Below are 57671 nucleotides of genomic sequence, written 5' to 3'. Positions count from 1 at the left end.
CTGCGTATCCGCCAACTTGCGTGCCACCTCAACGGTTTCGATAATCTCAAGCTGGTCGCCGACCTTTATATCGTTGAAGTTCTCAAGCGCAATACCGCATTCGTAACCTGCAGCCACTTCTTTGACGTCATCCTTAAACCGGCGCAAGGACGCAAGCTTACCTGAGAACACCACAATACCGTCCCTGATAAGATGAACCGTACTGCTCCGTTTTACCGTACCTTCAAGCACGTAAGAACCGGCGATATTACCGACCTTAGGTACCTTAATGACGCTGCGGATTTCAGCCATACCGATAACGTTTTCTTTAATATCGGGACTGAGCATTCCTTCCATAGCCTGTTGAATTTCTTCAACGGCTTTATAGATAACGTTATACTTGCGGATATCGACTTTTTCCTGCTCTGCAAGCGCCTTTGCCTGTGATGTGGGGCGGACATTGAAGCCGATAATAATCGCATTGGAATCCGCTGCGGCAAGCATAACATCGGAGTCATTGATAGCGCCGGCAGAAGCATGGATAACATTCAAGCGTATTTCTTTGGTAGACAGCTTTTCAAGCGACTGCTTTAAGGCCTCTACCGAACCCTGCACATCACCTTTGATAATTACTTTGAGTTCAAGGACTTCGCCGTCGGTAATCGTTTCATACAGATTATCGAGCGTTACCTTCTTCACATTGCGAGAGTCTTCAAACCGCTTGAGCTCCTGCCGTTTTAACGAAATCTGACGAGCCATACGCTCAGATTCGGTTACTTGGAAAGGATCCCCTGCATTGGGCATTCCTTCAAGTCCTAAAATCTCTACCGGCATACTCGGTGTCGCTTCGTCAATCTTTTCGCCTTTGTCGTTAAAGATAGCGCGGACACGCCCCGAATACACACCTGCCACATAGGGATCGCCGGTATGGAGCGTTCCACGTTGTACGATAATCGTTGCGACAACACCGCGCCCGTGATCGATCTTTGATTCAATAACCTTTCCTTCCGCGCGGCAATCGTAATTTGCCTTTAACTCCAGCACTTCCGCCTGCAACAGAATTGCATCGAGCAGGTCGTCGATACCTTTTTTCTGCAAGGCTGAAATAGGAACGTATATCGTGTCTCCACCCCATTCTTCGGCAACAAGGCCGAGTTCACCAAGGCGGGTCTTTATCTTATCGGGGTTCGCTTCCGGTTTATCGACCTTATTGATTGCAACGATAATCGGAACCTTTGCATCCTTTGCGTGGTTCAGCGCTTCAATCGTCTGAGGCATAACGCCGTCATCGGCTGCGACTACCAACACGACGATATCGGTAACCTCAGCGCCACGCGCGCGCATCATCGTAAATGCCTCATGGCCGGGCGTATCGAGGAAGGTGATATTTCCCTTGGGGGTAGACACCATATAAGCGCCGATATGCTGAGTAATGCCGCCGAACTCCTGTGCAGTAACATTGGTACTGCGGATAGCGTCGAGTGTTTTGGTCTTACCGTGGTCTACATGTCCCATAATAGTAACAACCGGCGGCCGCGTCAGCAGCTCGGCATCTTCATCACTCACAGTCTCGATAATGGTTTCATCATAGAGGCTGACGATTTTAACATCGCATTCGTATTCCGAAGCAAGGATGGTTGCAGTGTCCGCATCAATGGACTGATTCATCGTTACCATCATGCCCATTTCCATTAGTTTGCCGATAAGTTCAGAGGCTTTAAGGTTCATCTTCCGAGCTAACTCCGCAACGGAAATGGATTCCATCATCTCGATGCTCTTAGGAACGGCGCTTACCTTTTCTTTAGCCTTCTTCTTTTGCTGCAGTAGCTTCTCTTCAAAGAATTCGCTCTCCTGATCCTTGCGTGAATAAGTCTTTTTGCCCTTAAACGCTTTTTTAGTATTCTGTTTGTTGGTTTCAAGCGGCATCGGGCTTGACATCGGCCGACCGCCGCCGCCTCTATTCTGTCCGCCTTGGAAACCGGGCTTATTGAAACCGCCTGTACGCGGTCTATCTGACGAATAGCCGCCCATGCGGCCTCCGCGATTGTTCTCACCGCGTCCATCTTGCTGCGTTCGCCCCTGTCCGCCTGCAAAACCGGACTTATGCCGATTCCCTTGGTTACCGAAACGGCTAACCGGTTTTGAGCCGCCCGCGAGATTCCCCGCGCGCCTATCAGGGCGTTTGCTGCTTAAATCCAGCGAACGGATTTGATTTTTATTATCCGATTGCGTCTGTTGAGTCTGAGATTGGGTTTCGGCACTCTCTCTCCGTATCGGTTTTTCATGCCGGTTCTTATCATAGCGCTCTGTGCGTTCGCCGCTGTGCTTTTGTACACGTCGGTTTTCTTCATTCTGTGCATACCCTGAATTTTTTCGTTCCGAAGCCTGCGCAGGATGCTCCGCCGTTTTTTTCAGCTGAGCGGAATGATCCGTAGGAGTCGAAGATACAACAGGGCGCCGCTTCTGCTCACCGGCAGGTCGATTCCCTGCAGTGTTTGATGGGGCGGAATTCGACGCGGGATGCGCCACCGGCTTGAGCTTACGCTTTATGGTTCGTACCGGTCTCTGCTCTGCAGTTTGCTGTACCTGAGGCTGAGCTACCGGCGTCGAAGCCGGTTCAGGCCTTGCCTTTTTGAGAATAACTTTTTGTTCCTGAGTATTTTCGATACCTTCTGCCATACAACTCCTATTCTTCGTCCTCATATTCAAAACTTAAACCGACACCACAGCTAGGACAGACTGTCATATCGATCGTAATCGGCGCCCCACATTCGGGACATTCGTATACTTCTTCTTCCGCATCTTCAATAGGCGCAGACATTGTTTGATTTTCAGGCTGTGTTTCCTGCTCCGGCGCTTGATTTTCATCAACAATCTCAAATGCTTCGTTGATTAACGCCTCAAGAGTATTAACTTTTTCTTCCGACATACCGGGAAGCGCACAAAGTTCTTGATGCGGAGCATCCAAGAACTGCTCAACTGTTTCAATATGATTCTCATGCAAGAGCGCCAAAACATCGGGGTCAATCCCCTCAACTTCCGTCAGCAAAATAGCCTCATCATTGAACAGCTCTTCTGCCGCCTTACGAGTCTCGGCGTGAATATCCATCTCTTGGAACTGTTTTTCTGTTTTGACGTCGATACTCCAATCCGCCAGCCGGTTTGCCAACCGGACATTCAAGCCTTGCTTTCCAATGGCAATTGAAAGCTGACTCTCCGCAACAACGGCAAGCGCCGTACGCTTTTCCGTATCAAGAATAACAACATCTAATACCTCGGCGGGAGAGAGAGCATTGGCAATAAATACTGCCGGATCGCTTGAATACTCAAGCACATCGATTTTTTCTCCCTCCAACTCGGTAATAATCGTCTGAATACGAGCGCCTTTTGGACCGACACAGGCGCCGACGGGATCTACATCCTCCCTATGAGAGATAACAGCGACCTTTGTCCGGTAACCGGGTTCACGGACAATTTTGTACAATTCAACAATATTATCGTAAATTTCAGGAACCTCAAGCTCCATTAAACGGCGCACAAAATCGGGGTCGGTACGAGACAGGATAAGCTGTACGACATTCGATTGCCGGTGTTTTTTTACTTCCTTTATAAGCGCTTTTATTCTATCGTTCGGATGATATATTTCCTGAGGCAGCTGAAATTTCCGCGGCAAAAGACCTTCGACTTTTCCGAGATCGACATAAATATTATCGTTTTTCTTCCGTTGATAATAGCCGATGATAATCTCGCCCTCTTTCGCCTTATACTCGGAATAAATGCTGTCCTTTTGGATTTCTCTCGTGGATTGATGCACGCGCTGTACACCCGCTTGAATCGAACCGCGCTTAAAATCCTTAGGATCCAGCTCAAAAAGGAGTTCATCACCGAGTTCGCAGTCAGGAGCAAGTTTTGTTGCCTCTTCTATGTCTACCTCAAGCACGGGGTTCACAACATCATCAACGATCTTTTTACGTGCATAGATATTTACTGCATCATCACCGATAATAACAACTGCATTCGCATCGGTTTTAAAGGCTGTTTTGTATGCAGCTTTTAATGTTTGTTCAACAATTTTAAATGCAAGATCTTCATCCAGTTCTTTTTCTAACGCGAATTTACGGACGTCTTCAATTTTTACCCCAGCCATCACGACTCCTTAGATCTTATTCAATTTCGCTTTTTTTATATCCGCATACCGGATATTTCTTTGCCCGCCGGAACTATTTAAACAGAGACCCGTCGAATCCGCAGCCAGCAATTCTCCCTCAAGCCAATCGGGACAGGAAACTTCCAATACCTTTATATTTTCTCCAATAAAGGCTTGAAATTCCGCTGCATTTTTTATTACTCTGTTAAGCCCCGGAGAGCTTACTTCCATTTGAATATCCTGAGAATTGAGCAAAACCTCTGCACGCGATAATAACGCTCGATGTACCTTTGAGCAATCGTCAATTCCAACTCCATTTTTACTGTAGATAACGGCCTTTACCAGCCACATTGTTTTTTGATGAACAATCTGCAAATCAACCAATTTATATCCGAGACCGGTAACCAGTTGTTCATAATCGGTAAAATACGGAACGGTTTCTTTTTGCACATATTCCATTGCATCAACTCCCGTAAACAAAAAAAGAGCCGTTTGAACGACTCCTGCCTAGACTTATAAGGATAATAAAGTTCTTTATGGATAGTACCATAAAGAAAAAGTTTATGCAAGCCATAGGTTTCCGCCTGTATCGATGCCGGTAGCCAGTCAATCGGCTAAAACCAACGCTGCCAAGACATACCCTACGCCAAGGCAGCAAGCATAACGCCAAGCCCGTTATTCCAGCAATCGCCGGGCGCGGCGCTGTAGTGCACCCTGTTTTTCGTCTTGTGCGATAGCTTCTACTAAGGCGCGGGCGTCCGCGGAAGCATTTGTCTTAAACATATCAAGCCCGATGCTTTTGGTTAACACATCATCGCTCTGTAAAAAAGCTTTGCAAATTTCCGTCGTTGCAGTATTTTCGATTTTTGCAATTTCCTTACCGAATTCATACCGCAGTTTCTTTTGCTTGTTGTCCGTTACGGTTCCCAGCACCACCGTATCCAAATCAGCGGCAAGCGCCGTAGAATTGTGCTTTAACGCCGCGCTGAGGATTGTAATCCGTAATTTTTCGCTCTTTTTAGCATCGCGGAATGTTTCGGCAAGCCATGCATTACCTTCTGCCGTATTCAGCACAGCCAGCGTTTCTACCGCTGCAAACCGAACCGCATCCGTCGGGTCATACTTTGCGCGGTATAACACATACGGCGCTGCTTCCTGCATCTTTGTCTTTTGTACGGTTTTTAAAGCTTCGAGCCGAACCTTATAATAGCTGTCTTTAAATCCCTGTAAGATGAGCTTTCGTGTTTCGTCCGTATCAAAAGAAGCAGCGCCCCGTATTGCAGCTTCCCGCAGCTGCGGTTCCGGCTGTTCGAAAAATTCTGCCAGCAGAGGCACAATATCGGGGTTCCCCATTTGGGCAAGACCGGCAACAGCGCTGGAGCGGACGTAAATATTCTCGTTTTCATCCTGCGCCCGCTCAAGTAAAAACGCACGGGTATCTTCGCTATGCAGCTTTTCGAGCGCAGCCATAATCGTCTGTTTTAAAATAAGCTCCTGCTTTGCATCATCGATTGTCAAGCTATCAAAATAGTCTGCTAAAAAAGCGGCATCTTCATCGCCGCCGATTTCGCCTAATACGGAAACCGTTTCCGCGCCATACTCCGCCGTATCTTGAGTCAGCATTTTTTGCAGCGCTTCGTTTAAGGCGGGGGTAAGTTCCGGCTTTACCGCTGCAAGGTAAGACAGCACCGCCTTTACCAGTGTCCGCTGCTGGGCTTCATAATCTTCCAATACTGCAACCGCAGCTTCCGTCAATTGAGGATCTTCATATTTTTGGTACAGACCGAAAAGGCCTTCACGCACGGCAGGACTCTTTGTCTCCGTAAAAAGGCGGTTAAAATCGCTTTGCAGCGTTTCAAAATCCCGCTTATCTACCTTATTGACTACTTCAAGTATTTCCGATTCCAACCCGTACTGCAATGCTTGTTGGGCTTTTTCAATCTCATCAAGCTCTTGTTTTTTATCTTCCGTTGTCTTTGATGGAGCTGTATCCGCAGCTGCATATATCGGCGCTATGAGTACCGACAGCGCAACCGATATCGTAAAAATGAGTCTTTTCATCACAATACTCCTGCAATCATTATCGGAATTCCAAGATTTTACTTTTAAGAATCATCGATACTTTGGAAGTGCTGATTAAAGCAAGGAGCGCATTTAATCAGTGTTTCTCTATCATTACAAATTGCCCTTATTTTACATTACCCCTTACGCTAATAGATTGGGGCTGTCATACCACAAACGTTCAAGGTCGTAGAATTTTCGGGCGGTGGGGCTCATTAAATGCACAACGATGGAGCCGAAATCGAGCAGCTTCCATTCGTCGCCGTCGGGACTTTTTCTGATAGTCCGGTATTCCTCAATCTGCATCTCTTTTGCCGCTTCCATAATTTTGCCTTCAAGGCCGCCGGCTTGTTTACCGCTCGCTATAGTCGCGATCACAAAAAAGTCCGTCCAAATATGAGCCGACCGTAAATCGAGCACTACCACCGATTCCGCTTTAAGATCGCGCAAAATCGTTCCGAATGTTAATGCAGCCTGTTCAAAATTAACTTCCATAATATTTTCTTATCCTCTTCTCTATTTTTTTTGCCGTACCGAATAGCCGTTAAAATCTTTACCGAGTATCAACGTAAAGTCGACATTCGTTTCGCTGCCGGAATGATCGTCGCCGATTTGGGCGGATTCGATATTTTCGCAACGGACAACCTGCCCGACAATCTTTGCCACCGCCTCGTTCCCGATTCTATCGATTAGAACAGTATGCTCAACTCCCGTTTGCGCCGCATTCCCGACACGGATAACATCATACCCAAAACTCTGATACAGCTCGGAGGCAGTCCGCGCAAGCCCGTTTACATCGGTTCCGTTTAAAACTTCCAGCGCATAAACCCGCTCTAACGTGGTACCCTCTTTTGAAGCAAGTGCCGCAAGCGTCTGTCCGATAATTTCCTTTATCTGCTGACCGTCACGGAACGGAAAGAGCAATTCTTTTGAATCGACGATACGCACGGCGCCGGTTAAACGCTGAGGAACCAATCGCTCCGAATCGATTTTGCAGAGATATTCCAAAAGTTGCTTTAAATTTCCGCCGGTAACATTGCCGTGCAGCAACGGGCTGAACACTTTAAACTGTTCTTTTTCGAGCATTTCGGGATGTTCATATAAACTGCGGAGAAAGGCCAATACCGCTTTTTGCTTACGGGTTACCGCTTCGTCCTCGGCATCCGCCTCATCTTCATACAATAGATAGTCGCGAACCTTATCGCCGTCCAACAGCACCGAACCGGAGGGGAGCAAAATCTTTCCGTATTGCTCTGAATCGATATCTACCGAAGAAGGGATAAAAACCGAAATGCCGCCGAGCAAGTCGGTTAAATGCATAAAGTCGGTCAGCGAACATACGATATAGAACGGGATTTCAACACCGGTCAGTTTTTCAATTTCGTCTTTATAAACAGCAGCGCCTTTTTCCGTATAAAGCGAGCCGATGCCGCCGGTACGTCCAAGCTGAGGTAAAATCAACCCGATATTCGCAGGAATATCGAACATTGCTGCGCGCCGCGTTTGCGAATAGTGAGCGATAACATTCGTAGAAATAGGGACATTATCATTTTCAATGACAAACAGCACCTTGAGCACATTATCCTCGGAAAGGGACGTGCTGATAGGGTCGACATTGAGATTCCGTGCCACAATCACCCCCGAAGGAATGAGCATCGCTAAGATGAGCAATAAAAAGATGATGTTTTTTCCCTCTTTCAATTTCCTTCCTCCCGATGGGGTATTTTCGTCTCTCTTTCTTTTAAAAACCGATATGTTTTATAGGTACACGCCTGCACTGTTTGTCCTTTTGACTCCACAAAACCGATAACCTCTTTCAGCACTTCAAGAAAAAGCTCATCAAGGGTCAGCCGTGCAACCTTTTCCCGTAAGTAATCGCAATTTTTCCGGCCGGGTTCAATTTTATCCGCAATATAGATAATCCGCCCCAGCACATCAAACTTTGTAGAAGCGGAGGTGTGATAGCGTACCGCATTTAAAAGCGATTTTTTATGAATACCGTAATGCTCCTGCAATAAAACCGCCGCTGCCCGCCCATGCAATAACTCGGAATTTGCCGTTTCGTCAGGGGTAACCGGTTGCCCGTCCGTCCGTACCGTGCGGAGTAAAAAACCGATAGGTTTTTCTTTGCACATATCGTGGGAAATACCGGCAAGATAGCAGAGCCGCTGCAACCTGTGTCCGTACCCGTACCGGCGGGCAAGTTCTTCCGCATAAGAGGCAACCCTGCATGAATGTTCATAGCGGTAATCGGAAAGATTGGCTCGTGCATATCTATCCAGCGCTGTGATGAATTTTTCAATACGGATATCATTCATAGAGTTTATGTTCTTTAATATACGAGTATACGGCTGAAGGTACAAGATAGCGCCAGCTCTTTTTTTCTTGTATGGCCGCCCGTATTCCGCTTGAAGACACCGGCAGCAGGGCATTATCTACCCTTAAATGAGGAACCGTACCCGCGGTGTCGGCTTGTTCCGTAGAATACCGGTCTATAATGCGGTTTCCTACCATTATATTGGCATAATCGGGTATGCGCTCCGCTTCATGCCAGCCGCTAAAGCCTTCCAGTAAATCATCACCGATAATCAACCCGATTTTTCCTTTGCACTGCGGAAATTTTTTCTTTAGAAACTTCAACGTATCGATGGTATACGAAACACCTTGCCGCTCAATCTCGCAGGGTTCGCAGTAAAAGGCAGGATTATCGGCGATTGCGAGTTTGACCATCGCGAGTCTGTCTTCGGCGGTACAGCCGGAATGCCCGTCTTTAAAGGGAGATAAGAAGGCGGGGACAAAGGCTACGGTGTCGTACCCGTAACGGAGGGCAACCGCATCGGCAAGCATTAAATGGCCGATATGAATAGGATTGTAAGATCCGCCCAATACGGCGAGCCTCATTTTTTACCCTTCCGCTTGCGGCTTAAACTCACCGTTGCGCCGAAACCTTCTTGCTGCACGTAAACGGGCGCTTCCAGCTCCGCATACATAAAGTTGTTGTCCGCCGCAGCCGTACCTGCCCATAAACCTTGGGCGGTAACATCATCGCCTAAATCGACACCGGATGCCGTGCCGACTGGAGTGTTGCCGAATGCGCCGCCGTATACAGCTCCGCCGGATGGAACAGTACCGGATATTCTCTCCGCCGCTGCTTCGGAACTCTTGCCTGCATCTGCAACGGCAAGCTCTTCTACCAGCGCCGCAAACGCATCGCGGACTTCGTCCAATCCCCAGCGGTTAAACACCGAAATACCGAGTACGGGCACATCGGAAAGTTTTTCCCGCAGGGTTTTGAGCCGTTCTTTTGTTCCCTCAAGGTCGAGCTTGGTTGCGATAACAATCCGTTTTTTTGCAGCCAATTCTTCCGAATAGGCTGCAAGCTCTCCGCAGAGGGTATCATACGCGGTTAAGTAGTTTTCATCGGAAAGGTCGATCAAAAAGGCCAACCCCGCCGTCCGCGAAATATGCTTTAAAAAGCGAATACCGAGTCCGATCCCCTCCGAAGCGCCCTCCAATATCCCCGGTATATCCGCGATGATAATATCTTGTTCCTCATCGATACGGAGTACGCCGAGGTTCGGTATTTTGGTAGTAAACGGATAGGGCGCAATCTTAGGGCGGGCATTGGTAAAGTAATCCAACAGAGAGGACTTACCGGCATTAGGAAAGCCGACAAGTCCGATATCGGCGATGATATTCAACTCAATTTTAAGCCGTCGGGTCTTGCCCTCCTGCCCCGGCAAAGCGGTGCGCGGCGCTTGATTGGTGGAGGTTTTAAAATGACAATTCCCCCAGCCGCCGTTACCGCCGGTCAAGAAAGGGATAAGCCCCTCAGTCCGGTCGCCGAAATCGTAGACAAGCTCATCGGTATCGGCATCTTTAATAATACAGCCCGGCGGGAGCGGAATAATACAGTCGGCGCCCTTTGCACCGAATCGTTTTGAACCTTGCCCATCCAAGCCGTTTTTTGCCCGGAATACACGCTTATGGCGTAAATGCACAAGCGTGCGCATATTCCGCTTAATCTCAAACAGCACATCGCCGCCGCGCCCGCCGTCGCCGCCTGCCGGGCCGCCTTTAGGTACGTATTTTTCCCGCCGGAACGCAATACAGCCGTTTCCGCCCTTTCCCGATGAAACTTCGATTAAAGCTTCATCCGCAAATTGAATCATCGCCTTGTTTCCTTCTCGAAAAAAAAGCCGGCATGAGAGCCGGCTTACAACAGAGCAGCTCTAAAAACTCGGTTAGATTTTTAGAGTTGCCAATATCATTGCGGAATTAACCGCTCGTCCATCCCTACGCTTGCGTTACAGATGCTAAATGTCTGCCATTGCGGTGATGATACACAACCGTACCGTCTACAGTTGCAAATAAGGTATCATCCTTGCCGCGGCCGACATTATCGCCCGGATGGATAGGAGTTCCGCGCTGACGTACTAAAATAGAACCGGCTTTTACCGTCTGCCCGCCGTATACCTTAACGCCCAAATATTTCGGGTTTGAATCTCGTCCGTTTTTTGCACCGCTTCCGCCTCGTTTCCGTGCCATAGTAGCCTCCTCATATTAGGGTATGACTTAAAAGTCAGTTACCTTTTCGCCATCCCCGCTGTATCTTTTTGCATTGAACCGCTTGCGGATATTCTTCCTGTAAAGAAGTTATCCCAAGCCATAAAAATTCCGCTGCATACCGTAATTTTTCGCTTTGCGTTTCGTCATAGCTGAGTACCCGAAAGGAAAGCGAACCGCGCTGTTCCGCACTGACATCAGCTTGCACGGAACCGAGCGCTTGTACAGTCGTCCTTAAAAGGATCGTTACGGCTGCACACACAATATCATGTCCTTTAATGCCGCTATTCGCATGGCCGGAAGCTTCAACGGAAAGGAGATGTCCCTTTTCATCAAGCTCCAAAAGGACTTGTATCATTCCGCGCTTACACCCCGGTAATCGAATTAACCGTTAAATAGGTGTAGTGCTGGCGATGCCCGATTGTGCGGTGATAGTCTTTCTTGCTCTTGTACTTGTATACAATCACTTTCTTATCACGCATACTCTCTTCAACCGTTGCCGAAATTTTCGCGCCCGCAACGTAGGGAGCTCCAACAGACACTTTACCGTCATTGTTAACCAGCAAAACGGTATCGATATCGATAGCCGTTCCCTTTGGTTCATTGATCTTATCTACCAGAATCTTGGAACCTTGTTCAGCCTTATACTGTTTGCCTTTATATTCAAAAAGTGCGTACATAAAAACCTCTGTTTACATTTCCACGGAAGCATCTATCATTAAAAGGATAAATAGTTCCGCTTATTTTATATGGGCAGCTCTAAAAACTTGGTTAGATTTTTAGAGCTGCCCGACGAGTTTTTAGATAAGTCTTTTTATTTATTGATATGACTTATCTAAAAACATCGCAAAAGGATTTAAGGAAAATCTTTAAAAACTGAAGTTTTTAAAGATTCCCAATATTTTTGTATGATGATATATGAACGGGTGCATATCATCAAAACTAAACGGTTGATTTCGAAATATAGCATAAACGGTCTACAGAGGTCAAGGGTGCGAAAAGAAGTACAAAATTTCGCACAAAAAGAAGCCCCCCGCATTTGAACTTTTGCCTTGCCCGAAAGTAGGAAAATCGGTATCATAGTCAGCATGAAAATTGCAGATGATTGTTTGGTTACACTTGAGTATACCTTAAAGGATGATGATCAAAAGGTTTTAGATTCATCGGAACAGATGGGACCGCTAGACTATGTTCACGGTTATCGGCAGCTTATTCCCGGCTTGGAAAAAGCGCTTGAAGGGCGAGAAGCCGGAGAAAGCTTTTCGCTTACGGTAGCGCCTCAGCAAGCTTACGGCGAAATCGATCCGCGCGCCGTCTTTGAGGTAAGCCGTGCACAGTTTCCGCCCGACACACAGCTGGAAGTCGGCATGGAGTTTGAAACAAGCGGTCACCATGTGGTAATAACCGGTATTGACGGCGATATTATCACGCTGGATGCCAACCATCCGCTTGCCGGAAAGACCTTACACTTTGATATAAAGGTTGCCGGTGTACGAGATGCTACCCCCGAAGAGCTTGAAGAAGTTCAACAATCCTTCGCAGGCGGATGCGGAAGCAGCTGCGGTACAGGTGAAGGCGGCTGCGGCGGGTGTTCAGGCTGCCATTAAGCCGGTTGTACTATGAATAAAAAACAGGATGCGTTGGTACCGGTTTTCGGCGCCTTGTGCTTTTTCCTTTCGGCTATTGAGTTTGTTATTCCCAAGCCGCTGCCGTTTTTGCGGATAGGACTTGCAAATGTTCCGCTGATGCTGGCGCTTGATGTACTGTCGTTTCCGGCGTTTTTATTGCTGACGGCAATAAAAATTCTCGGACAAGCTTTTATCAGCGGAACGCTCTTTTCTTATCTTATCCTGTTTTCGGCAGCAGGAACAATCGGTTCCGCACTTGTGATGTACGCCTTACATAAGATTCCACGTAAGGTGCTATCGCTCGCCGGAATCAGTATGGCAGGGGCTTTTGTATCGAACTGCATACAACTTTTTATCGGTCGTTTCTGTATCTTCGGAGAAGGGATTCTCTATATGATACCGCCGTTTCTCTTTATCGGTGCGGTAACGTCCTTGATCCTCGGTATTTTTTGCGAAACCTTTGAAGCGGAATCCGAATGGTATGCTCATGTACGGGACGCCGATTCTCCGCTATACGTGCAGTTGCCTGACAATACGAACCCTGCCGCTTATCCGTGGATCCGGCTGATAACCGGCTTTACCTTGCTAATTGCACTCTTATTTATACCGGGCTTACCGGCAAAGGCAGTCATTTTTTTCGCCGGCTTTTTACTTTGCCTTGCGGAAAAACAAAAAATATATTGGATACCGCTCTGTATTTCAACGGTGGGTATTATCATCTGCCATCTTTTTATTCCGGTGGGGAGAGAGCTTTTCTCGATTGGAAGGTTCTCTCTTACAAGCGGAGCATTGCTGAACGGTTCGGAAAAAGCCGTTATTCTGCAAGCGATGATCTTTCTTTCACGATGGACACTGCAGGTGCGTATCCGATTTCCGGGGACGCTTGGCGTCGTACTTGACGAATCCCTTTACATATTTAAACAGTTGCTTGAGTTTAAAGACAGGATACGCCCCCGCCATCTTATCACAAGCATCGACGAGCTGCTGCTCAGCCTTCCCTTTATTATCAACAACCCCGAGGCAAAACATAGAGGGATTAAAGCCTTACACAAATCAGACAGCCGAAAGGATGATACCTCGGAACACATCTCTGGAAACGCTGATTAAAGCGATGAACGCATTTAATCCGGCGCGCCCAGAGGATGTCTCCGCATATTTTTTGGTTATAAGCCTAATTCACCCAGCTCGGCGGTAAAGATGCCTGTGCGTCCGACTTCGTAGAATACCGATTCTTCCCAAGCGACGGTAATCTCCGTAGCCGAGATAGAAAACGCGGTATAGATAAAGTTTTCCGGCAAAGACGGTAAATGCAGTTTCTGTATGCTGTTATCGCCGGTATTAAGCAGCAACGTCCCATTAGGTAATAGGATTGCGGCATTCTGCTTACCGTCTCTTTGGGGATACTGAACTGCATAAACGGTTACCGGTACCCGCTCTTCCATAGTATCGTTTGTTTGATCCCGTGCAGGTTTAAAGAAAATCGTACTATCCGACGCACCTTCGGTGAATACTTTCAAGTACAAATCCCTATCACTTTCGATTATGTCCGCCAATTCTTTGAGCATATCAGGCATCCGGTTGTAAAGCGGCGGTTCGCAGGCTGCTCTAAATTCTTCTGCAGATAGTTGTTTGATATGGTTATAGGCATCATTCTGCATAAAGACGGCAAAATTGCTGCATTTTACATACGAGAAGGAAATATCCGCTCCGCTATCAGCCTTAAAACTTGCATACCATTGCCCGCCTACCTGCTCAAGCGATTTACACTGCGCTTCCTTAGGTAAATGCAGATTTGTTACATCGGCTACGGGCGTATAGACTTTGCATTCAGGGTCAGTACGTAACAAGAAGTGCGTATTTTCTGATGTGCCGCGCGATGAAAAGATCGAATTTTGATAGATACGGATAAAATACTGTCCGTCCACTGTATACAGATCCCCCGCGGTGGCGTGTGAAAAAAGCTCATGCCCAAGAGAAAGCGATGCGCCTGCTTGTAAGGAGTGAATCGGATACAGCCCGCACTTATTGATTAAAAAGACGGTATCCCCCTGATTTAAACCGAAATCGGCAACGCGAACCGCCTCCGTCCACGGTTTAAACGCCGCAGCAGGTATTTCGGAAACAGCATCGGCATTTTTTAATTGCACAGAACCGTTGCCGTCAACGGAAAAATATTTCCAATGATTGACAGACGGCTCTTCAACCGGCACCGCCGATGCGCTTTCTTGCGCTGGGGGGACTTCGGTTTCCGTCTTTTGTTTTGTACAAGCGGAAAAAACAAGCGCTGCTGCAAGCGGCAGCGCCAACATCGACTTACGCAAGAGCGATTGCCTCAATTTCGACCAGTCCGTCTTTCGGCAGGCGGGCAACTTCTACAGCGGAGCGCCCCGGATAGTTTCCGGTACCGAATACCTCGCTGTACACTTTGTTCATTTCCGCAAAATTGTTCATATCGCTTAAAAACACGGTTGTTTTAAGCACCTTATCCAAACTGCTGCCGCCGGCTTCGAGCACCGCTTTCAGGTTCATCAGCGATTGACGGGTTTGTTCGGCAATACCGCCCGGAACAAAAGCGCCCGTAGCGGGATCAATCGGCAGCTGACCGGAGGTGAAAATCAAGCCGTTTGCGGCTGTTCCCTGTGAGTACGGTCCGATTGCGGCCGGCGCCTTATCTGTTGCAATAATCTGTTTCATAAATAAATCCTCCTATAAATCAATTAGTAATTGGTAATTTGTAATGGGTAATTACTATCATTTTTAATTATGAATATATAATTAAAAATATTAAATCAGCATGCGGACATCGGACTCGTTTTTCATTTAGAAAAAGAACTTCCGAATATCCGCTTGGAACTGCTTAGAAATATCCGCCTATAACTGCTTAAAACCCGTAGCGTGCGAAGGTTGCGGCGCCTGCATAGCGGGCTTGGCAGCCGAGTTCTTCTTCGATGCGAATCAGCTGATTGTACTTTGCAATACGGTCGCTGCGGCTCATCGAACCGGTTTTGATTTGTCCCGCTTCTACGGCAACGGCGAGGTCGGCGATAAACGCATCCTCGGTTTCACCTGAGCGGTGGGAGATAACGGCAGTGTACCCCGCATTCTGCGCCATGCGTACCGCATCGATGGTTTCGGTAACCGTACCGATCTGATTGAGCTTAATCAGAATGGAGTTACAGGCCTTTTCTTTAATACCGCGCTGCAGCCGTTCGGTGTTGGTAACAAAGAAGTCGTCGCCGACAATCTGAATTTTGCTGCCGAGTTCTTTGGTCAGGCGGGCATAGCCTTCCCAATCATTTTGATCGAGCGGGTCTTCGATAGAAACAATCGGATAGGTGTTAATCCACTTTTTGTAGATTTCGATCATCTCATCCGCAGTGAACAGCTTGTCGGGATTGGACTTCCAGAATTTATAGCCCTTGCGTCCGCCTTCATCGAACAATTCGGAAGAAGCGCAGTCAAGCGCGATGGCAATATCGGTGCGCGGCTTGTAACCTGCCTTATTGATTGCCTTCATAATATATTCCAACGCTGCTTCGTTATCGATATCCGGAGCAAAACCTCCTTCATCGCCGACGGAGGTTGCCTTGCCGTCCGCCTTTAAAAGGCTCTTTAACGCATGGAACACTTCCGCAGTCATGCGCACAGCTTCGTGGATAGACTCGGCGCCGATCGGCATCACCATGTATTCCTGAAAGTCGATTTTGTTGTCGGAATGCTTGCCGCCGTTGATAATGTTTGCCATCGGTACCGGCATTTGCAGCGTATGTGCGCCGCCCAAGTAGCGGTACAGCGGTAAACCGACATAGTCGGCGGCAGCGCGTGCAACCGCCATAGAAACACCGAGCATCGCATTAGCGCCGAGTTTCGATTTGTTCGGTGTGCCATCCAGATTGAGCATAGTCTGATCGATTTCAGCCTGCTCCAAGGCATCCATTCCTTCAAGCTCTTCTGCAATAACGGTATTCACATTATCGACAGCCTTTAACACACCCTTGCCGCCGTAGCGTTTCGCATCACCGTCGCGCATCTCAAGCGCTTCAAACTCTCCGGTAGATGCTCCCGACGGAACACAGGCGCGGCCGAAACTGCCGTCGCTCAACGCAACATCAACTTCAACGGTAGGATTTCCGCGGGAATCGAGAATCTCACGTCCTTCAATATACACAATATCGCTCATATACGACCTCCCATATTGTTATGGATAATTTATAATAGACATACATTTTACACTTATTTTATGATATAATCAAATGGTATGACATTTATTTTATCACCTGAAATAATCGATGATATTATGTTTTCGATGGAAAATCAGGATCAAATTCTTTCGTTCGATGCGCTTGAAGGTATCTGTGTCGACATGGATGAGATTGACGATGATTATGAGACGACTATCGATGATCAACGTTATTATGATCTCCCTGAATGGACTTCTGCCCAAGGCTTCCGTGTAATGGAACAGTTTACGACGCGGGTACACAACCCTCTGCTGAGAGAAGCGCTGCTGAATGCCCTCGGTCAGCGGAAAGGAGTGTTCCGCCGGTATAAAGAAGTGCTAAAAACCGCACCTACCGTCGAGCGCGAATGGTACCGCTTCAAGGATCAGCAAATGAAAGCTGCCGTTTACGAATGGTACAATGAACTCAGGATGATCTGGGGGTTGGAAAAAATCGGTTTTGAAGATGAAACAGACCCTCAACTTTTACAGGAAGATTTTATATTTCAAATTGAAAAACACGATGCATTGAATCGCGAACTTTTGCAAAATTTTATCCGTAAAACGGAAGAAACTTCCGACGACGGCGATAAGATACTATCCTTTGATGATTTCGATGAAAGGGCGGCCTTTGAGGCGGCTAGGATGCTCGGGTACACATCATTTTTTGACGCAAATGTATGCGCCGCCGCTGAACAAAAGCACGGCACAACTCAGCATAATGCCGCATATATCACTGCGTCGAACGAGAATGGACTGTGTGGGGTGTGCTCCATCGTTGCATTTCCATTTAATGAAAGTTTTTGTATTCCGTTCTTACGGGTATTGCCTGAGTATCGGGGGCTTGGACTCGGCAAGGCGCTTTTACAGCGTGCCTGCGTCTACAGCGCACCCTTAGCTGCTACGCTGTTATTTGCCGACTTTTGCACGCCGTCCCATTTTATTACGGAACTTGAACGGAACGGATTTAAGCGGATGGGACTGTTGTATGTAAAAGATTTGTCTATTGAAGAGTAACAGGAATTGTTTAAAAAAAGTGAATAGGTAAAAAAATGCGCCCGACACGGCTCGAACGTGCGACCTACGGATTCGAAGTCCGTTGCTCTATCCAGCTGAGCTACAGGCGCATTTTCCGTTATGCCCAAAACAGACTAATGTATAAACATCTGCCCATTGAGCACAAACGTAAAAGGGTGGGTGATGGGGTTCGAACCCACGACAACCAGATCCACAATCTGGCGCTCTACCACTGAACTACACCCACCGTGAATGCCAAGGATGATGCCAGATAAGCCCAAAAAAGTCAAGTAGCCGTTGATAGATGCGTGTGCCTTGCAAACACATTGACCGCACCGCATAAATTTTGTACTATGATGCGCAATGAAGGTACTGTATTTAGGTGAAGAAACGCTCCGGCAGCCCTCAAAGCCGGTAGAACATATCGATGAAACCTTGCATGAATTGATACGGGAAATGTTTATAACGATGGATACTGATAAGGGTATCGGTTTGGCGGCGCCTCAGATAGGAAAAAACATAAGACTTTTTATCGTAAAAATCGATGACGGCGTTGAACGGGTGTTTATCAATCCGCTCATTGTCGGTACTTCGGAAAAGCAATGCAGCTACGAAGAAGGCTGTTTAAGCATCCCTAAAATGTATGCGGATGTTATCCGCCCCGAAGCCGTAACCGTGCAATATCAGGATATGAATGGACGGCGTAGGACGATAGAAGCAACCGGTTTACTCGCGCGGGTTATCCAACATGAGTATGATCACCTTGAAGGCGTCCTTTTCATCGATCGGTTATCCGAAAAAGAACGGGATAGCCTCGTTGCAAAGTTCACTCAACAGCAAGAGCGCAAAAAACAGCGCGAAGCAAAAAAGCGGGCGCGTGCATAATGAATGTTTTTTTCGCCGGGACTCCCGATTGTGCAATTCCGGCATTGCAGGCAATCGCAAAGGCATATCCTCTTGCCGGTGTGCTGACCGCTCCGCCCGCCCGTGTCGGACGCGGTAAAAAATATGCGGACTCTGCTATAGCGCAGGCGGTTGCCGAACTAAAAGAACACGGCGTTATCGCTCAGGAGGTACCGGTACTGACGCCCGAAAAACTAAATGCGGACTTCCGCGAAGCCGTAGCAGCGCTCAGACCCGATATAATGGTATGTTTTGCCTATGGAAAGATTTTCGGCCCCAAGGCGCTGGCGCTCTTTCCCAAACACGCGCTCAATATTCATCCATCCCTGCTGCCCCACTGGCGAGGCCCGAGTCCGGTACCCGCAGCAATCCTTGCAGGAGACAGCATAACCGGTGTAACCGTTCAGTATATGGCGCAGGAAATGGATGCGGGAGACATCATCATTCAAAAAGAACTGCCGGTTGAATCGTCCGATACGACCGAAACACTGTTAACCCGCTGTGCAGAACTCGGCGCTTTGCTCATCGTGCAAGCGCTTAAAATGGTAGAAACAGGTTCCGTCACTGCAACGCCGCAACATCATGAAACGGCATCGTACTGTACTCTGATACAAAAAGACAGCGGATTACTGAACTGGCAGGACAATGCTGCCGCAATAGACCGGAAAATACGCGCCTACACCCCGTGGCCGGGAGCCTTTACCTATTGGGTTGGCTCAAAACTTTCTATTACACAGGCTCATCCGTATGCGGGGAACGCAGCGGCGGAATCTCCCGAAACGCCGGGACTGGTACTCGGCATTGATAAACGGGAAGGCGTCTTGATACAAACGGGAAAGGGTATTTTAGCGGTTCAGATACTCCAAAAAGAAACCAAAAAAGCAATGCAATGGAAGGATTTTTTAAACGGAGCAACCGGTTTTATCGGAACAACGCTCCGGTCTCTTCCTGAAACATAAATCTAAGGATTAACTATGGGTATAGGTGATATTGCTGATGATATCAGCGGAAACGGAAAAACAATTGTTATTACATCGTTGGTGATGCTCATCGTTTTTGTTGCGGTTTCGACGCTGGTCTTTTTTATTTCGTTAAAAAGTGCCGAACAGGTGATGGTGCCGAATGTTGTCGGTAAAGATTTACCCGAAGCGCTGCTCGATTTGCAGGCGCGTGAGCTCTATCCGCGCATTCAGCTCCGCTATTCTCAAAAAGCGGACGAAAAAGGGCTTATCCTTGAACAGGATCCCAGCCCGGGAGCTATCGTCAAAGGAGGCAAGCGGATCGAGCTGGTGGTAAGCCAAGGGACTGTTATCGATACGGTACAGAATTATATCGGAGAAAATATCGAAGATGTACAAAACCGGATACGGGAGTTGTTTACTTCCGGCAGCCGTCAATACATCCGGATTAAACAGCCGTATTTGACGAAATACAGCGCCGAACCTGCAGGCACCATCCTTGAGCAGGAACCCGCAGCGGGAACACCGATTTCAAATAATATGGAGCTGACCTTTGTGGTAAGCAAGGGAACGCAAACGGAAACAACCCAAGTTCCCGATATGACCGGCGCCGATCTTAAAAAAATATATCAGGTAATGCAAAGAGCTGCGGTAACCTTTGCTTTTACCGCAGGCAGCGCCACGGGAACGGATATTACCGTACAACAGCAAAGTGCCGCAGCACAGAGTGAAGTTCCGGTATTTTCTCCGGTAACACTGACCGTTTCCCTACCGGAATCGGCAAACGGTATGGTGTCCGGCATCCTTAAAACAACACTGGCAGAGTTTCCCTATCCCTTTACCGTTTCGCTCTATGCAGCGTATCCCAACGGGGATAAAGATCTCCTTACCTCATTCCGGCATCCGGGCGGCGCATGTTCAGTACCATACACCGTTCCGGAAGGAACAAAGCTGTCGCTGGAAGTACTCAACAAAGAGGTTTACACCGAAACGGTAGGCGCAAATACAGCGGAATAGGCGGTTGCTGCAGGGCACGCGCTTGTACCACCCCTCACCCGTTCTCCGCTAGGACTATATTATATTTTCCTTCTACACAAACCGTGCGTAATAAGGTACACTTCTTCCATTATGAAGCAGTTTAAACTCATGGCGGATTATCAGCCTGCCGGAGACCAAGGGGATGCAATACGGCAGCTTGCGGACGGTATACTGGCAGGCGATCGGTTTCAAACGCTCAAAGGCGTCACCGGTTCGGGTAAAACCTTTACGATGGCGAATATCATTCAGGCGGTACAAAAGCCGACGCTGATTATCAGCCACAACAAAACGCTTGCGGCGCAGCTTTACCGCGAGTTCAAAGGCTTTTTCCCGGAAAATGCCGTTGAATACTTTGTTTCATACTACGATTACTACCAGCCGGAAGCCTACGTCCCGGCGCGGGACCTTTATATCGAAAAAGATGCTTCTATCAACGACGAAATAGACCGGCTCCGGCTTTCGGCAACATTCAGTTTGATGGAGCGGCGGGATGTTATCGTTGTGTCGACGGTATCCTGCATCTACGGTTTGGGCTTGCCCGAATCGTGGCGCGATTTACGCATCACCATAGAAAAAGGACAGACCATTGATCCCGGAAAACTCAAAAAGCAGCTGATCAGTCTGCAATATGAGCGGAACGATGCGGTGTTGGAGCGCGGTCGGTTCCGTGTCAAGGGCGATGTGATGGAAGTATTCCCTGCGTATATGGAAGAAGCCTACCGCATTGAGTTTGACTGGGAAGAGATTGTGCGTATCCGCCGCTTTAATCCGCTGACCGGAGATGTGAGCCAAGAATACGAAGAGCTTTCGATTTATCCTGCAAAGCACTTTGTTATGCCGGAGAATGCGATACCTAATGCTATCGAGCGGATTAAACAAGAGCTTGATACCCGTTTGGAAACACTCAAGACGCAGGGAAAGCTCTTGGAGGCGGAACGGCTGAAAACCCGTACCGAATACGACATCGAAATGCTCTCCGAGATGGGCTATTGTCCGGGGATAGAAAACTACTCTGCGCCGATTGCAAACCGCAAGCCCGGGGAGCCGCCTGCAACGCTTTTGCATTACTTTCCCAAAGACTTTCTCCTTTTTATGGACGAAAGCCATGTAACCTTTCCGCAAATCGGCGCGATGTACGAAGGCGACCGCAGCCGTAAGCAGAACCTTGTGGACTTCGGCTTCCGGCTCCCCTGCGCACTGGATAACCGCCCGCTCAAAATGAAAGAGTTTGAGCAGATGCTCAATCAGGCAATATTTGTTTCCGCAACGCCCGGCCCCAAAGAGCTGCAGTATTCCACCCGCGTTGTTGAGCAGCTCATCCGCCCGACCGGTTTGTTAGACCCGCTCATCGAAATTCATCCGAGTGAGGGGCAGATGGAGCATATCTACGGTGAGGTGAAAAAACGTATCGTAAAGGATGAGAGGAGTCTCATTCTCACGCTTACCAAGAAGATGGCGGAAGACCTTACCGACTACCTCACCGGTCTGGGCTTAAAGGTAAAGTACATTCACAGCGAAGTGGAAACCATCGAGCGGGTAGAAATCCTCAAGGGCTTGAGGGCGGGTGAGTTCGATGTGCTGATCGGAATTAACCTTCTGCGGGAAGGTATCGACCTGCCGGAAGTATCGTTTATCGGTATCCTCGATGCGGATAAAATCGGCTTTTTGCGTTCAACCACCAGCCTCGTACAGATTGTCGGGCGGGCGGCGCGTAATGCCAACGGCAGCGTGGTGATGTATGCCGACCGCATCAGCGATGCGATGAAGGAAACCATAGAAGAAACAACCCGCCGCCGTTCAATCCAGCAAGCATATAACGAGGCGCATGGCATTACGCCCAAGACTATTAAAAAATCCATCGAGGATATTCTGGTACGCGAAGCGGAAATCAAAAAAGAAGCCGCCCGTACCGAAACGGAACCGCTCGTCAACAGCTTTAATATTTTGAACCCCGCCGACCGTAAAAAGCTTATCAAAAAGCTCGAAGCGCAGATGGCAGAATATGCCGACATGCTCCTCTTTGAAGAAGCGGCGGTCATTCGCGACAAGATTGAAGAGATTAAAAGATTGGGCTCCTTTTGAAATATACGGTATATCTGCGTTGTCGCTTAACAAAAAACAGTCCTCGACGTACAAAAAGTACGCCTGCGGATGTTTTTTGTACGCTCCTAGCATCTGTGGCGTCTATTTTCAAAAGCCTGGTTCAAAAATATACGACATATCTACTGCGTCATACGGTAAAAAAGTGTCCTCAACGTATCAGAACGTCCTCGGATGGACGAGGACGTTCTGATTAGAGAGGTTATAAAATTGTGGTAAGTATGGTATAATAACGTACAAGTGAGGTACGCTATGCCAAAGCACAACCGCAGGTACAAAGACTCGGTGTTTGTCGACCTTTTCAGCGAAGACGAAAAGGCAAAAGAAAACTTCTTGTCGTTGTATAATGCCTTACATAATACTAATTTACAGCTTTCATGTCCGGTAGAAAACATACGGCTTGATAATGTCATGTACATGAATATTATCAACGATATATCTTGCCTTGTAGACAATAAGATTGTTGTTCTTGCGGAGCATCAGTCTACTATCAATGAAAATATGCCGATACGCTTTTTACAATATATCGCGCGGCTCTACGAAAAGCTGCAAACTCCGACAGACAGATACTTAAGAAAGCTGTCAAAAATACCTACACCGGAATTTTACGTCTTTTACAATGGGATGGAAGACTACCCTGAAACTACAATTTTAAAGCTTTCAGATGCATTTATGACAAAATCGGATGCCCTGCCGCTGGAACTTATCGTAAAGGTCTATAATATAAATACGAGGAAGGGAGCACAAATATTAAGCTGTTGCAGAACTTTAGATGAATACAGTTTGTTTGTAGAAGAAGTACGCATACAAACACAACTCGACCCTGAAAACGGCTTTACGAATGCGGTAAAAATATGTATAGAAAAAGGTATCTTAAAGGAATACTTACAAAGAAAATCACGGGAGGTAATTAATATGCTAGTAGCAGAATACGACTATGATACGGACATTGCGGTACAGCGAGCAGAAGCGGGCAGAATAGCCTTTGCCGAGGGTATTGAGCAAGGTATTGAGCAAGGCATTGAACAGGGTATTAAACAGGGTATTAAACAAGGATTTTCCGATGGAGCGTACCAAACAAAGCTTGAAACGGCAAAACTTATGCGTATACATAATTACTCGATTGGCGAAATTTGTACAATGACCGGTCTCAGCCAAGAAGAAGTAGAAAGTGTTTGAAGAGGCGGCGGTCATTCGCGACAAGATCGAAGAGATTAAAAGATTGGGCTCCTTTTGAAATATACGACATATCTACTGCGTCATACGGTAAAAAAGTATCCTCAACGTATCGGAACGGACAAGGATGTCCGTGGTTATAAGCAGTAGCGATGTTTTTGCGCAGCAAAAACTCGCGTTCAAAAATTGACAAGGAGGTCAATTTTTGAACTTGCCACGGATGGCACTGGTTCTCGGCTCAGCAGCGTGTTTGCAGAGGAAACACGCTGCTGAGCTGCGCAACGGCAGGTACTAAACCACACGAATAAATTAGATTACTCCCAACATTTTTTCCAGAAATCTTCTGCATCTTGACCGGTAACCTTATAAGTATTACGCCATATCTCGTTAGGAAACATACCTCCACTAAGAAAATATTTACCAAAAGAAATATAAACATCCCAGTCATTAAGATTTTTGAAGTTATCCGCAAATGGGGGAAAATTATCCAGATACTTTTTAACAGTATCCTTAATTTCCGATGCAATTAGATTCCTTGCCTCACCTTCACTGATATTATGCTTTGCCTTAAGAATATCGATGATTTCTGGTGTTTCCAGTGATTTTTTCAGATTTTTTTCCAAAGCCAGGCGAACCAATGTCGATAATTTAAGCATATGAAATCCTCCTGCATGCTCATTATACTTACCATCGACTTCATCATCATCTACCGGAGGAATAGGTCTATCATAATTTACAGTCCACCTTTTGCTAAAAATACGCTTAGTTCATCTTCCAGTATTATGAGCTGAGCCTCCGCCTTTTTAATTTTTTCAAGCATAACTTGCTTTTGTATTTTTTCCAACTTGGCAAATACCGTATCAAAGAGCTCTTTTTCCGTTACTTTAGGTTCTTCATCAAGATATTCTATTTTATAATATCCGGTCCACGCCTCAAACGGCTGTTCGTTTTTCTGCATACAAATCTCCTTATGCTAGCCCCAACATCTCGCGCAGATGACCTTGGAACTCTCCGGATGTTGTCTCCCCATTCAAAAAAGCTTTTATCTCCTGCTTTATACCGGTAGGAAAGCGCCGCCAATAAGAACCCGTCCAATCATGCATTGCAGCGGTAAGACTGCGCTGTGTGTCAACCGGCATTTCGCCCAAACTGTACGAAACAAACTGTATAACCATTTCGTATAACAGATCGGCAGGAACACCTTGTACCGAACCGTTCTTTGCTAAAGAAGCGCGGCGGCTTTTTCCACGTTGACTGCTTGATTGAGGAATCCATGAATCAACCAGATCGACGATCTGATCCTTGGAAAGCTCAGGCGCTTCTTTTTGCAAAATATCGGTGGCGTAATTCCGAAAAGTATGCCGAACGCCATCCATACTAGCATCAATAGAAGCATAGATCGATTCCGACATTTTCTTGGCTGCTTCTTCCGGAGTAAACGGGAAGTTACCGTTTAACGCTCCCTCAAGCTGACCTTGCCGACGTTCAATTGCTGCAGCAAATGCATCGATTTCGCGTATATTCGCTTTATTCAATATATAATCAAGCGCAAAGAGGAAATCGCTGTCGCCCTTCGTATTGTTCATGAGGAAAGCATATACTATTTTACGGGATTTTTAAAGAGGAAGGATATAAGTGCGAAATCTTGTCTCAAATTTCGCACAGAAGGAAGATAACAACCTAAAATATTTTAGAGCGATTGCCTCAAAAAAGAAAGGAAAAATCTTGAGAAATCAACACCCCGACACAGAGCATCGGGGGATTAAACACTCCGCACGAATAAAAAATTTATCGCTTCGTCAAGGTAATGATAGAAGTAATGATAGTTAAAATCGTTGCTGTTACCGTAATGAGTGGTACATACATATTAAAATTATACATAAAGGCATTACTTTTTGCCGTAATAATCGTATTTGGACCGAGAATATCGTCCTTGGTAAGCTTTTTACCATACACATCCCTAATTACCACAGCTCCACCGGTATTCCGTTGATAGTCAAAACCGCCCGCTAATGCAATATAAAAGTCAGCTTTACGACCGGGAGTATACGGATACGAACCGGGATTCGTTACAGCACCATCAACGGTTACGGTTTGTTTAATCTCGGGAACAACCAGTCGGTCTTCTGCCTCGATCGGAATAATTTCGTGATAGGATTGATCAAACAATAGCGGACTTAAATTTATCGGTATCTGTTTTCCTTGCCGAAAGATATACGCTCCTGTAACATCAATCCACGGTTTAGTGAAAATCGGTAACCGCTCGCGAACGATCGAAATAAGATCATCCCCTTCATTAAAGGGAATTGGAATAGTCGTAGCCACAATTTTACCTTCACTGTCTTTATTTATTGCACTCGCAGTGGTCTGATTTGAAAGACCGCCTCTTATATTACCTGTCTGATTATCTGCTAAAAGCCCCGCTCGCGTTTCTGCATCAAGCGGCATATCCAGATACACAAAAGGCCGCAGTGTTTTTTGAGTATCAATATAGACTTTATCCAAATGCTGCAGCTGCTCATTTCCATCCGGCTCACCGCTCAGCGCAACAAAAAAAGAATCAAACTTCGTGCTTCCATCTTCTGTGTTTGTTGTACGGGTTATTTTAACCTGTGTTCTATTGGCTCCGGCGGTATATCCACTGCCGTAAACGTCAATCAGCTGAGCAAGCGTTTCTGTTTCTGCCAATTCATACGTTCCGGGACGCTCAACTGCTCCGGAAAGTGTAACACGCCGCTTAACACGTGGGATAGAGATTACATCACCGGGCGATAAATACGGGTCTTGAGTAAGATCCCCAAAACGTATTGCCTGAAAAAGATCATAATCAATTGTTTTTCCGGAACGCCCTGTAATAGACAGATAACGATTTGAAGCAAAATCCGTTAATAGACCGGTAATAGCTTGAGATGCGCGCATAAGTCCCCAGGCTTTTACTTCTGTTGTTTTATTCACTTCCCCCTTCACCGTTACGGTAAAAGTACTGGGGGCTGTAAGTACAAACTGAACCACACTCAGTGGATAATTTTGTGAAACCAGTGTTTCAACCTGTTTTTTAACTGCGAGAAATGTTTTGCCGTTCGTATTCACTGAACCCAAATTAGAAACACGGATAATGCCGCTTGAGTCCACAACGATCTGATAACTCACAGCATTTTGCCCAATCGTATAACCAAGTTGATATATATCCCCCGGCAAAACACGATAATCGGGATTCGCCATTGCTTGTTGAGCTAATCGCTTTGACTCAGTTTCCGCATCGGAATTTGAAGCTGCACACAATGAAAAAGCTGCAATAAAACATACACAGACGAGTAAAATAGTTTTATACTTCATGTGGCTTGTCCTTTTTCCGTAAGAACTTTGCCTGCACTTCAGGATCGCGATATATCTCCTGCACGGCATTCAAAAGGAAAGCAAGAAAAATCGAAAAGAATAATCCTGCAGCAAAAGCAACGATACATATTTTTGCGCGCGACGGTCCGGATTTTTTTTCGGGTACTTCGGGCATATCCAATATTTGAAATACCGGAGTTTCGCCCGCCATTTCTACTTTCAAAAGTTCATACTGAGCTTTTAATTGCCCGTATATCTTTTCTTGAATAGAAATTTCACGCTTGATTTGTTCTATCGTAAGAGCGGTACCTCTCATCCCACCTGATTGAGCTATTTTATTTTCCAAATTGCCTGCTTCCCGCTCTAAACGTTTTATTTCATCAAATGATTGTTTCAAACTTTTCTCTAAATTTTCTTTTTCGTGGACTTTTTTATCAAGACCAAGCTCTGCAAAACGTTTTTCATAATACTCAACAGCAATCAAGACAGCTTTCTGCGCAAACTCAGGCTCAATATGCGTAGCAGCTAATGAAAACACTCCACTTTTTTCATCCATTTTTGCTTTAAGTAAACCCTTGACTATGGTTCGGGTCTCGGTTTTGAGGAATTTTTTAATCTTATATTTTTCGGCAATATGCAATTCATCTGCAATAGTATCGAGAAAAGAATTACTGCCGGCAATATAGAGCGCTAACTGCTGCGTATTATCGCTGCCCCCCCCTGCTAGATTACCGAGACCGTTTTGCTGCAGCATCGACGCTAAAGTTCCACCGGAAGAACTTGTACTGCTTTGTATGCGCATAAAGGCTGTACTGGTGTATACATCCGGCATATATGACTTTTGGGGATCCATTTTTTTACCAATAAGAACATAGGTAAAAACACCTATTGAAACTATACCCGTTAGCCCAATAATCAGCCATTTCCAGCGCCATAATACGGCAGCTAAATCTAACAACGATATTTCGTCTGAATCGTTGTTTTCATTATATTCCACTGTAAACTCCTTATCACTTTCTTGAATGTTGAGCCTTTACCTTACCGACCGCCATAGTTCTTTTCTATCCACTTACGGTATTCGCCGGAACGGACATTTTCAATCCAACCTTTATTTTGCAAATACCAGTCAACAGTATGAGCAAGTCCTGTTTCAAAATCAAACATACGCTTCCAGCCCAGCTCTGTTTTAAGCTTTGTACAATCGATAGCATAGCGCCGGTCATGCCCGAGCCGATCGGTTACATGGGTTATTAAAGCAATAACCTTTTCTTTATTCAGTCCTGCTTTTTTAGAAACAATATCAATCAATTTATGTAACAGCGTAATATTTGCCCATTCATTTTCGCCGCCGATATTGTAGGTCTCTCCTACCCGACCCTTTTGCATAATGAGCTGTACGGCACGGTTATGATCTTCAACATGAATCCAGTCGCGTATCTGCATACCGTCGCCATACACCGGCAGAGGTTTTCCTTCCAGCATATTCAAAATCATCAGCGGAATGAGTTTTTCCGGAAATTGGAACGGACCGTAATTATTGGAACAATTAGACATCGTAACCGGAAGACCGTAGGTATGAAAATACGCCTTTACCAAATGATCGCTTGATGCCTTACTTGCGGAATAGGGGGAGCGCGGATCATACGGGGTAGTTTCTTGAAAATATCCTTCCGATCCAAGAGAACCGTATACTTCATCCGTGCTGATATGGTGAAACAGCACATCCTCCCGCATAGAACCGTTTTTTGCTTGCCATGCTTTTTTTGCCGCTTCTAAAAGCGTAAAAGTTCCGAGTATATTTGTCTGCAAAAATACTTCAGGTCCTAAAATAGAGCGATCTACATGGCTTTCCGCAGCAAAATGCACAACTGTATCAATGTCATATTTTTCAAAAATACTCTTGACAAGTTCTTTATCACAAATATTACCGTGAATAAAAATATACCGTGTGGCAGCCGTATCGCCGCCGAATTCGAATTCTATGTCAGAAAGACTGGCGGCATTTCCTGCATAAGTAAGGGCATCAAGGTTTATAATACGTCCCGTAAATGTAGGGTCTTTTTTAAGTAAGGTACGGATAAAATTTGAACCGATAAAACCGGCACCGCCGGTGATAAGAATATTTTGAAAACTACGCATTTAGACTAACTCCTTAAGGTATGCCGTTAAGCTCTCATTCCATTGCGGAATTGAAAGAGAAAAGGCTGCTTTTATTTTTTCTTTGTTGAGTAAAGAAAAAGAGGGACGATGAGCTTTCTGCGGAAATTCATTACTTGCACAAGGGGCAACTACACAATCACTTTTAATAAGTCCAAATTCTTTCCCCTGTTTATAAATTTCACAAGCAAAATCGTACCACGTGATATTTCCTTCATTTGAATAATGATAGATACCATAACAGTGATTGTTCTGCTGAATGATTTGCAGTACAGCTTTTGCCAAATCCACGGCATAGGTTGGGGATCCTCTCTGATCATTGACCACTTTCAGGCTCTCTTTTTCATTCATCAAACGGAGCATGGTAGAAACAAAATTATTTCCGTTTTTTCCATAGAGCCACGCAGTACGGATGATATAATGTTCCGGCAAACGTTCAACAATATTCCGTTCACCTTGGAGCTTCGTGGAACCGTACACACTCTGAGGCTGCGGATGATCAGCTTCCGTATAAGGAACGGCAGAAGCACCGTCAAACACATAATCCGTAGAAAAGTGAATAAGCTGTGCCCCATATTGCTTTGCAATTTCACAAATATTGATAAGGGCATCCGCATTCAGCTTTTGGGCTGTTTCAGGGTCGTCTTCCGCATTATCTACTGCCGTATATGCAGCACAGTTAATAATCCACTGCAAAGCGCCGGTTACAAAGTTCCGTTGCGCAAAAGTTTCTACAGATGTTCTATCGGTAATATCAACTTCCTTATCCGAACCGATCCATTGTATACTATATTGGTTAAGCTGCGCAGCAACCTCGCTTGCGAGCATCCCCTTAGAACCTATAAGCCAAATCATAAAATCTCTCGCTTTATTATTTCATTCCAAAAGCAGGGTACTTTGTATCCTTTTCGGAGAATATATAGGGAACATCTAATTTCGGCCATTCGATACCGATTACAGGATCGTTCCACATAATGCCACCTTCATCTTCAGGGTGATAAAAGTCCGTACATTTATACGCAAAGACAGCTTCATCACTCAATACTAAAAAGCCGTGTGCAAATCCCGGTGAAATAAAAAACTGATTTTGCCGTTCTGCAGAAAGGAGAACCCCGTACCATTTTCCGTAAGTAGCAGACCCCTTACGAATATCAACTGCAACATCGAAAACCTCTCCGCTTAACACCCGTACCAATTTTCCCTGCGGATAGTTCTTTTGAAAATGTAACCCGCGCAGCACTCCTTTGGAAGACTTTGACTGATTATCCTGCACAAAATTATAAGCAATGCCAGCAGCAGCAAAATCGCGTTGCGACCAACTTTCAAAAAAATAACCGCGGTTATCAGAAAAAACTTTTGGCTGAATTTCGTAAAGTCCGGCAATAGGGCATTGTACAATGGTAAAAGGCATTAATAATTCTCCTGTTTAATTCTTCAATACATTTCCGCTCTATACGGCGAAATAGAGTATCCTTAATTACACCGAAGCGATCTCATTGCAGCTACCGAAGTTATAGCTTCGCATACTTAAATTCGCTTATATTTCTCTTTTCACTATCAAAATTAATACCTATGACATAAATATCTTTACCTTGATTTTGATATTTTTCATAGTATTTTTTCTCCATTATTTGTGCGATACCGTCTCCTGCACCCATCTTAAACTCAATAATATAGACATTATTTTCAATGGTGATGCTCATATCAATACGCCCTTGATTGGTGCAATCTTCGGCAACAAAGGGCATGTTCAAACTATAGAGATAGGTGTAAATCACACTCGCATAAAAACCTTCATACTGCGCAATATAGTTACTTGAATAATTATGATACGGAATATTCGCAAAAACACGCACAAGATGGTTTTTAAACGTTTCCATGTCCGCATTTTCCAGTGCAGAATATAGATTATCCTGCATCTTTGTTTTTTCAATAACTGAGGGCGTTACCACATTGAGGAGTTCTTCATTTAAAGATTTTTGTACTTCAAAATTCGGAATCCTCAACTGATAATAAAGTCCTTCCCTTACCGTAACAGCTGCCTTTATCGTAAGATACCCCGCTTGATACAATAATACCGGTAACTCAATATTATCGATGTCAAAAGATTGCAGGATTTCCTCTCCGACTTTTATATTCTGTAAATCAGGCGGAAAGAACTGCTTTTCTTGCATCAGGCGTATCAAAAAAGTCGGCGTTCCGGATTCGAACCAATAATTCCTATATGAATGTCCTGCCGTACAGAAGTTAAGAATATCAAACGGATTATATACATTGTCCTTTAAGAAATTATACCCGTCATACCAGCGCTTCACCTTTTCCATATCAGCGCCTTCCAGATACGGCTGAAAGCTTGTTTCGAGATCGGTTTGCGTATACCCGCAGATATTTCCGTATTGAGGATACAACGATATATCGACAAGGTTATTCAGTCCGGAAAAAATACTCACCTTTGCAAATTTACTCACCCCGGTCAGAAATGCAAATTTGACATATTCGTCGTTGTATTTGATATGTTCATACAAACCTTTCAGCGTATCGCGTGCATAATCCCTCATTGCAGGATCGGTAATATTGTCCAGTATCGGCTTATCGTATTCGTCTATTAAAATAACAACGCGCTTGTTGTACTTTTTATAGGTTTCTTTGATAAGTAAATCAAACTGAGAAGAAAGTGATAATTCTTTATCAAGCATTACACCAAGGGATTCGGCATTCCAAGTTAGTGCTGATTGTACTTCACTTTGGAAATTAACTTCCGATGTAAAATTACCGCCCCAATGAATCCTGATAACCGGATAGGCTTCAAAATTATATTTATCGTAAATATATAAGCCTTTAAAAAGCTCCTTCTTCCCTTCAAAAATTGCTTGCAAGGTGGTTAAAAAGAGACTTTTACCGAACCGCCGCGGGCGAGATAAAAAAACGTATTTATAATTATTGATTAACTGATATGCTTCTTGTGTTTTATCAATGTAGACGTAGTTACCGGTAATGATCTCAGAAAATGAGTGTATGCCTACCGGCAGTTTTTTTCCATGACAGTTATTCATTGTAATCTCACAAAATTAGATTTTCCAGCTTTCTTTTTTAAAAGAACTCTTCAATAGGACATTGTACAATGGTAAAAGGCATTAATAATTCTCCGCAATATACTGTAGGTATTGTCCGTACTCGGTTTTATACTTTTCAGCAAGTTTTAAAAGCTGCTCTTTGGTTATCCAGCTTTTTAAGTATGCAATTTCTTCAATGCAGGACACATACATACCCTGCCGTTTTTGAATAGTCGCAATAAAATTTGATGCCTCCAATAAACCGTCATAACTGCCGGTATCGAGCCATGCCATTCCGCGCCCTAGCTTTTCGACTTTTAATTTTCCGGCAGCAAGATAGGCATTATTAACAGAGGTGATTTCAATTTCACCGCGAGCGGACGGCTTCACATTCTTCGCAATCTGTACAACGTCGTTATCATAAAAATACAATCCAGGTACCGCATAGTGCGATTTAGGGTGCTGAGGTTTTTCTTCTATTGAAATTGCCTTGCCGTTTTGGTCAAACTCCACGACACCATACGCAGTAGGATCTTTTACATAATAACCGAAAATAACAGCACCATTATTCTGCTCTATTGAATGCACTCCTTCAGCTAAGGTTGCAGAAAAACCCCGACCGTAAAAGATGTTATCTCCGAGCACTAAAGCACATGGATCATCACCGATAAATTTTTCACCGACAATAAAAGCATCTGCCAAACCGCGCGGCTTATCTTGGACTGCATATTCAAAACGCATACCAAGCCACTCGCCGGTTCCAAACAGTTCCTTAAAGAGAGCAATATCCCGTGGCGTAGAAATGATGAGGACATCACGAATTCCGGCAAGCATCAACACCGATAACGGATAATAAATCATCGGTTTATCATAAAGCGGCAATATTTGCTTGGAAACAGCCCGCGTAAGCGGATATAAACGAGTGCCGGAACCGCCGGCAAGGATTATGGATTTCATATATTACTCCTAAACAGTATTAATAATTAACGCATATAGAATTATTGTGCTATCTCTTTTAAAATTTTATCATTCATTATTTTTCGTTCTTTATCAAAGAACCATCCATATTTATTAAAATACTTTATTGCCGAAATAATATGTAATTTCAACATTTTTTTTGAACGATACGAACTTCGAGCATGATCATGAATAATAGTGAGATAGGGATAAAAAATAGTTTTTCCAAGTCGGTGCAAACGACGAATAAGGTCGAAATCTTCAAGATACATAAAAAATTGTTCATCAAAAAAAATATTGCCTTGTTTTATAGTATCCAAGCGCAAAAACATAAAACATCCAGATAAGCAAGGAGGATTTATAATCTTATCGTATCCTGAATTTTTCAACACATATCTATCATTAATATTATTCAAAAATTCCCAAGCTGGTAAAAAGCGCCTAATAAATAAATCTATGGGAGTTGGTAAAAGCTTACACAAATATTGCAATTCGCCGTTAGGATATATTACTTTCGGCAATATATAAGCAGTATCACCATGCTGATTCATAAATCTTTTTAAGTCATCTAGGATTCGAGAATCAAATCGAATATCAGGATTTAAAACCACATGGTATTGAGAATTTTCATCTATTGCCTTATGCAGTGCGATATTATGTCCTGCGCCATACCCTACATTTTTATTATTAAAAATATATCGTATGTGAGTCAAATCCATATTTAACTTATTTAGGTCAAATTCTTGCTCAGAATTATCAATCAGATACAATATCCGCTCAGCACTTGGCGCATAGGAATTAATTGCATTACGTAATTGAGAAATATCGGTATTATATAAAACAATTGAAGCTGTTATCATTTATTAATTTCCCTTATGGTATAATACATTTGCAGCATATACAAAACTACGATACATAGTATATTACGAAGTATGGTAGCCTAATCTACCTAAAACACCATCATAGAGTCCCCTCATACAATATTTGAATGTAGTAAATTTTTTAGCCGAGCAAACGGCAAATAACCATGGATAAGCACATCCTTTACAAAATAATATAAACTTATCAACCTCTGATAAAAATCTAGTATGTAAAGACAAATATATCGTATTACGTGTAATATAATAACATCGAATATTAGTATGGATGTTTATTTTCTTATGACCAATCACACGAACTCGGTCACCAAGAGTATGTTGTAAAACTAAGTTTTTGCAGCCAATAATTTTATAATCATAAAAATTTAATTTCCAACACCATTCAAAATCCACAGAATCGATAAATAAGTCTTCATTCATACAACCAATAGTTCTTAGATATGCCACACGAATTACTAATCCTGACGCAATCGCTTGAAAAACAACACTATAAAGAGCATCTGGATAACATTGTTTAATCCATATTCTTCTTTTATAATAAAACCGTCTATGCTGATTAGATATAACATCATATATAGAAGGTGCAAAAGCAGCGATATTATCCAATAAAACTGAAGACAAGGCTTCATAAAAAGTTTTTATGTAATTCTTAGCAAATATACTATCTTGATCACTTAAAACAATATAATCAAAATTCTTTTTAATAAAATATCTAAAACCAACATTGGTAGCATATGCAATTCCCATATTTTTATACAAAGAAGCAATGGTACAATTTCTTAGACGAGAAAATTTTGTATTTATATCATCAAAATTTTCTGATCCATTATCAACTAATAAGACTTCATCAACTTGCTCAGCAATAGAAAAAAAAGTTTGTTCTAACAAATTAATATCTGGATTATATGTTACAATGATAACGCCAATAGTCATAACGAATATCAACTCCACTATATAGAAAAATTAAGGGGATTCATTAACGTGAAAAAATAATACACAAAACCTAAAGTAAAAGTAAAGAACATCCCTAAAACCATCATGTGTTTTTCTTTAATAGCATATACTGAGTTCGGTAATAAAACAATTAAAACGGTAGATAAATACCCAGAAATTCTTACAGCAAAAACCGGTAAAAAATTAAAAAGGTAGAAGCTGCATATACCATAAAATGATATTCTTACAAGAAATCTATCATAATCAGAAGCGAGGTATTTATTAACATACAATAAAAAATAATACAAAAGAAACATTACAATATGAGCAAAAGAATAAATATTAGCTCCCGTATTATTACTATTAGCTAATAGAGTAAGATAAATATTGATTTTACTAGATAAAAAAGAAGGCAAAACAGGAACAATCATTCGAAAAAGCATAAAAAGCGACCATCCAACCTCAACGAGAAAAAGTAATATAACTGGAAACAGAAAATAAAAAACACGCTTAATTTTTAACCTTTCTACCAATGGAAGAAGCAATAAAAAAAACGCGGAATAATGAAATAGTATCGCAGGAACAATTGTAAGTACATACATGAAATATTTTTTTTTAAAAAGATAGGGAAGTGACAATAAAAAAAAACCGATAGAAACGGCTACTCGAATTTGGGTCGCTTCATGGAGCAGTACAAAAGCAGTTATATATATATAGAAAGAAAGATACGGATAAAGGGCTTGTTTACAAATAACACAAATTTTTAATGTAAAAGCTAACAACGAATACATCAAAAGGAGGCCTCGAAAGCCTGTTCCGAAAAAGATTGATAATTTGGCTATCAACAAAAAACCTATATCAGTGGTAAAAGCTACTTCTCCGGCATTTATAACACCACCAGAAATAGCATCAAATAAACTCAAATACGATAATGAATCTCTATCAGCTCCGATCGGTCTCAAAGCAACTATAATAGCAAAAAAATATCCAATGAAGAACAAGAAAATAACTTGACCTCTTAAACAAAATTCAAACCTATTTTTAATCATAAAGTTTATCCAAGATCGGCCGCATTGTAATATGCATATCACAATTATTTTCTGCAAAAGCTCTAATATTATATATCTGTTTCTGCCGAGGTTCTCTCCATTTAAGCATATCATAAAAACTTAAAATAGCTTCAATATCAATAGGACTATCATCATCAGGAACATAGTGCACATATACATAGTCATTAGTTAATATGTCGATTTTAGCTGATGCCACCATAGGTAAACCACGAGCCATATATTCCCTCGATTTTAGCTCGCTAGAAAGTATGATACCTTTACGATGGCACCCCAGTGAGCATACAGCCATATCAGCTTGATTAAATACAGCAGACAAATCATCGCCTGCTAAAATTCCATGAAATATAACATATCGTTCTAACTTATATGTACTCACCATGTCTCGATATTGTTGCAATGCATCGCCATCGCCAACAAAATCAATAAATATTTTTTTTTCAGGATTGTTTTTATAGTGTGCATATAATCCATCTATCAACCTATCATACCCATGCCATGAAGAAAATTGGGCTACACAAATTAAATGTATATCATCATGGTATGCTTTAGCGGTAACAAGAGGGATAGCACTACAATCTATTCCATTCACTATTTTGATCGTTGGAACGCCAAAAATCTCATCGTGATGAGAATATGTAGCTATATAATTAATGTACTTATATAAACATTTTCTAAATAAACGATCAGTAAATAGTACAATGGAACCTTTTATTCCTGTATGCTCTTCATCATAAGGATATGTGGGAATTTCATAAATAATCCTACAATTCTGATTTACTTTTTTGATAGCAGCAAGCAAATAAAGTAAATTCCTATCGGTAGGGCTAAATCGACGAACATAAATAAAATTAATTCCAGAAAAATCAATATTAGAAATTTTTTTTATATACACTCGTTTAGTAAAAAAGAAAGAAAGCAACCGCCTAAAATACGATGCATCTGTAAAGTTATAATTTACCAACTTTGTATCCAACCCATTTGTATTCAATACTTTAAGCTGAGATAGAATCTTTTTAGCAATTCCGGTTGCATGTACATTTATATCATCGAAATTATAATTTTGTTTACAGAGATATAAACCTCTTTTCATAAAAACCTCATCTTACAGTTTAAACACCTTTCCATCTTCAATGTGGACAGTTTTTACCGCATTGCGTAAATCGACTACCAAACTTGATTTCTCTACAATGTGTTCAATATCAAAACAAGAATGGTTAGTCGTAAATACTACACAATCGGCTTTTTCTAAAAGCACATCGGTTAAATCAGTACCAATCCATTTTTTTCCGTTATCATCAATACATTCAGGAATATACGGATCATGATACAGGACATTTGCCCTCTTTTTAGCACATTCTTCCATGACGAGCAAGGCAGGACTTTCCCTCGGATCATCAATATCCGGCTTATAGGCAACACCCAAGAACAATATTGTAGAGCCATTCATAGACTTTTGTTTGCGGTTAAGGGCATACATAATCTTATTCATCATCTTATGCGGCATCTGATTGTTGATATTGCCGGCAGTATTTATCATCGTTAAATCGAAGTTAAAACCTTTTGCGATATGCTCAAGATAGAACGGATCAAGCGGGATACAGTGTCCTCCGATACCTGGACCGGGATAAAAAGCCTGAAAACCGTAAGGTTTCGATTTTGCAGCGTCTATTACTTCCCAAATATTAATATCCATTTTCCCCGCTAAAAGAGCCAGTTCATTGATAAGTGAAATATTGATCAATCGATAGGTATTTTCAAGTATTTTTACCATTTCTGCGACACGGGGACTTGAGACAGGATAAAGATGCTGAATTGCTTTACTGTAGAGCGCAACCGCAATTTTCTGAGCCTCTTCACCTAACGCACCAACAACCTTAGGCGTATTATCAGTCTTATAATCTTTATTACCCGGATCAACTCGTTCCGGACTAAAGCACAGCCAAAAATCTTTACCTTCTTTTAGGCCTGATGCTTTTTCGATAATGGGCTTCATAAAGTCTTCCGTTGTCGTAGGATAGGTGGTACTTTCAAGCGAAATAAAAGTACCTGTTTTCATATTTTTTCCAATATCTATGCAAGACTGTTCGATAAACTTCATATCCGGCTTTTTGAAGTGATCAAGCGGTGTCGGAACACAGATAATAACCGTATCGCATTCTTTAATACGGGAGAAATCGTTTGTTGCGGAAAGTTTTTTTGTTTTCGTTACTACACGGATTAAGTCTTCATCTTTTATATCACCGATATAGTTCTTTCCCGCATTCACTGCTTCTGCTTTTTTCACACTCTTTTCAAAGCCCAAAACCAGCACATTTTTTTTTGCAAAAGACACGGCAAGAGGTAAGCCGACATAGCCTAAGCCGATAATACCGACAACTTCGGTATTACTTTCAATTTTTTTTATGATTGTTTCAAAATTTGACATGTTGAACTCCTTAGTCTGCAATTATGTTTAATAGACTGTTGAAAGTAAATTTATACATTCCGAATTATTTCATCCAGAATTTTTTTATACGTTTCATCAAAATCATTTAAGAAATTTTTATCGAGCAATTTAATATTTTTTAACAAGTTTCTTGGAAAAGTCTTTAAGCGGATAATTAAATCATCGTCGCTAAAATAAGCTTTTTCATGAGCCGCCGTCAGTATTTCCTTCCATGAAAACGTATGCATCTTAGATATTAAAAAAATATCAAATATATCTTTAGGGTTATCGCGCCCTATTACAGCACATAGTTTATTACTAAGAATATTATCAAGATTGTCAATGATAAAATACTCATTCACTATAATAACATCTTTAAAATGTGGAAGCGTTTCATTGACAAAATCAAGCTGTAAAATCGTATTGATTTTTAACCTAATAAAATCTTTTGAATCTACTTCTGTAATAACCGAAAATTTTTTTTTAAGCTGACATAAAATGTTTTTTATCGCAAAATGGAACCGATTTGAACTTTGTGCAAAAAAGTCTAAATCATCAGAATATCTTTTTTCAAAATAAAACCTGCTTAAACATGTTCCACCGGTTAAATAAAACTCTTTTTCGGTTTTAAAAACGATTTTCAGAACTTTATCTTGAAGTCTGTACAGCTCTTTATAACTTACACCGTCCAACTTAACTCCTCAATTGTTAAAGGCAAATCAAGAAAATACGTCCCTGCTAAATTTAACCGTCGCTTTGCAATATTTTTATTAAAGGTAGGTAGCTTATAACCCTTTATCAGTTTTTCCAGATCTTCTTTATAGAATATGTTCAAACTTGCAAAAAGCTTTGTGCTGTTTAACAAAAGTTTATCAAATAAAAAAGCTTTTGCTTTAAAATCATTACCGTAAATTATATTAGACAATTCATCAACATTAAAATTCATATCCCAAAAACAGTCTTTTATTATTTGCTCTATTATTTTTTCATCTAACATAACTGTATCGCATAACTCCCTAAAACTTCGATAATCTTTTCTGCCGTATGCCCATCACCATAAAGCTGAGGATACTCTGTAGGGGTATGCATATTCCGAATGGCAGATACGATTTTTTCAGTGTCAGCACCGGTGAGCGTATTCCAACCGGAAGAGACCAGTTCAACCCATTCAGTAGTGTCGCGCATGGTGATACACGGTTTTTGAAAGAAGAAAGCTTCCTTTTGAACACCGCCTGAGTCTGTAAGCACAGCAGTACAAGCTTCTTCATATTTCAGCATTTCCAAATAACCGACCGGATCAATCAGTGTAACGTGTTTTTCAAAATGTAACCCATGCTCTGCCAGTATTTTCTTTGTACGAGGATGCACAGGGAAAACAAATTTTCTATCCGAAAGGGTGTTGATAGCATTTACAATATTTGTTAAGCGCACCGGATCATCGGTGTTTTCCGCCCTATGAATAGTCAGCAAGATAAAATTACTTGGTGTTTGTAATGAACTACTTTTCTGACGGTAATAAAGGGAAGCATCATACATAATATCACCCGTTTTACACACAACCTTATTATCTGCAGATGGTATACCGCTCGTAGAAATAATTCCTTCTTTCTTGAGATTGTCTACAGCCGTATCAGTCGGACAAAAAAGCCATGTTGAAAGGTGATCGGTAAGACGACGGTTTTGTTCCTCCGGCATTGCCATCATATAGGAACGCAGGCCGGCTTCCACATGAGCAACCGGAATGTGCAGCTTACTGGCAGCTAAAGCCCCTGCCAATGTAGAATTAGTATCGTCGTACACAAGCACTGCATCCGGCTTTAGCACTAACAGCAATTCTTCGATCTTTTCAAGCATAAGGCCGGTCATTTTCCCATGAGAACCGGAACCTATATGTAAGTTGTAATCAGGTCGCGGAATATCCATTTCGGTAAAGAATATGTCACTCATATTTTGATCATAATGCTGACCGGTATGAACGATTGTTTCCGTTACACCAAGCTGCGGATTGTTTCTAATATAGCGACTTAACACCGCTGCTTTAACAAATTGCGGACGTGCGCCAATAACTGTAAGAATGTGCATAAAATACATTACCTTATATAATTCAAAAATCAACAATCTAAAACTTCTATATAAAATTGTTTCTGAGCTTCTGTTAAGAACTCTGTATTGTGGAACAGTAAAACAAAATTGCCGTTATAATATTTACATTTTACTTTTAAATTTTTAAATACTTGTAAAGCATCATCGGTTAGCCCTAAATTCATATATCGCTCTGCAATTATAGAACACTCCATTGCAATAAGCGGGCGTTCTTTCAATTTTAATTTTCTTCGTGTTATACAATCATACACTGAATACTCATAACACGTACCGCATCGAAAGCCGGGCATATCTGCAAAGCTCAATGTAGAATCATACTTCATCCCTGCATTTTCCCAAATAACGAAAGTTTCGGGATTCTGCCATTGGAGATAATGCTGCCGACCGCCTTTTATTTCTTGACCAATTCCAAGCACTTCAAGTGTATCTCGCAGCAATTGTACATCGTCTGTGAACGCTTTACTATTTAAATACGTCCCATAAAAACCATGAATACCTATTTCATGACCGCGTTTATCAATAGTCTGCAATAAGGCTTGCATATGAGGTAATGTAACGGGATATTGTATTGTCATTTCAGGACTGCTTGAAGGTAAAAAGTAAAATGCGCTTTTTAAGTCACGCTTTTCGCTTTCAGACATAATAAAATCAAATGTGTAATAGGGATCATCTTCTACTTTGCCATTATTAACTTTATTCCATCGAGATAATGTATCAAAAGCTAACAGTACAGATTTACGTTTTAAAACATCTCCTCCCATATGCTTAATAAAACGCGGCACAGATACATTGAGGTATCTAAACGGAACATCAACATCATGCGTAGGAGATATTCTAAATTGCATTTTTTTCCGTTCCAGCTGCGGAAATAAATAGTGAAGCAACGCAAATAACAGTTCCACATATTCATTTACAATAGGACGAAATAAAAAACTTTCTTTATATGCGACTGAAGATTTTGCAGAAAAACGATTATGATTATCCCGTTCTTTTACCACAATTTCTTCGTAACGCGAAATCATAAAAAAGATACTGCCTAAAATATCAATATCACAGTCAATAGTATTTTCGTCAACCGCTATTTTCGGCACACCATACAATACGGGAAGCTCAGCCTCGCAAATATGAATTTCATTATGTAAAGTCGTTTTCAATTCAGTCAAATTATAGTTCTTTAACGGCAAACACGGCATTGCTTCTTCATTAAGCCAGTTATTTGAAGCTCTAACAAAAAAGTCCGCACTAAGCCGCAATGTATTATCACCGGAAGATATAAGAACAGTATTTTGCGCCATAGGTGTAATTTCATAATCGATGCCAAGCCATTCGGTAAAAACAATGGAGCAGGTATATTCAATTTCGGAAATACAAAAGTTAGGAATTTTTATTTTCAGCATAGTATTTATTTCCAAATAATTAAACTGACGTAAAAATATCTTTTATATTTTTCATACATTTATATAATCGGGAACCGCAACGATATATTTGAAAATATGGTACTTGTGCAGCTCCAAATGATCGGAAATATTTTTCAATACTTTCAACCATACTTCCTTCAAAATCGAATACTTTACCGGACTGTAAGGCAAATAAAATAGAGTGGTGCTGCACCATATCCATCCCTCCCATATCCTTTGCAGTAGGGTCTATTCCTCCCATCAAATAATAAACCGTAGTATCATCATAAACCAAAAAATTTGCAGCAACAATAGTCCCATCAGGCAGCTTTGCGGCAAACATTTTCACCGCGCTATGCATTATGCATGCATTATAAATACGGACAACAATATCTTTTGAATAAGGAATCTGCATATTTTTCCGATTAAATGTTTTTGTATTTAAAAGAAAAAAATCATCTACAGAATGTAACTCATCAACAGTAATACCAAGATTAACAGCTTTTCTTCTTCTTCTTCTTATATCAGTTTCATATTCATTCTCTAATTGGTCTTCCGTAATATTCTTAATCCGATACGTGTAGCGTGTTGTCTGTTTAAACCCGCACCAATAAAACGGCAGCCAATTGGTAATTTGTGGAGAAAGGCTTTGTTGAAAAAAATCATAGTTAGGTAATTGCTTAATTAAATCCGAATATACTTCTTTTTCCCAAGAAAGACGCTTATAATATTTTTGGTTTACAGGATACTTTATATACGGCCCCAATGTTTGAGTCAGCAATGGCATTTGTATTCTATTAAACCATAGTTTTTTATCAATGCAATAAGGCAAAGCGCCGACTATACTGCCACCTTTTTCTACTAACACTACATTCCAATTATCTTCACCACACACGGCATCAAGCCACCAATCTTTATTAAAAATTGGGACACCTTTTTCTTGTTCACAAAACGTATGATACCTGTCTTTATTTGTCATCATGCTTCCTAATAGTATTAGGCATTTCTAAACACCTGAGGTTTTTAGAGATACCCTATTCTTTTCATCAATAATAGTAAGAGCTTTTTTTAATCTTTCTTCATAATTATCCGCAAAGAACCATGATCCTTCCCGGCGAATGATATTTCTGTCGAGTTGAATAGCTTGATCCACTTTTTCTACAAAGTCTTTCGGTTCAGAAACATATAATACCGATACAATACCTTTAAAAAATTCCCCATACACAAACTTTGCCAAACCGCCTATATCCATCAAGATTACAGGAGTACCGAAAGCTAAACTTTCTATTGCGCATGTTGATAGCACAGCGGATGTTATATGTGAATTTTGCATACATTGATAGACATTAAGTTCCGTTTCAATCACAATACTATCATTCTTATAACTACGGTGATAACCTTTAACAAACCGAGGAATAAAAACAAAAAACAATCGACTATCTAACTTAGTCACTTGCTCAACAAATGTAAGAATATCCCTATCGATGTCATACTGACTTGCAACAGTAATAATAATTTTGTCTTTTAAAAACCCATATTTTTTTTCAAATAGATGCTTATTGATCTCTACCTCTTGCCGCATTAAATCAATATAATAGCTGCCTACGGTAAATATTGAATTTTTATGATATATATGTTCGCTAACGTCTAATTTAAATCGGTCACCAAAAACCAATAAATAATCAGGATAGGGATTCGGATCAAAACTTTTAAACGAAGTATACGCGGTATGATGACTATTGATTACCCCGTGCTGCATCTCAATTACCGGAATATGTTTCAACTTAGCAACATAAAACGCAGGCATTCGCATAATATCATAATAACAATTCACATAAATCTTAGAAGGTTTTATCAACTCAAAATATATGTAATAAAAATTGATTCCACCAATGATTAACCGGACAATTTTTTCATAATTAAACTGAATACCTAAATCATGGATAATATTTTTAACTATCTCTTCTCCTTGAAAGGCTTTCTGTTTAAAGTGAAGCAATTTCGAAAATAATACAATAAAACCGGCAATAAGATCAGATTGTACGTAATATTTAATAGGCATATTATACGACAAACGTTTTACAATAACCGGTATCTGCCTTGTTTCGATAGCAAAAACACATTGCATAATCCTATCAATATATTCATCATTATGCTTCTTAATTTCTAGATCATCAGTAAAAATAATTACACTTTGTTTCTTTAACATTTGAGTTAAAGAAGTCTCTTTCAATGCTGTAAATAATCGCCATAATTTATTTTTCTTCTGAGCTTCATTCGCTTCAGGTTTTTCATCTGAATAATAGTATAAAGTAAAAATACTATTTCGCAAAAATGGCCATAATTTGATACCTGCATATTCAATATCTTCAACAGAATATGTTGTTTCTATATACTTTATCTTTTCTATAACATCAGTTTTCATTTTTACACCATAAAGTAAATTTATTGTATAATGCCAAGTAAAAAAGTTTTCAAGTTAAGACCTTTAACCTCACCCCTTCAAATGCTCTGCAATTTCCTGTACTTTTTGAAAATCAGCAGGTTTACCGATATCTATCCAATAGCCGGAAATCGGAAAACGAATGACTTTGTATTGCTTTGCTATAAGATCATTCAAAAAATCCGTTGCATCATAGAAAGTATTATGGGGGATTAAATCAAGCAACGACCTCTTAAAAAGATATATCCCTGCATTTGCATAGTAATAATAACTCGGTTTTTCTTTGATTCCAATAATATCTCTTTTATTTTCAATATCAAGTATGCCATACGGTATATTCACGTTGTATGGCATAGCTGCAACACTCATATCTGCGCCATTCTTTAAAAAATGCAAATAAAATTCTTCTAAATTTATATTGGTAAAAAGATCCGAATTCATTAAAAGAATAACATCATTATGCCAATCATGTATATATTGCACACCGCCAATAGTTCCTAAAAATTTTTCACCTTCGCGAATACATTTAATCTGTATACCATCTTTTTCAGTTGAGAAATGTTCCTCTATTTGCTCGGCTAAGTAATTTACCGTAACATTTATATTATCAATACCGCAGTGCATAAGATTATCAATATTATAATCGATAATCGCCTTACCGCCGACTTTTAAGAGCGGTTTAGGTATATTAAGCGTTAAAGGCCGAAGACGCTCTCCCTTTCCTCCCGCCATCAACACCGCATCAATGGGCAAATAGGATTTTCCATTTGAAAAATCAAGAATTTTCTTAACGGTTTTATCTTTATGAAGATAAGGGACAAGTTTAATGCCTTTTTGCCTAATAAAGGAAATTAAATCGGAAGAATAATTATCATCATCAATATAGGTAAAATCTTTCCGCATAACGGTTGCTATGGGATCCGCTAAAGAAGCACCTTTGATTAGAGCTCGTCTACAATCACCATCAGTCAATGAACCCACCACCCGCTTCGATTCATCGATAACAAACAATGTAAGCATCCCATTATCAGAGACAGCATCAAGTTGCTTTAAAGCATCGAGAATACTCGTACTATCTAGTACAAGATACTTTGTAAAATCATGTGTATTCATTACTACTTTAAGCCTTTTACCAACTTTTTCTCCAAAATTGCTTCAGCAAGCTGCCAGTCAAATGGAGTATCAATATCTATCGAGTTTATATCTTCCATAATGCTCTTCTTTATCCTGGAAAAATGAGCCAAACCTTTTTCCTTCAAAGATATTGGATTGATGACATAAACAGCACCATTATACTCATAATACGATTTAACATCTTGACGCCGGACATCATCTTTATTTAGAGTCATCGTTAAAAAGCCATCTGAATCTTCTTCACATATAACGGCAGCGGAAGAAGATAGTTTTACCGACACCACCATATCTATATCATCAGTATATAATTTTACAGCTGTCTGCACATTTTCTACCAAACGCAATGGAGATGTAGGCTGCAACAACACTATTGCCGTATACTTGTTTCCGATAGACTCATAATACTTCAGTGCATGAAGCAAAACATCATTCGTACTTGCCGTATCACTTGCCAATTCCTTTGGTCGCACAAAAGGAACTTGCAAACCGTAATCGGAAACAACTTTGATAATTTCTTTATCATCCGTCGATACACAGATATTCTCATCACTTGTTAGCGCACGTGCTATGTCTATCGAATAATAAATCAGCGGCTTCCCGTGCAATGTCTTGATATTTTTATGAGGTATCCCTTTACTACCGCCCCGGGCTGGAATAATGTACAAAAAGTCATTATCTATTCTTGCTACCATGTTATCCCTTCACCAATCCCAAAATCTTTTCCAGCTTTCAATCCGATTATAGAGTCCCACAATGAGGCTGACAGCCCGCTATCACTCCGCTTAACAGAGACATTGTTTGCCGTAAAGATTTCTCCTTTTGCAATATTTTGTGCTGCAACAATTTTTTTTAGCACCACTTGAGAAATCTCTATTTCCTTTTTTGACGGCAGTTTTATACCATTTCCCAGCGCCGCTTCAATATGCCGAATTTTTTGCACCATGGCAGTAAAATCATCCGGTGTAGTGCTTGCCGCATGATCAGGTCCTTCCATCGTTACATCAAGCGTAAAATGTTTTTCGACCACTACTGCACCAAGCGCAACAGCAGCTATAGCGACTTCATCGCCAATAGTATGATCGGAATACCCAACCGGACAGTGAAAAGCGTCGGCAAGTGTTTGCATAGCTTTTAGATTGACTGTATCGATAGGACACGGATAACTGGTTGTGCAATGTAAAAGAGTAATATCGTCAGTTCCCGCCTGCTGCAAAATTCGATAGGCAACATCAACCTCTGCTAAAGAACTCATCCCCGTGCTTAAAATTACCGGTAGCCTTTTTGAGCCTACATATCGCAAAAATGGAATATTGGTAATTTCACCGGAACCAATCTTCAACAGAGGAACCCCCAGCTCAACAAGAAAATCAAGACTTTCTTGTTCATCAGCGGTAGACAAAAACAGAATGCCAATCGAATCGCAATAGGTCTTTATCTTACGAAAATCATCATACGAAAGTTCAAGCGACTTCAACATTTCGTATTGAGAGATTACCTTTCCGGTATTTTTTACTTGATATTCTGCCTGGGCAACATCTTTTGTAATAATAGCATCCGTTTTCCAAGTTTGAAACTTGACGGCGTCTGCTCCCGTTTTTTTTGCAGCATCACACAATTTTAAAGCAAGCTCACAGCTACCATTATGGTTTACCCCTGCTTCTGCAATAATAAAAGTTTTGTATTTCATATTAATACCTATATTTCAACAATCTATTTTTATACAAAGAGGCTTTATCAGGATTCTTTTGCTCCCATTCTTGGCATACTGTACTGTAAACATCTTCATTAAAGATCATTTTCCCGATATAAAACTCTGCCGTAGTATGGCTAAAGGATTTTTTAAATTTAAATAGGGAATTTTCGGGATCATTATTTAAACCGCCCCCGAGATGAAATATTTTAACACCCTGTTTTTTCAGTTCAAGTGCAGCTTGCCATAGCAAGAGATTATTAACCCCATGATAAGAGCTTTTTACACTCCCCGCAAGGTGATAATGTCCATAATCTCTGCTGTACATGAATAATGCAGCCGCAAGAATTTCTCCATCTTTCTTAACACAGCCTAAAAATGATCTTTTTCTCAGCCTTTCAGCAAACGATTGATAATATGCCTCATCAAAAAAATAAAAATCATCGGCTGACAGCCGGGACATTGTATCGCCATATATTCGTATAAAATCCTTCAAAGAGACAAAATCGTAATCTGCGCAAAAAACCAACCCTTCCGACAACGCCTTTCTAACCATATTTCGATTTTTTGCAGAAAGCTGAATCGAAAAAATACTATCCTCATCTGGTAGTAAATCAATAACTACCGTTTGACGATCAAGCCTCACCTCACAACAGTTACAGCATATCGCATTATTATGCAGCAATGGATGAAACCGAATAAAACCTGCAATATACCGCTGTTCTACAAGAAACTGTTTCATACTTTGCAGGGCGGATTCAATCCAACGAATATCATCAGTATTTACAAGAGGCCCCCCATAACCATACGGAGTTTCAAAATCAAAAAAAGTCTCGAATTGGTGTCGGATAATGGGCAGCAGCAGTATATTATCATTCTCCTGCACTACAACACACAGAGCTTTCGAAATATTATCTTGATATAACTTAACATATTCTTCAAAAAAGTAAACATCTCTTTTATTGTCAGGAATAAGATCAAGATACTTATTCCAAGTATCTATTACCTGTATATCCATCATGCAGGAACCGCATAACCATTTTCTTTTTCTATAAAAATGGATTCCCGCACTGCGCTGTCAAATACCGTAATGATACTTGACAGGGAAATTTTAATTAGGTAATAATACCCCCCCCCCGTTCATTGTCGCAAGCATTTCTTGTTTTAAGACAACGACATCATCGTACATCATCATAACGCTTCCTTCATCATAATTACCGAATACAGGAATATTCTTTTCGCCATTCATATTCTTAAACATAAAATCAAAAAAATCTAAACCAATGCCATAAGGATGTAAGTAAGCTCCGCCGAAACGAGGGTTAATCTCAGAAATATAATACACACCATTTTTATAAAAAAAATCAACGTCGATCGTACCATAGAATTTAAAGACTTTGACTAGCTGTTTAATTGTGTCAAATAATTGTTCATCTTTAAATGAAACAGTCTTACTAGCGCCTCCAATTCTTGTCTCTAATTTACGTTTTGCAAACGCAGAAACTGCTTCATGTGTATAATAATCGACATATACATCCACATCCATATCTGCAGCATCCATAAATTCTTGTATTATATAATCGTACTGATGCTCATCAAAAAGGCTTTGAAGCTCTTGCATTGTTGCAACCTTTCTGGCACCAACGCTACCACTTCCGGAAACAGGCTTTATAAATACAGGAAAATCTATTTCTTTGTTTGCATATGCAATCATGAATGAATCTAAAGTCCGAAATGTCTTAACAGTAGCAATACCTTTTTGTGTTAGATATTCAAAAAAAAGGAACTTATCAAAACAAATATCAGCTGTCATCTCATCCGGTGTGAAAACAAAAACATTCTCTTTTTCAAACAATGCCCGATTCGCTGCTAAGAGACTTATCTCAGGATCGATTAGCGTAGTAATTGCGTTAATTTTTTCCTTTTTACATATAGAAAGCAAACAGTCAAGATATGAAGCATCTTCTATTGGCGGTGTTAAATACCCCTTATCAGCACAATATAATGCGGGAGAATACTCCGTTTGGGAAGTTGCAATAATTTTTCCACGTCCTTTAAACGAATGCTGTGCATTGTGAAGTAACCGCCCGCGCCTTCCAACATTACAAAATAATAGATTTACCATAATACATCAAACTCCTTGTATTTAAGTGTCTAAAATAAGTTTTTGATATGTCCATCGAGGTCTTATTAAAATATATTTTTCTTTATAGACATAAACATTTGGGAAATAGCGTATAAATACAGGACTTAATGCCATAGTATACGCTCCGACAAATTTAAACAGTATTTTATTATCAGTGGTCAATTTGTAAGTATCGTGCATTTCAAAAAGCCTATCATATTCCAAACATGAACAGCCAACAATAATCTGTCTCTTTACTTTTTTAATTTGCTCATCATGAAGATGGGCGGTATATATCTCATAGAAATATGAATCTTTATGAAAAAATGGATCAATATCATTTCGACTACCATCAATAGTGACTACATAATGCTGTTTTATTTTTTTCACATCAATAATAGAACTTAGAAAATCGAAACACGATGCAGCAATAGCATTACCAGGCTCAACGATAATAGTTAATTTTTGCAGGTCAAAATACTCTTGAAGAACATTTTTTATGCCAGCAAAATAGTCATTATAGGTAGGAGCATTCGGTTTATCCCCATAAAATCCTCCACCAATATCAATATATTCCAAATCTAACCCATAGTTTTTTGCTATAGCTATAGCAAAACGACACAACTTTAAATACCCATCAACGCTTCTTGTTTTAGTCGTTCTATGTAAATGTAATCCCGACAGCGTTATATTGTTAGATTTTAAATATGCAAGTGCCGATTCAAATTCACCATTTTCTATATCAAACCCAAAACGGCTACCATCTTGGGGATAATCAGTTACACCGGGCAATAGAGCTTCCATATCGATATTAACACGTAAACCAATTTTTGCAAGTATAGTATTTTGTTGTGAAAATTCAACCAACCATAATAACTCACGGTTCGTATCGATATTGATAATATTCCTTTTAGAAAGTGCATGGAAAAATGTTTCTTTTGATTTCAGCGGTCCATTGTAGACAATATCTCCATTTGAAAAACCTAATGCTTCAGCAAGCATGTATTCATCTTCTGATACAACCTCTGCATAACACCCACTATTTTTTAAATATGTCAACAACCATGGTAATGAATTTGTTTTCACCGAATATGAGAAAATTGAATGAGAAAAATAGGTTTGCAAGGCAGTCTGTAACTGTAAGGTATTATTACGCAACCGTTCTTCATCGATTATAAAACAAGGTGTTTCTAGCTCATGTACTGTATTCACAATTTTCTTCATAATTTATCCCTGCTTGTAAATAATTGAATGTAAAACTTCTATAATCTTTTCAGCAGTACGCCCTTCACCCCAATAGTTTTTATCGTTGTAGGCATTTTTATCTGCAGCGAGCGCTGTAGTAACAGCAGCTTGTATCTCATTAACTCCAATAGATACCTGTATAATATTAGCGCACTGATGCCGCCCCTTTTGCCTATTCCCAACATTTACGGTTGGAATAGACAAAAAAGGGGTTTCAACAATGCCGCTGCTCGAATTTCCAATAACGAACGCTGCCTGTTTCATGAAGCTTAGATAGCGAAGCTGTCCTAACGAAGAAACGACACAAAATACCTTAGGACATTGCATTGCGACAGTTTCAAGATATTCGTTAATTTCCTTGCCGCCATAATCCATATTCGCCTTGGTAATAACAATTTGAACATTCGGAATGCTCTGCAATGCTTGAATAATATTCTTTACCGCTTCCAAATTATAATCAATACCTTGCATCGTTTCGGGATGATACGTCATCAATACCCACCGTTTACCGGAGTCGAGATGCAGCGTTTCGGCTAATTCCGTGCGAGTCAACAAAGTTCCTGTTGTATAGAAATCCAGCGTAGGTTCGCCGACTGTAAAGACATTTTTATCACTCCCCCGCATTCTGATGATATTTTTTGCAGAATCGTCCGTACCGGGAAAGTGATACTCGGCAAGCATTGTTACTGCATTTCGTATAGCATCATCCAAAGCCCCCTCGGTAACATCCCCGCCTGAAAGATGTGCGATTGGAATTTTCATCATAAATGCTGCAGAACAGATCGGCAAAAGCTCGTACCGGTCACCCAATACAAAAACAATATCCGGCATCAGTTTATGAAAGGTATCAGCAAAGCCTTCCGCATAACGGCTCATTGTATGCGCAATAGTCAGTTCAGAAGTATTATCCACCGCAACATCTACAAGTGCTGCGATTGGATAGCCATCTTCTTGTATGCGTTCAATCGTATATCCCTGATCTTTTAACAAATGAGCGCCTGTTACAACAAGCTGCAACTGAAAATGATGATCATGATGCACTGCATCTATTAAACTGCGTAGATAACCATATTCTGCCCGCGTTGCTGTTACAATACAAATCTTGATCATATTTATAACTGCTCCAATTTATAAATCCAATCGGAAAAATGCTTACATTCTTTTTGTAATTTTGCTATTCCGATTTTCTCGAGTATGGAAATTCCTCCGCCAATTTTATCGTAATCCGGAATACACGCAAGAATTCTCTTTGACGGTGCTGTAGATTCTCCATCGTTAATCAACTCCGGATTTTTAACTTCTTTTAAAGCTTCTTTAAGAGGACTGATATCATAATCAGATTCAAAATATTTTTGGGTGATCTTATCCAAATCAGCAAAAATCAAACTTTCAAACTCATGCAATTGTATATACGGAAGATATACATACGGAGATACTTTTTCAAAAGCTTGTATTTCTTTCTCCAGCAATAATATCTGCCTATAAGGATCACTAATGGTTCCTATTTTATCCATACCAGGTGTATCCTGCGGAAGTTTATAAAAATCAAACATAGTCGTAACAAATATGTGACCATTTTTTACATTGGCAAGAGCCTTAGTTATTGTTGAACGAGCTTTTTCAAAATTGCTCATCCCGCCCTTGTACATTTTACCATGCTTTTTATCAAGTTTGGTTAATACAGTCCAAGGAATAAGTATTTTATCTCGTAAAGCAAAATATGGCACCAGTATGCGCTTTACAAAAGTAGCTTCAGCCTGCCCTTCGCAAATAACAGAGATATACTTCACGGCTGCCCGCCTAAAACATTTTTTTCCCACAATTCAGACAAAGTAAAATCTTCCAACCATAGCTTTAATTGTTCTTGCTCCAACCGATGAAAGAGACTGCATTTGCGTATGCTATCATACTCGGCAACAATAATTTCAGATGAATCAAAGCTATCAAGAAGCCGTGCAGACTGCGTTGCAACAATAACTTGAGCATTTTTTGCTGCGGTTTTTATCATTGAAGCCAATAAATCAATTGCTTGCGGATGCAAGCCTAACTCAGGTTCATCGACAATAATAACATTCGGCAGTAATTCCGGCGGCTGCAAAAAAAGCGTTGTAAGCGCAATAAAGCGGATAGAACCATCAGATAACTGTTCAGCCCCGAAATCATACTCATTATTATCAGCACTAAACCATCGTAGTTTTATATAGTCAGGATTTAATACCTGTGGTTCCAGTGAAAAATCACAGAACTGCGGCATAACAAACTTTATTCTTTCAACAATCCTGTCATAATATTTTTTGTATTCTGATGATTTGTTTTTTAACATATAGAGATATGCAGCAATATTTCCGCCATCACTCATAAGGCAACGGTTATTCTCAATTTCTGACGTATTCCTGATATGAGAAGTCATAGACGTATCATGAAATTGAAATGTTCTACAATTTGATAAAATATATTTGATAATTCTTTCACTGCTATATTTTAGGTTATTAGTAGCTAAATAACTTTCTCTTTGTCCTCCCGCGAGTTCATAACGCCGCTCTCTCCATTCTATTGATTCATCCAAAAAAATTAAAGAATCCTGTATGGTTTTTGCAAGCACTATATCATATACATCGGTATCTTTATCGTTAACAAACGTAAGACGCGATTCAATCGACGATGTATATTTCGAACCAAAATGGAGAAGGTATTCCGCACCACCATATCGAGCAACATAGTTCTGAAAAGCTCCGGTCATCATGTAATTAAGCATTTTGAAAAAAGAAAGTAAATTTGTTTTTCCGGAACCATTCGAACCGATAACAATATTTACATCGGTCAAGTCCATATCTAAGGCATATTCTTTTGATGAACTAATTGATTTAAAACCGGCAAGTTCTATCTTTTTCAAAATTGATCGTCTATTCATAATGCGCCTATATCTATTTTATACAATCGATTCTTACTCCGCTCGGAATGTTCACAACCCTCTCTGCAAACCATTCGGCATTGGTCAGATCACCGCATTCACAATCTTTAAACATAGGTAAGTGATTCATAAGTTCCCAAATAGGACGAGTCATTACACCGGCATCGTTCGTTGCTGTTAAAAATTCTTGTTGTTTTGCTTTATTTTCACATATAACCGCATTGAGCCAGAAATTCGAATGCGTACTGTTCGGTTCATCAAAAAAAGTAATATCGGAGCCTTCAAAAAATGCCTTGTACCGCATAGCTGTTTCCCGTTTATTTTTTAAGAACACATCAAGATTTTCAAGCTGGGCACATCCTAATGCAGCATTAATATTCGGCATACGATAATTATATCCAATTGCATCATGCTTAAATTCCCACCGATGAGGAATTTTTGCCTGTGTTGTAATATGTTTTGCATAGGAGCCGAGCTTCTCATCCTGAAAAAGCAATATCCCGCCGCCGCCGGTTGTAATTGTCTTATTACCGTTAAAACTGATAACACCGATTTTACCGAATGTTCCGGTATGCTGCCCTTTATAAAAGGATCCGATGCTTTCAGCAGCATCTTCAACTAATTCCAATTTCCAATCATTACAAACCTGTACAAGTTCATCGAGCTTAACAGGATGCCCAAAGGTGTGCATAGGCAAACAAGCTTTAATGCGCCTACCGGTTTGTTTGTTAAAACATTCATTATTTTTAATTAGAGCATGTTCTTTCAGCCATTCAACCATCTTTACAGGATAAAGCCCCATTGTTTCCTTATCAACGTCTAAAAATACCGGATGGGCATAACAATAAGAAATAGCATTTGCTGTTGCAATAAATGTCAACGGTTGTGTAATAACCTCATCATTCATTTCAACGCCCGCAAGTTTAAGCGCTATTGCAATGCCATTCGTGCCATTAACACACACAACGGCCCGCTTAGCTCCCGTATATTCTGCCATATCTTTTTCAAACCGATCCACGAACGCACCGACACTGGAAACATAGGAGGTGTCAATACACTCCGCAAGATATTTTTTTTCGTTGCCGATAAAAACCGGTGCGTGCAGCTGTACGGAATCAGCATTATAGAGCTTTTTGATAAAAGTAATAACTTCATTAATATTCATAATTTACATTCTCCCATCTAAATTCTTATACTTTTCTTCGTGTTCAAAATTTGGTAGAAATTTCTTTAAGAGTGCTATAATCTCCGCTTTTTTCAGCGTATCGTTATTAAACAATCGCTCCAGTTCAAAAATAAATTCATTAATTTCAGTGGATGAACGCTTTTGTATACCCGTAATAACACCCAGTGCGGAAAACTTATTCATATCAACCGTTTCTGTTTGGGTAAAGAACTCTTCATAAGGTTTCTCTCCTGTTGTATCTGAAACAGAAAAATAAACAGGATAATCCCTACTACCTCTAAACAGTTGTAAGGCCTTCTCTTTTGCCTCTTCTTCCGAACTGCACTTACATACGGTATAACCCAACTCGTGTAATAATTTTTCTGCAATATCGGAAAAAGTCATTGTTGAAACTTGATCCAGCTTTGGGAAATATACCTCACGATTATGCCCAAGCATACAAGCAAGCATACAAATTTCGCCACTCTCTTTCGGAGAAACAAAATACCGCTTGACATCAGTTGGAGCAGAAATCGGCTGATATTTAGCTATGCGTTCTAAAAATCCTGCCGGTAACGAACCGTTTGAAAAAGCCACATTCGCAAAACGTGCCGTTTTAACGGGGAAATAATCGGAGTATGAAAAAATTAAATCCTCCATTATTCTTTTACTTGCACCCATTACGTTCACAGGATTTGCAGCCTTATCCGTAGAAACACAGAAAAATGCTGCTGGAGGGAATTCTTTTAACAAATCCAATAACTTTTTCGCATTTATAATATTATTTTTGAGCAAAGCTTCAATAGAATATATATCTTTTTCAGTTCTGACATGCTTATGTGCAGAAAAATTTGCTACGATATCAAAGCCTTTCCTCGCTCTCAATATCTTCTCAAAGACAACATCCGCATAATTAATCGGGTACGTAGCATAGTCATCGGGAATAAACAACCCCTTTGTGCTTCGTAAATCTCGCGTCAATTCCGCAAGCTCATTTTCGTTTGTATCAACTACGACAAGGGTGCGGGGCTTAAACGGTAAACACGCTTTAATGAAAGAACTTCCAATACTGCCTGCCCCTCCAATTACGAGCATTGTTTTTCCTTCAATACAAGCACTCAACTGTTTTGTATTTGCACGAATATCAGAAGCAAAAAGACTTTCTTTCCGCTTTATTACATATTCTGAAATAAAATTTTCTATATTAAAATCAACCATAAAGACTCCTTCCTTTTTAAAACAATGCCCTTTGTTTAATAATACGCAATAAAAGGAATACCCCTAAACAGGTTGCGACTGCCCATCGTATATACCAAAACGATAATGTAAAATAATATAAGATAGCAACGCACAGAACGGGTACGAGACCGCACAGATAAAACCTAAAATGATATTCCAAATTTTTTATAACATACCGCGCAATAATGTCATGAAAAAGAAATAAGAACACAAACGAAACAACCGTTGCAATGGCCGCCCCCATATCTCCATATATGGGAATCAGCAAGAAATTTAGACCAATATTAATACCGGCAGCTACTAAAGTACCTAATGATATATAGATAGTTTTTTGATAAAAAAACTCATGATTAGCAGGAAAGGCATACAAAAAATTGAAATAGTACGCCAATACAATAAGCGGAATAAGGCGGATTCCCTTCCAATAGGCCGATGGGGCCATAATTTTATACACCTCCGGTGCTAATAGTAAAAACCCCATAGTTAGCACGGAAAAAAGCGTCATATACCGACCAGCCTTTTCCAAAATGAGATTTCTGTTGTTATCCTTCTTATACTCATAGTAAAAAGGTACCCACGAAGTATTCAAGGCTCCCCAAATCGAAGAAATAATAAGAGCTAAGCTGTATCCTACACTGTATATACCAACACTTTCCTCTCCAACAAACTTCTTCAGCATAATTCTATCACTTTGGGATAGAATCAGCCCCCCCGCACCATGAAGGATAAGCGGCAGAGTCAATTTTAAACAATATTGCCAATAGTCTTTATTATAAAAACATCGACCATTCCTATATAGAAAAACTAAAAAAATACATGCCGACAAAATTTGGGGAATAGCAGCACCATATATCTTTCCTCGATATTTTTCCTCCTGAAAAAAGTAAATAAAAATGAGCGACAGACAAACACTTACGACAGCTATTAACACTCCAAAAATAGCATTCTTTTCAACATCTTTAAATTGCATCCATTTTGTCGTATAAAAGTTAACAATAAAGACGCAAAAACTATGAATGGGCAGCAGAATTACAAACCCCTGCTGTATACCCAAAATCCTTGATAATGGACGTACCCAGATTATACAAATACTCAAAACACAAGCAAAAGAAAGGAAGCTTAAGGTCATAATTGCAGATAAGTACATATCTATTGTATTTTTTTCATACGTAATACGGGCATTTGCAATAGAACCATAAGTTTGCAGTCCGATAAATAACATAAATAAGCCCTGCCATGCCGTATAAACAGCGACGATACCATAATCAGATGGACTTAAAAGACGCGTAAATATTGGAGCAGTAAAAAACGATATCCCTTGTAAAACGAAACTCCCAAACACATTAAAAATAACAACGCGGGAAATCGATTTATTTTTTGAAAAAACATCAACCATTTAGCCCTACTTAAAAAGCTCAATACATTTAACTACAAAACTTTATACACATGAATAGTATATATGCTATTTTTATGCGTATAAGTTTCCACTAAATGTAATTTTAAGACAGCAGCGTTAGTAATCACCGGCCTTGATAAGATATACTTGACATTAAAAGTATCTTTCAAAATATTCATATCTACACGTAAAGCCGCAGGTTGAGGATTTTTATTACGGGT

58 protein-coding genes and 2 tRNA genes (2 of these 60 only partly in view) are annotated in these 57671 nt (G+C 41.1%); 9 read left to right on the top strand and 51 right to left on the bottom strand.

The window, feature by feature from the left end; genetic code table 11:
• From infB to rplU, 12 genes are all read right to left on the bottom strand, one after another.
• Window positions 1-2658, bottom strand: partial view of a translation initiation factor IF-2 gene (gene infB, locus HGH47_RS03165; RefSeq protein ID WP_253675562.1) — the 5' portion only. 54 nt of this gene lie to the left of the window's left edge; 2658 of the gene's 2712 nt are visible here — the first part of the coding sequence; it begins with the start codon at window positions 2656-2658; the stop codon falls past the left edge of the window.
• Window positions 2659-2665: 7 nt separating this feature from the next.
• Window positions 2666-4126, bottom strand: a complete 1461-nt coding sequence (gene nusA, locus HGH47_RS03160) for a transcription termination factor NusA (protein ID WP_212565332.1) — start codon at window positions 4124-4126, stop codon at window positions 2666-2668.
• Between the two features lie 9 nt (window positions 4127-4135).
• The gene (gene rimP, locus HGH47_RS03155; protein ID WP_212565340.1) at window positions 4136-4585 is read right to left on the bottom strand and encodes a ribosome maturation factor RimP; all 450 of its coding nucleotides are present in this window, start codon (window positions 4583-4585) and stop codon (window positions 4136-4138) included.
• Window positions 4586-4801: 216 nt separating this feature from the next.
• Window positions 4802-6187 carry a HEAT repeat domain-containing protein gene (locus HGH47_RS03150; protein ID WP_212565341.1) on the bottom strand — a complete coding sequence of 462 codons (1386 nt, stop codon included), beginning with the start codon at window positions 6185-6187 and terminating at the stop codon, window positions 4802-4804.
• A 144-nt stretch (window positions 6188-6331) separates the two neighbouring features.
• Window positions 6332-6682, bottom strand: a complete 351-nt coding sequence (rsfS, locus tag HGH47_RS03145; RefSeq protein WP_212565342.1) for a ribosome silencing factor — start codon at window positions 6680-6682, stop codon at window positions 6332-6334.
• Between the two features lie 21 nt (window positions 6683-6703).
• Window positions 6704-7888 (bottom strand): LCP family protein, encoded by a 1185-nt coding sequence (locus HGH47_RS03140; protein ID WP_212565343.1) that lies wholly within the window; start codon window positions 7886-7888, stop codon window positions 6704-6706.
• Window positions 7885-8505 (bottom strand): bis(5'-nucleosyl)-tetraphosphatase (symmetrical) YqeK, encoded by a 621-nt coding sequence (yqeK, locus tag HGH47_RS03135; RefSeq protein WP_212565344.1) that lies wholly within the window; start codon window positions 8503-8505, stop codon window positions 7885-7887. Before yqeK ends, HGH47_RS03140 begins: the two co-directional genes overlap by 4 nt.
• Window positions 8498-9088 (bottom strand): nicotinate (nicotinamide) nucleotide adenylyltransferase, encoded by a 591-nt coding sequence (nadD, locus tag HGH47_RS03130; RefSeq protein WP_212565345.1) that lies wholly within the window; start codon window positions 9086-9088, stop codon window positions 8498-8500. The genes yqeK and nadD overlap by 8 nt, the downstream gene beginning before the upstream one ends.
• Entirely contained in the window at window positions 9085-10359 is a 1275-nt protein-coding gene (obgE, locus tag HGH47_RS03125) for a GTPase ObgE (RefSeq protein ID WP_212565346.1), read from the bottom strand. The genes nadD and obgE overlap by 4 nt, the downstream gene beginning before the upstream one ends.
• Before the next feature lie 124 nt (window positions 10360-10483).
• Window positions 10484-10735, bottom strand: a complete 252-nt coding sequence (gene rpmA / locus HGH47_RS03120) for a 50S ribosomal protein L27 (protein ID WP_006187878.1) — start codon at window positions 10733-10735, stop codon at window positions 10484-10486.
• 34 nt (window positions 10736-10769) lie between these two features.
• Window positions 10770-11111, bottom strand: coding sequence for a ribosomal-processing cysteine protease Prp (locus HGH47_RS03115; RefSeq protein ID WP_212565347.1), 342 nt, complete (start codon window positions 11109-11111; stop codon window positions 10770-10772).
• 7 nt (window positions 11112-11118) lie between these two features.
• Window positions 11119-11433, bottom strand: coding sequence for a 50S ribosomal protein L21 (gene rplU / locus HGH47_RS03110; RefSeq protein ID WP_212565348.1), 315 nt, complete (start codon window positions 11431-11433; stop codon window positions 11119-11121).
• A 408-nt stretch (window positions 11434-11841) separates the two neighbouring features.
• On the opposite strand from rplU, the gene HGH47_RS03105 reads away from it, so the two are divergent.
• Together HGH47_RS03105 and HGH47_RS03100 are read left to right on the top strand one after the other, a co-directional pair.
• Window positions 11842-12360, top strand: coding sequence for an FKBP-type peptidyl-prolyl cis-trans isomerase (locus HGH47_RS03105; protein ID WP_212565349.1), 519 nt, complete (start codon window positions 11842-11844; stop codon window positions 12358-12360).
• Window positions 12361-12372: 12 nt separating this feature from the next.
• Complete coding sequence (locus HGH47_RS03100; protein ID WP_212565350.1) at window positions 12373-13488, top strand: Gx transporter family protein; 1116 nt, start codon at window positions 12373-12375, stop codon at window positions 13486-13488.
• 56 nt (window positions 13489-13544) lie between these two features.
• Here HGH47_RS03100 and HGH47_RS03095 read toward each other — a convergent pair whose 3' ends face one another.
• From HGH47_RS03095 to eno, 3 genes are all read right to left on the bottom strand, one after another.
• Window positions 13545-14702: a hypothetical protein gene (locus tag HGH47_RS03095; RefSeq protein WP_230974436.1), complete on the bottom strand. Its 1158-nt coding sequence runs from the start codon at window positions 14700-14702 to the stop codon at window positions 13545-13547.
• On the bottom strand, window positions 14695-15075 hold the full coding sequence (locus HGH47_RS03090) for a RidA family protein (RefSeq protein WP_212565351.1): 381 nt from the start codon (window positions 15073-15075) through the stop codon (window positions 14695-14697). The genes HGH47_RS03095 and HGH47_RS03090 overlap by 8 nt, the downstream gene beginning before the upstream one ends.
• Window positions 15076-15262: 187 nt before the next feature.
• Window positions 15263-16561 (bottom strand): phosphopyruvate hydratase, encoded by a 1299-nt coding sequence (eno, locus tag HGH47_RS03085; protein WP_212565352.1) that lies wholly within the window; start codon window positions 16559-16561, stop codon window positions 15263-15265.
• A 78-nt stretch (window positions 16562-16639) separates the two neighbouring features.
• Between eno and HGH47_RS03080 the strand changes: the two genes are divergently transcribed.
• Window positions 16640-17617 carry a UPF0158 family protein gene (locus HGH47_RS03080; RefSeq protein WP_432910290.1) on the top strand — a complete coding sequence of 326 codons (978 nt, stop codon included), beginning with the start codon at window positions 16640-16642 and terminating at the stop codon, window positions 17615-17617.
• A gap of 36 nt (window positions 17618-17653) precedes the next feature.
• Here HGH47_RS03080 and HGH47_RS03075 read toward each other — a convergent pair.
• Window positions 17654-17727: transfer RNA gene (locus HGH47_RS03075), tRNA-Arg, on the bottom strand.
• Between the two features lie 65 nt (window positions 17728-17792).
• Window positions 17793-17864: transfer RNA gene (locus HGH47_RS03070), tRNA-His, on the bottom strand.
• 116 nt (window positions 17865-17980) lie between these two features.
• On the opposite strand from HGH47_RS03070, the gene def reads away from it, so the two are divergent.
• The 6 genes from def to HGH47_RS03040 all read left to right on the top strand — a co-directional run bounded on the left by def (window position 17981) and on the right by HGH47_RS03040 (window position 23854).
• Complete coding sequence (gene def, locus HGH47_RS03065; protein ID WP_432910287.1) at window positions 17981-18502, top strand: peptide deformylase; 522 nt, start codon at window positions 17981-17983, stop codon at window positions 18500-18502.
• Complete coding sequence (gene fmt, locus HGH47_RS03060; protein ID WP_432910286.1) at window positions 18502-19479, top strand: methionyl-tRNA formyltransferase; 978 nt, start codon at window positions 18502-18504, stop codon at window positions 19477-19479. Before def ends, fmt begins: the two co-directional genes overlap by 1 nt.
• 15 nt (window positions 19480-19494) lie before the next feature.
• Window positions 19495-20496: a PASTA domain-containing protein gene (locus HGH47_RS03055; protein WP_212565356.1), complete on the top strand. Its 1002-nt coding sequence runs from the start codon at window positions 19495-19497 to the stop codon at window positions 20494-20496.
• 111 nt (window positions 20497-20607) lie between these two features.
• Complete coding sequence (uvrB, locus tag HGH47_RS03050; protein WP_253675574.1) at window positions 20608-22599, top strand: excinuclease ABC subunit UvrB; 1992 nt, start codon at window positions 20608-20610, stop codon at window positions 22597-22599.
• 270 nt (window positions 22600-22869) lie between these two features.
• Window positions 22870-23796, top strand: coding sequence for an Rpn family recombination-promoting nuclease/putative transposase (locus tag HGH47_RS03045; protein ID WP_253675575.1), 927 nt, complete (start codon window positions 22870-22872; stop codon window positions 23794-23796).
• Entirely contained in the window at window positions 23789-23854 is a 66-nt protein-coding gene (locus tag HGH47_RS03040) for a UvrB/UvrC motif-containing protein (RefSeq protein WP_212566607.1), read from the top strand. Before HGH47_RS03045 ends, HGH47_RS03040 begins: the two co-directional genes overlap by 8 nt.
• A gap of 253 nt (window positions 23855-24107) precedes the next feature.
• Here the strand turns inward: HGH47_RS03040 and HGH47_RS03035 are convergent, their stop codons facing one another.
• The 34 genes from HGH47_RS03035 to HGH47_RS02870 all read right to left on the bottom strand — a co-directional run.
• Window positions 24108-24449 carry a hypothetical protein gene (locus HGH47_RS03035; RefSeq protein ID WP_253675576.1) on the bottom strand — a complete coding sequence of 114 codons (342 nt, stop codon included), beginning with the start codon at window positions 24447-24449 and terminating at the stop codon, window positions 24108-24110.
• 77 nt (window positions 24450-24526) lie between these two features.
• Window positions 24527-24751, bottom strand: a complete 225-nt coding sequence (locus HGH47_RS03030; RefSeq protein WP_212565360.1) for a hypothetical protein — start codon at window positions 24749-24751, stop codon at window positions 24527-24529.
• A gap of 10 nt (window positions 24752-24761) precedes the next feature.
• Window positions 24762-25379, bottom strand: coding sequence for a hypothetical protein (locus HGH47_RS03025; protein WP_212565361.1), 618 nt, complete (start codon window positions 25377-25379; stop codon window positions 24762-24764).
• Window positions 25380-25581: 202 nt separating this feature from the next.
• A complete protein-coding gene (locus HGH47_RS03020; RefSeq protein ID WP_253675577.1) occupies window positions 25582-27129 on the bottom strand; it encodes an SLBB domain-containing protein in 1548 nt (515 codons plus the stop codon).
• Entirely contained in the window at window positions 27119-28126 is a 1008-nt protein-coding gene (locus HGH47_RS03015; RefSeq protein WP_432910281.1) for a GNVR domain-containing protein, read from the bottom strand. The genes HGH47_RS03020 and HGH47_RS03015 overlap by 11 nt, the downstream gene beginning before the upstream one ends.
• A gap of 41 nt (window positions 28127-28167) precedes the next feature.
• On the bottom strand, window positions 28168-29268 hold the full coding sequence (gene rfbB / locus HGH47_RS03010; protein ID WP_253675579.1) for a dTDP-glucose 4,6-dehydratase: 1101 nt from the start codon (window positions 29266-29268) through the stop codon (window positions 28168-28170).
• Window positions 29269-30141 (bottom strand): dTDP-4-dehydrorhamnose reductase, encoded by an 873-nt coding sequence (gene rfbD / locus HGH47_RS03005; RefSeq protein WP_253675580.1) that lies wholly within the window; start codon window positions 30139-30141, stop codon window positions 29269-29271.
• Between the two features lie 16 nt (window positions 30142-30157).
• Window positions 30158-30697: a dTDP-4-dehydrorhamnose 3,5-epimerase gene (gene rfbC / locus HGH47_RS03000; RefSeq protein WP_432910277.1), complete on the bottom strand. Its 540-nt coding sequence runs from the start codon at window positions 30695-30697 to the stop codon at window positions 30158-30160.
• Between the two features lie 100 nt (window positions 30698-30797).
• A complete protein-coding gene (locus HGH47_RS02995) occupies window positions 30798-32339 on the bottom strand; it encodes an ATP-binding protein (RefSeq protein ID WP_253675583.1) in 1542 nt (513 codons plus the stop codon).
• An 81-nt stretch (window positions 32340-32420) separates the two neighbouring features.
• Entirely contained in the window at window positions 32421-33296 is an 876-nt protein-coding gene (gene rfbA / locus HGH47_RS02990) for a glucose-1-phosphate thymidylyltransferase RfbA (RefSeq protein ID WP_212565368.1), read from the bottom strand.
• A 41-nt stretch (window positions 33297-33337) separates the two neighbouring features.
• Window positions 33338-34156, bottom strand: a complete 819-nt coding sequence (locus tag HGH47_RS02985) for a glycosyltransferase (protein WP_212565369.1) — start codon at window positions 34154-34156, stop codon at window positions 33338-33340.
• A 63-nt stretch (window positions 34157-34219) separates the two neighbouring features.
• Window positions 34220-35107 carry a glycosyltransferase family 2 protein gene (locus HGH47_RS02980; protein ID WP_212565370.1) on the bottom strand — a complete coding sequence of 296 codons (888 nt, stop codon included), beginning with the start codon at window positions 35105-35107 and terminating at the stop codon, window positions 34220-34222.
• A 17-nt stretch (window positions 35108-35124) separates the two neighbouring features.
• Window positions 35125-36156: an EpsG family protein gene (locus HGH47_RS02975; RefSeq protein WP_212565371.1), complete on the bottom strand. Its 1032-nt coding sequence runs from the start codon at window positions 36154-36156 to the stop codon at window positions 35125-35127.
• Window positions 36149-37267 carry a glycosyltransferase gene (locus HGH47_RS02970; RefSeq protein WP_212565372.1) on the bottom strand — a complete coding sequence of 373 codons (1119 nt, stop codon included), beginning with the start codon at window positions 37265-37267 and terminating at the stop codon, window positions 36149-36151. The genes HGH47_RS02975 and HGH47_RS02970 overlap by 8 nt, the downstream gene beginning before the upstream one ends.
• Before the next feature lie 12 nt (window positions 37268-37279).
• Window positions 37280-38602, bottom strand: a complete 1323-nt coding sequence (locus HGH47_RS02965; RefSeq protein ID WP_212565373.1) for a nucleotide sugar dehydrogenase — start codon at window positions 38600-38602, stop codon at window positions 37280-37282.
• Between the two features lie 50 nt (window positions 38603-38652).
• Complete coding sequence (locus HGH47_RS02960) at window positions 38653-39294, bottom strand: nucleotidyl transferase AbiEii/AbiGii toxin family protein (protein ID WP_432910271.1); 642 nt, start codon at window positions 39292-39294, stop codon at window positions 38653-38655.
• A complete protein-coding gene (locus HGH47_RS02955) occupies window positions 39282-39599 on the bottom strand; it encodes a hypothetical protein (RefSeq protein ID WP_212565375.1) in 318 nt (105 codons plus the stop codon). The genes HGH47_RS02960 and HGH47_RS02955 overlap by 13 nt, the downstream gene beginning before the upstream one ends.
• Window positions 39593-40684: a non-hydrolyzing UDP-N-acetylglucosamine 2-epimerase gene (gene wecB, locus HGH47_RS02950; RefSeq protein ID WP_212565376.1), complete on the bottom strand. Its 1092-nt coding sequence runs from the start codon at window positions 40682-40684 to the stop codon at window positions 39593-39595. The genes HGH47_RS02955 and wecB overlap by 7 nt, the downstream gene beginning before the upstream one ends.
• Before the next feature lie 29 nt (window positions 40685-40713).
• Entirely contained in the window at window positions 40714-42102 is a 1389-nt protein-coding gene (locus tag HGH47_RS02945; RefSeq protein WP_212565377.1) for a polysaccharide deacetylase family protein, read from the bottom strand.
• A gap of 19 nt (window positions 42103-42121) precedes the next feature.
• Window positions 42122-43084, bottom strand: coding sequence for a GNAT family N-acetyltransferase (locus HGH47_RS02940; RefSeq protein WP_212565378.1), 963 nt, complete (start codon window positions 43082-43084; stop codon window positions 42122-42124).
• Between the two features lie 24 nt (window positions 43085-43108).
• Entirely contained in the window at window positions 43109-44527 is a 1419-nt protein-coding gene (locus HGH47_RS02935; RefSeq protein ID WP_212565379.1) for a hypothetical protein, read from the bottom strand.
• Between the two features lie 69 nt (window positions 44528-44596).
• Window positions 44597-45658 (bottom strand): nucleotidyltransferase family protein, encoded by a 1062-nt coding sequence (locus tag HGH47_RS02930; RefSeq protein ID WP_253675592.1) that lies wholly within the window; start codon window positions 45656-45658, stop codon window positions 44597-44599.
• A gap of 2 nt (window positions 45659-45660) precedes the next feature.
• Window positions 45661-46371, bottom strand: a complete 711-nt coding sequence (locus tag HGH47_RS02925; protein ID WP_432910264.1) for a cytidylyltransferase domain-containing protein — start codon at window positions 46369-46371, stop codon at window positions 45661-45663.
• Window positions 46365-47366 carry an N-acetylneuraminate synthase gene (gene neuB, locus HGH47_RS02920; protein WP_432910261.1) on the bottom strand — a complete coding sequence of 334 codons (1002 nt, stop codon included), beginning with the start codon at window positions 47364-47366 and terminating at the stop codon, window positions 46365-46367. The genes HGH47_RS02925 and neuB overlap by 7 nt, the downstream gene beginning before the upstream one ends.
• Window position 47367: 1 nt before the next feature.
• Window positions 47368-48390, bottom strand: a complete 1023-nt coding sequence (locus HGH47_RS02915) for a lipid II:glycine glycyltransferase FemX (RefSeq protein WP_432910258.1) — start codon at window positions 48388-48390, stop codon at window positions 47368-47370.
• 90 nt (window positions 48391-48480) lie between these two features.
• Window positions 48481-49494, bottom strand: coding sequence for an ATP-grasp domain-containing protein (locus HGH47_RS02910; RefSeq protein WP_432910255.1), 1014 nt, complete (start codon window positions 49492-49494; stop codon window positions 48481-48483).
• A gap of 21 nt (window positions 49495-49515) precedes the next feature.
• A complete protein-coding gene (locus HGH47_RS02905; RefSeq protein WP_432910252.1) occupies window positions 49516-50718 on the bottom strand; it encodes a hypothetical protein in 1203 nt (400 codons plus the stop codon).
• Between the two features lie 3 nt (window positions 50719-50721).
• Window positions 50722-51849 carry a UDP-N-acetylglucosamine 2-epimerase gene (gene neuC, locus HGH47_RS02900; RefSeq protein WP_432910249.1) on the bottom strand — a complete coding sequence of 376 codons (1128 nt, stop codon included), beginning with the start codon at window positions 51847-51849 and terminating at the stop codon, window positions 50722-50724.
• Window positions 51850-51851: 2 nt separating this feature from the next.
• Window positions 51852-52529: a DUF4276 family protein gene (locus tag HGH47_RS02895; protein WP_432910246.1), complete on the bottom strand. Its 678-nt coding sequence runs from the start codon at window positions 52527-52529 to the stop codon at window positions 51852-51854.
• A complete protein-coding gene (locus tag HGH47_RS02890) occupies window positions 52526-53632 on the bottom strand; it encodes an AAA family ATPase (protein ID WP_432910243.1) in 1107 nt (368 codons plus the stop codon). Before HGH47_RS02890 ends, HGH47_RS02895 begins: the two co-directional genes overlap by 4 nt.
• A gap of 31 nt (window positions 53633-53663) precedes the next feature.
• Window positions 53664-54815, bottom strand: a complete 1152-nt coding sequence (locus tag HGH47_RS02885; protein ID WP_212565388.1) for a LegC family aminotransferase — start codon at window positions 54813-54815, stop codon at window positions 53664-53666.
• Window positions 54816-54818: 3 nt separating this feature from the next.
• Window positions 54819-56033: a polysaccharide biosynthesis protein gene (locus tag HGH47_RS02880; RefSeq protein WP_253675600.1), complete on the bottom strand. Its 1215-nt coding sequence runs from the start codon at window positions 56031-56033 to the stop codon at window positions 54819-54821.
• A gap of 16 nt (window positions 56034-56049) precedes the next feature.
• The gene (locus HGH47_RS02875; protein ID WP_253675601.1) at window positions 56050-57450 is read right to left on the bottom strand and encodes an oligosaccharide flippase family protein; all 1401 of its coding nucleotides are present in this window, start codon (window positions 57448-57450) and stop codon (window positions 56050-56052) included.
• Between the two features lie 32 nt (window positions 57451-57482).
• A protein-coding gene (locus HGH47_RS02870) for a DUF6044 family protein (RefSeq protein WP_212565392.1) crosses the window boundary here: on the bottom strand, window positions 57483-57671 show its final stretch. The gene runs 1596 nt beyond the window's last position; 189 of the gene's 1785 nt are visible here — the last part of the coding sequence; its start codon lies beyond the right edge, outside the window; its stop codon occupies window positions 57483-57485.

It is taken from the genome of Treponema sp. OMZ 805 (assembly GCF_050937395.1).
Lineage (GTDB): Bacteria > Spirochaetota > Spirochaetia > Treponematales > Treponemataceae > Treponema.
This window is presented reverse-complemented; position numbering and strand designations above follow the sequence as displayed.

Bases quoted from the DNA above. Each gene is read 5' to 3' on its own strand.
- HGH47_RS02975 (WP_212565371.1), bottom strand. From the start codon at position 36,156: ATGATTAAAAATAGGTTTGAATTTTGTTTAAGAGGTCAAGTTATTTTC.
- rfbD (WP_253675580.1), bottom strand. From the start codon at position 30,141: ATGATTTGGCTTATAGGTTCTAAGGGGATGCTCGCAAGCGAGGTTGCT.
- nusA (WP_212565332.1), bottom strand. From the start codon at position 4,126: ATGGCTGGGGTAAAAATTGAAGACGTCCGTAAATTCGCGTTAGAAAAA.
- eno (WP_212565352.1), bottom strand. From the start codon at position 16,561: ATGAGCGATATTGTGTATATTGAAGGACGTGAGATTCTCGATTCCCGC.
- HGH47_RS02905 (WP_432910252.1), bottom strand. From the start codon at position 50,718: ATGAAGAAAATTGTGAATACAGTACATGAGCTAGAAACACCTTGTTTT.
- HGH47_RS03090 (WP_212565351.1), bottom strand. From the start codon at position 15,075: ATGAAACAGATTATTGCAACAGATAAGGCGCCGGCCGCAATCGGACCG.
- rsfS (WP_212565342.1), bottom strand. From the start codon at position 6,682: ATGGAAGTTAATTTTGAACAGGCTGCATTAACATTCGGAACGATTTTG.
- HGH47_RS02980 (WP_212565370.1), bottom strand. From the start codon at position 35,107: ATGACTATTGGCGTTATCATTGTAACATATAATCCAGATATTAATTTG.
- HGH47_RS03100 (WP_212565350.1), top strand. From the start codon at position 12,373: ATGAATAAAAAACAGGATGCGTTGGTACCGGTTTTCGGCGCCTTGTGC.
- HGH47_RS02925 (WP_432910264.1), bottom strand. From the start codon at position 46,371: ATGGTAGCAAGAATAGATAATGACTTTTTGTACATTATTCCAGCCCGG.
- neuB (WP_432910261.1), bottom strand. From the start codon at position 47,366: ATGAAATACAAAACTTTTATTATTGCAGAAGCAGGGGTAAACCATAAT.
- HGH47_RS02930 (WP_253675592.1), bottom strand. From the start codon at position 45,658: ATGAATACACATGATTTTACAAAGTATCTTGTACTAGATAGTACGAGT.
- HGH47_RS03105 (WP_212565349.1), top strand. From the start codon at position 11,842: ATGAAAATTGCAGATGATTGTTTGGTTACACTTGAGTATACCTTAAAG.
- HGH47_RS03030 (WP_212565360.1), bottom strand. From the start codon at position 24,751: ATGCAGAAAAACGAACAGCCGTTTGAGGCGTGGACCGGATATTATAAA.
- HGH47_RS03080 (WP_432910290.1), top strand. From the start codon at position 16,640: ATGACATTTATTTTATCACCTGAAATAATCGATGATATTATGTTTTCG.
- HGH47_RS03025 (WP_212565361.1), bottom strand. From the start codon at position 25,379: ATGAACAATACGAAGGGCGACAGCGATTTCCTCTTTGCGCTTGATTAT.
- HGH47_RS02985 (WP_212565369.1), bottom strand. From the start codon at position 34,156: ATGATAACAGCTTCAATTGTTTTATATAATACCGATATTTCTCAATTA.
- HGH47_RS03045 (WP_253675575.1), top strand. From the start codon at position 22,870: ATGCCAAAGCACAACCGCAGGTACAAAGACTCGGTGTTTGTCGACCTT.
- nadD (WP_212565345.1), bottom strand. From the start codon at position 9,088: ATGAGGCTCGCCGTATTGGGCGGATCTTACAATCCTATTCATATCGGC.
- HGH47_RS02910 (WP_432910255.1), bottom strand. From the start codon at position 49,494: ATGGTAAATCTATTATTTTGTAATGTTGGAAGGCGCGGGCGGTTACTT.
- HGH47_RS02945 (WP_212565377.1), bottom strand. From the start codon at position 42,102: ATGCTGAAAATAAAAATTCCTAACTTTTGTATTTCCGAAATTGAATAT.
- HGH47_RS02885 (WP_212565388.1), bottom strand. From the start codon at position 54,815: ATGAATATTAATGAAGTTATTACTTTTATCAAAAAGCTCTATAATGCT.
- HGH47_RS03115 (WP_212565347.1), bottom strand. From the start codon at position 11,111: ATGATACAAGTCCTTTTGGAGCTTGATGAAAAGGGACATCTCCTTTCC.
- HGH47_RS03035 (WP_253675576.1), bottom strand. From the start codon at position 24,449: ATGCTTAAATTATCGACATTGGTTCGCCTGGCTTTGGAAAAAAATCTG.
- wecB (WP_212565376.1), bottom strand. From the start codon at position 40,684: ATGCACATTCTTACAGTTATTGGCGCACGTCCGCAATTTGTTAAAGCA.
- rfbA (WP_212565368.1), bottom strand. From the start codon at position 33,296: ATGAAATCCATAATCCTTGCCGGCGGTTCCGGCACTCGTTTATATCCG.
- rfbC (WP_432910277.1), bottom strand. From the start codon at position 30,697: ATGCCTTTTACCATTGTACAATGCCCTATTGCCGGACTTTACGAAATT.
- HGH47_RS02935 (WP_212565379.1), bottom strand. From the start codon at position 44,527: ATGAAAACTGATGTTATAGAAAAGATAAAGTATATAGAAACAACATAT.
- HGH47_RS02880 (WP_253675600.1), bottom strand. From the start codon at position 56,033: ATGGTTGATTTTAATATAGAAAATTTTATTTCAGAATATGTAATAAAG.
- HGH47_RS03055 (WP_212565356.1), top strand. From the start codon at position 19,495: ATGGGTATAGGTGATATTGCTGATGATATCAGCGGAAACGGAAAAACA.
- neuC (WP_432910249.1), bottom strand. From the start codon at position 51,849: ATGATCAAGATTTGTATTGTAACAGCAACGCGGGCAGAATATGGTTAT.
- HGH47_RS03020 (WP_253675577.1), bottom strand. From the start codon at position 27,129: ATGAAGTATAAAACTATTTTACTCGTCTGTGTATGTTTTATTGCAGCT.
- yqeK (WP_212565344.1), bottom strand. From the start codon at position 8,505: ATGAATGATATCCGTATTGAAAAATTCATCACAGCGCTGGATAGATAT.
- HGH47_RS02915 (WP_432910258.1), bottom strand. From the start codon at position 48,390: ATGATGGATATACAGGTAATAGATACTTGGAATAAGTATCTTGATCTT.
- HGH47_RS02875 (WP_253675601.1), bottom strand. From the start codon at position 57,450: ATGGTTGATGTTTTTTCAAAAAATAAATCGATTTCCCGCGTTGTTATT.
- uvrB (WP_253675574.1), top strand. From the start codon at position 20,608: ATGAAGCAGTTTAAACTCATGGCGGATTATCAGCCTGCCGGAGACCAA.
- rpmA (WP_006187878.1), bottom strand. From the start codon at position 10,735: ATGGCACGGAAACGAGGCGGAAGCGGTGCAAAAAACGGACGAGATTCA.
- HGH47_RS02955 (WP_212565375.1), bottom strand. From the start codon at position 39,599: ATGTTAGATGAAAAAATAATAGAGCAAATAATAAAAGACTGTTTTTGG.
- HGH47_RS02940 (WP_212565378.1), bottom strand. From the start codon at position 43,084: ATGATGACAAATAAAGACAGGTATCATACGTTTTGTGAACAAGAAAAA.
- rplU (WP_212565348.1), bottom strand. From the start codon at position 11,433: ATGTACGCACTTTTTGAATATAAAGGCAAACAGTATAAGGCTGAACAA.
- HGH47_RS03150 (WP_212565341.1), bottom strand. From the start codon at position 6,187: ATGAAAAGACTCATTTTTACGATATCGGTTGCGCTGTCGGTACTCATA.
- def (WP_432910287.1), top strand. From the start codon at position 17,981: ATGAAGGTACTGTATTTAGGTGAAGAAACGCTCCGGCAGCCCTCAAAG.
- fmt (WP_432910286.1), top strand. From the start codon at position 18,502: ATGAATGTTTTTTTCGCCGGGACTCCCGATTGTGCAATTCCGGCATTG.
- obgE (WP_212565346.1), bottom strand. From the start codon at position 10,359: ATGATTCAATTTGCGGATGAAGCTTTAATCGAAGTTTCATCGGGAAAG.
- HGH47_RS02995 (WP_253675583.1), bottom strand. From the start codon at position 32,339: ATGAATAACTGTCATGGAAAAAAACTGCCGGTAGGCATACACTCATTT.
- HGH47_RS02965 (WP_212565373.1), bottom strand. From the start codon at position 38,602: ATGTCAAATTTTGAAACAATCATAAAAAAAATTGAAAGTAATACCGAA.
- rimP (WP_212565340.1), bottom strand. From the start codon at position 4,585: ATGGAATATGTGCAAAAAGAAACCGTTCCGTATTTTACCGATTATGAA.
- HGH47_RS02970 (WP_212565372.1), bottom strand. From the start codon at position 37,267: ATGAAAAGAGGTTTATATCTCTGTAAACAAAATTATAATTTCGATGAT.
- rfbB (WP_253675579.1), bottom strand. From the start codon at position 29,268: ATGCGTAGTTTTCAAAATATTCTTATCACCGGCGGTGCCGGTTTTATC.